The 54,367-nt window shown below is 69.1% G+C and carries 67 protein-coding genes (1 of these 67 cut by a window edge); 8 read left to right on the forward strand and 59 right to left on the reverse strand.

Annotation, left to right across the window (positions count from 1 at the left end; genetic code table 11):
- Positions 1–138 precede the first annotated feature (138 nt).
- A complete protein-coding gene (locus tag ACH4U8_RS06165) occupies positions 139–750 on the reverse strand; it encodes a response regulator transcription factor (RefSeq protein WP_020549179.1) in 612 nt (203 codons plus the stop codon).
- Between the two features lie 502 nt (positions 751–1,252).
- Between ACH4U8_RS06165 and ACH4U8_RS06170 the strand changes: the two genes are divergently transcribed.
- On the forward strand, positions 1,253–1,612 hold the full coding sequence (locus ACH4U8_RS06170) for a WhiB family transcriptional regulator (RefSeq protein WP_360323920.1): 360 nt from the start codon (positions 1,253–1,255) through the stop codon (positions 1,610–1,612).
- A gap of 116 nt (positions 1,613–1,728) precedes the next feature.
- On the opposite strand, the gene ACH4U8_RS06175 is transcribed toward ACH4U8_RS06170, so the two are convergent.
- The 3 genes from ACH4U8_RS06175 to groES all read right to left on the reverse strand — a co-directional run bounded on the left by ACH4U8_RS06175 (position 1,729) and on the right by groES (position 4,786).
- Positions 1,729–2,547, reverse strand: coding sequence for an SDR family oxidoreductase (locus tag ACH4U8_RS06175; protein ID WP_395775938.1), 819 nt, complete (start codon positions 2,545–2,547; stop codon positions 1,729–1,731).
- A gap of 167 nt (positions 2,548–2,714) precedes the next feature.
- Entirely contained in the window at positions 2,715–4,343 is a 1,629-nt protein-coding gene (gene groL, locus ACH4U8_RS06180; protein ID WP_360308869.1) for a chaperonin GroEL, read from the reverse strand.
- 134 nt (positions 4,344–4,477) lie between these two features.
- The gene (groES, locus tag ACH4U8_RS06185) at positions 4,478–4,786 is read right to left on the reverse strand and encodes a co-chaperone GroES (RefSeq protein WP_161359282.1); all 309 of its coding nucleotides are present in this window, start codon (positions 4,784–4,786) and stop codon (positions 4,478–4,480) included.
- 270 nt (positions 4,787–5,056) lie between these two features.
- Here groES and ACH4U8_RS06190 point away from each other — a divergent pair, with 270 nt between their 5' ends.
- Positions 5,057–6,235, forward strand: a complete 1,179-nt coding sequence (locus tag ACH4U8_RS06190; RefSeq protein ID WP_395775939.1) for a methyltransferase domain-containing protein — start codon at positions 5,057–5,059, stop codon at positions 6,233–6,235.
- Between the two features lie 29 nt (positions 6,236–6,264).
- Here ACH4U8_RS06190 and ACH4U8_RS06195 read toward each other — a convergent pair whose 3' ends face one another.
- From ACH4U8_RS06195 to tsaB, 5 genes are all read right to left on the reverse strand, one after another.
- Positions 6,265–7,158, reverse strand: a complete 894-nt coding sequence (locus ACH4U8_RS06195; RefSeq protein WP_360308863.1) for a polysaccharide deacetylase family protein — start codon at positions 7,156–7,158, stop codon at positions 6,265–6,267.
- Between the two features lie 271 nt (positions 7,159–7,429).
- On the reverse strand, positions 7,430–7,705 hold the full coding sequence (locus tag ACH4U8_RS06200; protein WP_395775940.1) for a hypothetical protein: 276 nt from the start codon (positions 7,703–7,705) through the stop codon (positions 7,430–7,432).
- Between the two features lie 44 nt (positions 7,706–7,749).
- Entirely contained in the window at positions 7,750–8,793 is a 1,044-nt protein-coding gene (gene tsaD / locus ACH4U8_RS06205; RefSeq protein WP_360308857.1) for a tRNA (adenosine(37)-N6)-threonylcarbamoyltransferase complex transferase subunit TsaD, read from the reverse strand.
- On the reverse strand, positions 8,786–9,247 hold the full coding sequence (gene rimI, locus ACH4U8_RS06210) for a ribosomal protein S18-alanine N-acetyltransferase (protein WP_379992374.1): 462 nt from the start codon (positions 9,245–9,247) through the stop codon (positions 8,786–8,788). Before rimI ends, tsaD begins: the two co-directional genes overlap by 8 nt.
- A 526-nt stretch (positions 9,248–9,773) precedes the next feature.
- Positions 9,774–10,457, reverse strand: coding sequence for a tRNA (adenosine(37)-N6)-threonylcarbamoyltransferase complex dimerization subunit type 1 TsaB (tsaB, locus tag ACH4U8_RS06215; RefSeq protein WP_360308851.1), 684 nt, complete (start codon positions 10,455–10,457; stop codon positions 9,774–9,776).
- A 140-nt stretch (positions 10,458–10,597) separates the two neighbouring features.
- Here tsaB and ACH4U8_RS06220 point away from each other — a divergent pair, with 140 nt between their 5' ends.
- Together ACH4U8_RS06220 and ACH4U8_RS06225 are read left to right on the forward strand one after the other, a co-directional pair.
- Positions 10,598–11,221 carry a hypothetical protein gene (locus tag ACH4U8_RS06220; RefSeq protein ID WP_395775941.1) on the forward strand — a complete coding sequence of 208 codons (624 nt, stop codon included), beginning with the start codon at positions 10,598–10,600 and terminating at the stop codon, positions 11,219–11,221.
- Positions 11,222–11,409: 188 nt separating this feature from the next.
- Entirely contained in the window at positions 11,410–13,734 is a 2,325-nt protein-coding gene (locus ACH4U8_RS06225; RefSeq protein ID WP_395775942.1) for a transglycosylase domain-containing protein, read from the forward strand.
- Between the two features lie 18 nt (positions 13,735–13,752).
- On the opposite strand, the gene tsaE is transcribed toward ACH4U8_RS06225, so the two are convergent.
- From tsaE to ACH4U8_RS06255, 6 genes are all read right to left on the reverse strand, one after another.
- Positions 13,753–14,271 carry a tRNA (adenosine(37)-N6)-threonylcarbamoyltransferase complex ATPase subunit type 1 TsaE gene (tsaE, locus tag ACH4U8_RS06230; protein WP_395775943.1) on the reverse strand — a complete coding sequence of 173 codons (519 nt, stop codon included), beginning with the start codon at positions 14,269–14,271 and terminating at the stop codon, positions 13,753–13,755.
- Between the two features lie 162 nt (positions 14,272–14,433).
- Positions 14,434–15,576 carry an alpha/beta fold hydrolase gene (locus ACH4U8_RS06235; RefSeq protein WP_395775944.1) on the reverse strand — a complete coding sequence of 381 codons (1,143 nt, stop codon included), beginning with the start codon at positions 15,574–15,576 and terminating at the stop codon, positions 14,434–14,436.
- Complete coding sequence (alr, locus tag ACH4U8_RS06240; RefSeq protein ID WP_395775945.1) at positions 15,573–16,763, reverse strand: alanine racemase; 1,191 nt, start codon at positions 16,761–16,763, stop codon at positions 15,573–15,575. The genes ACH4U8_RS06235 and alr overlap by 4 nt, the downstream gene beginning before the upstream one ends.
- A gap of 130 nt (positions 16,764–16,893) precedes the next feature.
- On the reverse strand, positions 16,894–18,357 hold the full coding sequence (locus tag ACH4U8_RS06245) for an NAD(P)H-hydrate dehydratase (RefSeq protein ID WP_360308834.1): 1,464 nt from the start codon (positions 18,355–18,357) through the stop codon (positions 16,894–16,896).
- A gap of 11 nt (positions 18,358–18,368) precedes the next feature.
- Positions 18,369–18,737 (reverse strand): holo-ACP synthase, encoded by a 369-nt coding sequence (locus tag ACH4U8_RS06250; RefSeq protein ID WP_360308831.1) that lies wholly within the window; start codon positions 18,735–18,737, stop codon positions 18,369–18,371.
- A 128-nt stretch (positions 18,738–18,865) separates the two neighbouring features.
- Positions 18,866–19,837, reverse strand: a complete 972-nt coding sequence (locus ACH4U8_RS06255) for an EamA family transporter (RefSeq protein WP_395775946.1) — start codon at positions 19,835–19,837, stop codon at positions 18,866–18,868.
- Positions 19,838–19,949: 112 nt separating this feature from the next.
- Between ACH4U8_RS06255 and ACH4U8_RS06260 the strand changes: the two genes are divergently transcribed.
- Positions 19,950–20,489, forward strand: coding sequence for a MarR family transcriptional regulator (locus ACH4U8_RS06260; RefSeq protein WP_360308825.1), 540 nt, complete (start codon positions 19,950–19,952; stop codon positions 20,487–20,489).
- Between the two features lie 99 nt (positions 20,490–20,588).
- Here the strand turns inward: ACH4U8_RS06260 and glmS are convergent, their stop codons facing one another.
- Entirely contained in the window at positions 20,589–22,439 is a 1,851-nt protein-coding gene (gene glmS / locus ACH4U8_RS06265; RefSeq protein WP_395775947.1) for a glutamine--fructose-6-phosphate transaminase (isomerizing), read from the reverse strand.
- A 93-nt stretch (positions 22,440–22,532) separates the two neighbouring features.
- Between glmS and coaA the strand changes: the two genes are divergently transcribed.
- Both coaA and ACH4U8_RS06275 read left to right on the forward strand, forming a co-directional pair.
- Complete coding sequence (gene coaA / locus ACH4U8_RS06270; protein ID WP_360308819.1) at positions 22,533–23,501, forward strand: type I pantothenate kinase; 969 nt, start codon at positions 22,533–22,535, stop codon at positions 23,499–23,501.
- A gap of 34 nt (positions 23,502–23,535) precedes the next feature.
- Positions 23,536–24,510, forward strand: a complete 975-nt coding sequence (locus tag ACH4U8_RS06275) for a DUF389 domain-containing protein (RefSeq protein WP_395775948.1) — start codon at positions 23,536–23,538, stop codon at positions 24,508–24,510.
- Between the two features lie 39 nt (positions 24,511–24,549).
- Here ACH4U8_RS06275 and glmM read toward each other — a convergent pair whose 3' ends face one another.
- The 3 genes from glmM to rplM all read right to left on the reverse strand — a co-directional run bounded on the left by glmM (position 24,550) and on the right by rplM (position 27,049).
- Complete coding sequence (gene glmM, locus ACH4U8_RS06280; RefSeq protein WP_395775949.1) at positions 24,550–25,917, reverse strand: phosphoglucosamine mutase; 1,368 nt, start codon at positions 25,915–25,917, stop codon at positions 24,550–24,552.
- Positions 25,918–26,078: 161 nt separating this feature from the next.
- Positions 26,079–26,564 (reverse strand): 30S ribosomal protein S9, encoded by a 486-nt coding sequence (gene rpsI, locus ACH4U8_RS06285; protein WP_020549204.1) that lies wholly within the window; start codon positions 26,562–26,564, stop codon positions 26,079–26,081.
- A gap of 41 nt (positions 26,565–26,605) precedes the next feature.
- On the reverse strand, positions 26,606–27,049 hold the full coding sequence (gene rplM / locus ACH4U8_RS06290; protein WP_360308809.1) for a 50S ribosomal protein L13: 444 nt from the start codon (positions 27,047–27,049) through the stop codon (positions 26,606–26,608).
- A 358-nt stretch (positions 27,050–27,407) separates the two neighbouring features.
- On the opposite strand from rplM, the gene ACH4U8_RS06295 reads away from it, so the two are divergent.
- Positions 27,408–28,463, forward strand: coding sequence for a hypothetical protein (locus ACH4U8_RS06295; protein WP_360308806.1), 1,056 nt, complete (start codon positions 27,408–27,410; stop codon positions 28,461–28,463).
- A 24-nt stretch (positions 28,464–28,487) separates the two neighbouring features.
- Here the strand turns inward: ACH4U8_RS06295 and truA are convergent, their stop codons facing one another.
- From truA to ACH4U8_RS06495, 40 genes are all read right to left on the reverse strand, one after another.
- On the reverse strand, positions 28,488–29,330 hold the full coding sequence (gene truA, locus ACH4U8_RS06300) for a tRNA pseudouridine(38-40) synthase TruA (protein ID WP_360308803.1): 843 nt from the start codon (positions 29,328–29,330) through the stop codon (positions 28,488–28,490).
- Positions 29,331–29,430: 100 nt separating this feature from the next.
- Complete coding sequence (rplQ, locus tag ACH4U8_RS06305; RefSeq protein ID WP_360308800.1) at positions 29,431–29,952, reverse strand: 50S ribosomal protein L17; 522 nt, start codon at positions 29,950–29,952, stop codon at positions 29,431–29,433.
- 98 nt (positions 29,953–30,050) lie between these two features.
- On the reverse strand, positions 30,051–31,067 hold the full coding sequence (locus tag ACH4U8_RS06310; protein ID WP_020549209.1) for a DNA-directed RNA polymerase subunit alpha: 1,017 nt from the start codon (positions 31,065–31,067) through the stop codon (positions 30,051–30,053).
- A 113-nt stretch (positions 31,068–31,180) separates the two neighbouring features.
- Entirely contained in the window at positions 31,181–31,807 is a 627-nt protein-coding gene (rpsD, locus tag ACH4U8_RS06315; protein WP_020549210.1) for a 30S ribosomal protein S4, read from the reverse strand.
- A gap of 28 nt (positions 31,808–31,835) precedes the next feature.
- A complete protein-coding gene (gene rpsK, locus ACH4U8_RS06320) occupies positions 31,836–32,237 on the reverse strand; it encodes a 30S ribosomal protein S11 (RefSeq protein ID WP_020549211.1) in 402 nt (133 codons plus the stop codon).
- A 67-nt stretch (positions 32,238–32,304) separates the two neighbouring features.
- On the reverse strand, positions 32,305–32,685 hold the full coding sequence (gene rpsM, locus ACH4U8_RS06325) for a 30S ribosomal protein S13 (RefSeq protein ID WP_360308795.1): 381 nt from the start codon (positions 32,683–32,685) through the stop codon (positions 32,305–32,307).
- Positions 32,686–32,867: 182 nt separating this feature from the next.
- Complete coding sequence (rpmJ, locus tag ACH4U8_RS06330; protein ID WP_009740505.1) at positions 32,868–32,981, reverse strand: 50S ribosomal protein L36; 114 nt, start codon at positions 32,979–32,981, stop codon at positions 32,868–32,870.
- A gap of 116 nt (positions 32,982–33,097) precedes the next feature.
- Entirely contained in the window at positions 33,098–33,319 is a 222-nt protein-coding gene (infA, locus tag ACH4U8_RS06335; RefSeq protein ID WP_018382544.1) for a translation initiation factor IF-1, read from the reverse strand.
- Positions 33,320–33,514: 195 nt separating this feature from the next.
- Positions 33,515–33,895, reverse strand: coding sequence for a DUF1707 domain-containing protein (locus tag ACH4U8_RS06340; RefSeq protein ID WP_360308791.1), 381 nt, complete (start codon positions 33,893–33,895; stop codon positions 33,515–33,517).
- A gap of 48 nt (positions 33,896–33,943) precedes the next feature.
- On the reverse strand, positions 33,944–34,552 hold the full coding sequence (locus ACH4U8_RS06345) for a DUF1707 domain-containing protein (RefSeq protein WP_395775950.1): 609 nt from the start codon (positions 34,550–34,552) through the stop codon (positions 33,944–33,946).
- Between the two features lie 70 nt (positions 34,553–34,622).
- A complete protein-coding gene (gene map / locus ACH4U8_RS06350) occupies positions 34,623–35,390 on the reverse strand; it encodes a type I methionyl aminopeptidase (protein ID WP_360308786.1) in 768 nt (255 codons plus the stop codon).
- A 122-nt stretch (positions 35,391–35,512) separates the two neighbouring features.
- Positions 35,513–36,166 (reverse strand): adenylate kinase, encoded by a 654-nt coding sequence (locus ACH4U8_RS06355; RefSeq protein ID WP_360308783.1) that lies wholly within the window; start codon positions 36,164–36,166, stop codon positions 35,513–35,515.
- Complete coding sequence (gene secY / locus ACH4U8_RS06360; protein WP_360308780.1) at positions 36,167–37,489, reverse strand: preprotein translocase subunit SecY; 1,323 nt, start codon at positions 37,487–37,489, stop codon at positions 36,167–36,169.
- A gap of 356 nt (positions 37,490–37,845) precedes the next feature.
- Positions 37,846–38,304, reverse strand: coding sequence for a 50S ribosomal protein L15 (gene rplO, locus ACH4U8_RS06365; RefSeq protein ID WP_355533000.1), 459 nt, complete (start codon positions 38,302–38,304; stop codon positions 37,846–37,848).
- A 1-nt stretch (position 38,305) separates the two neighbouring features.
- Entirely contained in the window at positions 38,306–38,488 is a 183-nt protein-coding gene (gene rpmD, locus ACH4U8_RS06370; protein ID WP_020549219.1) for a 50S ribosomal protein L30, read from the reverse strand.
- On the reverse strand, positions 38,488–39,093 hold the full coding sequence (rpsE, locus tag ACH4U8_RS06375; protein ID WP_020549220.1) for a 30S ribosomal protein S5: 606 nt from the start codon (positions 39,091–39,093) through the stop codon (positions 38,488–38,490). The genes rpmD and rpsE overlap by 1 nt, the downstream gene beginning before the upstream one ends.
- 46 nt (positions 39,094–39,139) lie before the next feature.
- Positions 39,140–39,523: a 50S ribosomal protein L18 gene (rplR, locus tag ACH4U8_RS06380; RefSeq protein ID WP_020549221.1), complete on the reverse strand. Its 384-nt coding sequence runs from the start codon at positions 39,521–39,523 to the stop codon at positions 39,140–39,142.
- A 2-nt stretch (positions 39,524–39,525) separates the two neighbouring features.
- A complete protein-coding gene (gene rplF, locus ACH4U8_RS06385) occupies positions 39,526–40,065 on the reverse strand; it encodes a 50S ribosomal protein L6 (RefSeq protein WP_020549222.1) in 540 nt (179 codons plus the stop codon).
- A gap of 18 nt (positions 40,066–40,083) precedes the next feature.
- The gene (gene rpsH, locus ACH4U8_RS06390) at positions 40,084–40,482 is read right to left on the reverse strand and encodes a 30S ribosomal protein S8 (protein WP_020549223.1); all 399 of its coding nucleotides are present in this window, start codon (positions 40,480–40,482) and stop codon (positions 40,084–40,086) included.
- Positions 40,483–40,670: 188 nt separating this feature from the next.
- On the reverse strand, positions 40,671–40,856 hold the full coding sequence (locus tag ACH4U8_RS06395) for a type Z 30S ribosomal protein S14 (protein WP_161360669.1): 186 nt from the start codon (positions 40,854–40,856) through the stop codon (positions 40,671–40,673).
- A 44-nt stretch (positions 40,857–40,900) separates the two neighbouring features.
- Positions 40,901–41,470, reverse strand: coding sequence for a 50S ribosomal protein L5 (gene rplE, locus ACH4U8_RS06400; protein ID WP_020549225.1), 570 nt, complete (start codon positions 41,468–41,470; stop codon positions 40,901–40,903).
- A complete protein-coding gene (gene rplX, locus ACH4U8_RS06405; RefSeq protein ID WP_355533077.1) occupies positions 41,470–41,793 on the reverse strand; it encodes a 50S ribosomal protein L24 in 324 nt (107 codons plus the stop codon). The genes rplE and rplX overlap by 1 nt, the downstream gene beginning before the upstream one ends.
- Before the next feature lie 15 nt (positions 41,794–41,808).
- Positions 41,809–42,177, reverse strand: a complete 369-nt coding sequence (gene rplN / locus ACH4U8_RS06410; protein ID WP_078975728.1) for a 50S ribosomal protein L14 — start codon at positions 42,175–42,177, stop codon at positions 41,809–41,811.
- Positions 42,178–42,239: 62 nt separating this feature from the next.
- On the reverse strand, positions 42,240–42,521 hold the full coding sequence (gene rpsQ / locus ACH4U8_RS06415) for a 30S ribosomal protein S17 (protein WP_355532996.1): 282 nt from the start codon (positions 42,519–42,521) through the stop codon (positions 42,240–42,242).
- Positions 42,518–42,751, reverse strand: a complete 234-nt coding sequence (gene rpmC / locus ACH4U8_RS06420) for a 50S ribosomal protein L29 (RefSeq protein ID WP_020549229.1) — start codon at positions 42,749–42,751, stop codon at positions 42,518–42,520. The genes rpsQ and rpmC overlap by 4 nt, the downstream gene beginning before the upstream one ends.
- A complete protein-coding gene (gene rplP / locus ACH4U8_RS06425; RefSeq protein ID WP_020549230.1) occupies positions 42,751–43,170 on the reverse strand; it encodes a 50S ribosomal protein L16 in 420 nt (139 codons plus the stop codon). The genes rpmC and rplP overlap by 1 nt, the downstream gene beginning before the upstream one ends.
- 5 nt (positions 43,171–43,175) lie before the next feature.
- On the reverse strand, positions 43,176–44,051 hold the full coding sequence (gene rpsC, locus ACH4U8_RS06430; RefSeq protein WP_355532993.1) for a 30S ribosomal protein S3: 876 nt from the start codon (positions 44,049–44,051) through the stop codon (positions 43,176–43,178).
- A complete protein-coding gene (gene rplV / locus ACH4U8_RS06435) occupies positions 44,051–44,395 on the reverse strand; it encodes a 50S ribosomal protein L22 (RefSeq protein WP_026217944.1) in 345 nt (114 codons plus the stop codon). Before rplV ends, rpsC begins: the two co-directional genes overlap by 1 nt.
- Before the next feature lie 43 nt (positions 44,396–44,438).
- On the reverse strand, positions 44,439–44,720 hold the full coding sequence (gene rpsS / locus ACH4U8_RS06440) for a 30S ribosomal protein S19 (RefSeq protein WP_020549233.1): 282 nt from the start codon (positions 44,718–44,720) through the stop codon (positions 44,439–44,441).
- An 11-nt stretch (positions 44,721–44,731) separates the two neighbouring features.
- Positions 44,732–45,568, reverse strand: a complete 837-nt coding sequence (gene rplB, locus ACH4U8_RS06445; RefSeq protein WP_355532991.1) for a 50S ribosomal protein L2 — start codon at positions 45,566–45,568, stop codon at positions 44,732–44,734.
- A gap of 34 nt (positions 45,569–45,602) precedes the next feature.
- Positions 45,603–45,944 carry a 50S ribosomal protein L23 gene (rplW, locus tag ACH4U8_RS06450; RefSeq protein WP_020549235.1) on the reverse strand — a complete coding sequence of 114 codons (342 nt, stop codon included), beginning with the start codon at positions 45,942–45,944 and terminating at the stop codon, positions 45,603–45,605.
- Positions 45,941–46,618 carry a 50S ribosomal protein L4 gene (gene rplD / locus ACH4U8_RS06455; protein WP_360308905.1) on the reverse strand — a complete coding sequence of 226 codons (678 nt, stop codon included), beginning with the start codon at positions 46,616–46,618 and terminating at the stop codon, positions 45,941–45,943. Before rplD ends, rplW begins: the two co-directional genes overlap by 4 nt.
- 5 nt (positions 46,619–46,623) lie before the next feature.
- Positions 46,624–47,268: a 50S ribosomal protein L3 gene (rplC, locus tag ACH4U8_RS06460; protein ID WP_360308767.1), complete on the reverse strand. Its 645-nt coding sequence runs from the start codon at positions 47,266–47,268 to the stop codon at positions 46,624–46,626.
- 13 nt (positions 47,269–47,281) lie between these two features.
- Positions 47,282–47,590, reverse strand: a complete 309-nt coding sequence (rpsJ, locus tag ACH4U8_RS06465) for a 30S ribosomal protein S10 (RefSeq protein ID WP_020549238.1) — start codon at positions 47,588–47,590, stop codon at positions 47,282–47,284.
- Positions 47,591–48,114: 524 nt separating this feature from the next.
- On the reverse strand, positions 48,115–49,308 hold the full coding sequence (gene tuf, locus ACH4U8_RS06470; RefSeq protein WP_360308763.1) for an elongation factor Tu: 1,194 nt from the start codon (positions 49,306–49,308) through the stop codon (positions 48,115–48,117).
- 129 nt (positions 49,309–49,437) lie between these two features.
- The gene (gene fusA, locus ACH4U8_RS06475; RefSeq protein ID WP_360308760.1) at positions 49,438–51,567 is read right to left on the reverse strand and encodes an elongation factor G; all 2,130 of its coding nucleotides are present in this window, start codon (positions 51,565–51,567) and stop codon (positions 49,438–49,440) included.
- Positions 51,568–51,609: 42 nt separating this feature from the next.
- A complete protein-coding gene (gene rpsG / locus ACH4U8_RS06480; protein ID WP_161360661.1) occupies positions 51,610–52,080 on the reverse strand; it encodes a 30S ribosomal protein S7 in 471 nt (156 codons plus the stop codon).
- Entirely contained in the window at positions 52,080–52,454 is a 375-nt protein-coding gene (gene rpsL / locus ACH4U8_RS06485) for a 30S ribosomal protein S12 (protein WP_020549242.1), read from the reverse strand. Before rpsL ends, rpsG begins: the two co-directional genes overlap by 1 nt.
- Positions 52,455–52,902: 448 nt before the next feature.
- Positions 52,903–53,403, reverse strand: coding sequence for a DUF4190 domain-containing protein (locus ACH4U8_RS06490; protein ID WP_360308755.1), 501 nt, complete (start codon positions 53,401–53,403; stop codon positions 52,903–52,905).
- 148 nt (positions 53,404–53,551) lie between these two features.
- Positions 53,552–54,367, reverse strand: the 3' end of a protein-coding gene (locus ACH4U8_RS06495) for a DNA-directed RNA polymerase subunit beta' (protein ID WP_360308752.1). Its footprint extends 3,060 nt past the window's final position; the window shows 816 of its 3,876 coding nt (coding positions 3,061–3,876); the start codon falls outside the window, past its right edge; the stop codon is at positions 53,552–53,554.

The following is a 54,367-nucleotide window of genomic DNA, read 5'->3' on the forward strand; positions in this document are numbered from 1 at the left end:
AACGGCAATCACCGCACGGACCCTCGCCCGTCGGGGGCCGCCGACACACGCGTCATCGCACAAGTCCCCACCGACCGTGCCCACCCGGGGAGTGATCCCCCGGGCCCTCACGGCCGGGGGAGCGCTCGCCTGCGTGCGTCATCGCACGAGTCCCCACCGGAATCCGAGCGCGACCGCGTGGGCCCGGTCGGATGCGCCCAGCTTCTTGAAAAGCCGGCGCGCGTGGGTCTTGACGGTGTCCTCGGACAGGAACAGCTCACGCCCGATCTCGGCGTTGCTGCGTCCGTGACTCATGCCTTCGAGCACCTGGATCTCGCGTGCCGTCAGGGTCGGCGCCACGCCCATGTCGGGCGAGCGCAACCGCCGGGGCGCGAGCCGCCAGGTCGGGTCGGCAAGCGCCTGGGAGACGGTCGCGCGCAGTTCCGCGCGCGAGGCGTCCTTGTGCAGATATCCCCGAGCCCCGGCGGCGACCGCGAGGGCCACGCCGTCCAGGTCCTCGGCCATCGTCAGCATGATCACCCGTGCGCCGGGGTCGCCGGCCAGGAGGCGGCGCACCGCCTCGACGCCGCCGAGCCCGGGCATCCGCACGTCCATGAGGACGAGGTCGGACCGCTCCGCGCCCCAGCGCCGCAGTACCTCCTCGCCGCTCGTGGCCGTCGTCACCCTCTCGACGCCGGGGACCGTGGCCACCGCCCGCCGCAGGGTCTCCCGGACCAGCGGGGAATCGTCGCAGACCAGGACGGTCGTCATCGCCGGCCTCCGCAGTGGATCCGCGTCACGTTGAGCCTCCACGCCTGTACGTACCGTTTCCTTTGCGGCGGTCCCGAAGGGCGGTGGTCGGGGTCCGACCCCGACCGCCTTCGTCGCCAACCGCTTCACCCACCCCAACGAGCATCACTCGAAAGGGTTACGGGGGGAGTTCCGCTCCGCCGTTACGACAACGAGGCGACCAAGCCCGAGGACACGCAAGGGTGATCGCGCGCGTACACCCCGCCACCTTCCACGCGTCTCCCCCTCGATTCCCGCCCGGGCGGACCCGCCCCGAGCCGTCGGACGACCTCATCGGCCACCAGGGTGAGTAATTTTTTCTGGTTTCGGTGCATAAGTGGGAATTAGGATTGGAACTGATCATTTCGTGACACAGTCGCACCTACTTCTGATCGCTTGATCACGACTGTTCTGCACGGTCTGCACCAGAGGTGGCAACCCTGCTCACCGACAACTCGTACGCGATAAGCAAGAGGGACGAGTCATGGCTGATTTCTCGCGACTCCCCGGCCCCAACGCCGATCTGTGGGACTGGCAGCTCTCGGCAGCCTGTCGCGGAGTCGACAGCGCACTGTTCTTCCATCCCGAAGGCGAGCGAGGCGCCGCCAGGGTCGCCCGGGAGGCTTCGGCCAAGGAAGTTTGCATGCGGTGCCCGGTCCGTCGCCAGTGCGCCACGCACGCCCTCAAGGTGCGCGAGCCGTATGGCGTATGGGGCGGCCTCACCGAGGACGAACGGGTCGAACTCGACAGCGACCGCCGGCACGGGGTCGCCGCGGAACGAGCGGCGGCGGCCGCGGGCAGCGGGTCCGGGGCGCACCACGGCACCGAGGCACTGAGGCACTGAGGCACCGAGACATCCAAGACCGCAACCGAAGAAGGCTCGGCGGCCCGTCCCCGGATCCGGGGACGGGCCGCCGAGCCTGGTCACGCACGTGTCACCACGTGCGGTCGAGCGGTCGCCTACCGGAAGGCGGACATGTCCATCTCCCACACCTTCGGCCAGTCCTTGCCGCGGAACGCCGCGTCGGTGCCGCCGTCGCAGAAGACCACCGAACCGACGAAGAACGTCGACTCGCCGCCGAGCAGGAACGCCACCAGTGCGGCGATCTCCTCGGGCCGACCGCCCCGACCGGCCGGGATGGTGCTCAGGAACATCTCCATGCCCTCGGCGGTCAGCGGGTCCTTGCGCCCCTCGGCCGTCATCGGGGTCTCGATCAGGCCCGGCGCGATCGCGTTCAGCCGGATCCCGTCCGCGATGTACTCGGCGCACTTGGTGCGCGCGTACCACGCGAGCGCGGCCTTGGTCGCCGGGTAGGCCTGCAGCGCGGCGAGGTCGCCGAACGCCTCGGTGGCCTTCGTCGCGCCCTCCTCGTCGCCCGCCAGACACAGCTCGGCCACCTCGACCGGCCAGTTCGGCTGGGCCGTCGTGGAGTTGGAGCTGATCAGCACGACGGAGGCGTTCGTCCCGGCCGCGAGCAGCGGGCGCAGCCCCTCCAGGAGGTCGATCGCGCCGAAGTAGTTCACCGCCACCAGCAGGCCGCCCGGGCGCCCGGTGGCCGCCGCCAGGCCGGCGAACGGCACGAAACCGTCCAGCGCGCCGCCGGACAGTTCGGTGACCTTCGTGATCGCCTCGGCGCGGCCCTCGGCGGTGCTCAGGTCCACCTCGACGTCGGCGTCGTGCAGGTCGACGCCGATCACCCGGTGACCGTCCGCCTCCAGCCGGGCCTTGGTGGCGGCGCCCAGGCCCGAGGCCGCGCCGGTGATCGCGTAGGTACCCATGCTTCTCCTTCGATGGTGCTCGACCGACGGCCGACGCCCGAACCACAGTCCTGACGGTCCGTCAGTTCACGACTCCCGGCACTCTCGCAGATCGAGCCGGCACCGGAAAGGCCGACGGGCCCGACCGCTGGAAAGCGGTCGGGCCCGTCGGGGTGTCGCGGGTGGAACTAGTGCGCGTGGCCGTGGCCGCCGTGGTTGTGCCCGGCGGGCTCTTCCTCGGCCGGCTTCTCGACGACCAGGGTCTCGGTCGTGAGCAGCAGCGACGCGATCGACGCGGCGTTCTGCAGCGCGGAACGGGTCACCTTGACCGGGTCGATGACGCCCGAGTCGACCAGGTTGCCGTACTCGCCGGTGGCGGCGTTGAAGCCGTGCCCGACGCCGAGCTCCTGCACCTTGTTGACGATCACGTAGCCCTCGAGGCCCGCGTTCTCGGCGATCCAGCGCAGCGGCTCGACCGCGGCGCGACGCACGACCGAGACACCGGTCGCGATGTCGCCGCTCTGGCCGAGGTTCTCGGCGAGCACGGAGACGGCGTGCACCAGGGCGGTGCCGCCGCCGGCGACGATGCCCTCCTCGATGGCCGCGCGGGTCGCGGAGACCGCGTCCTCGAGACGGTGCTTCTTCTCCTTGAGCTCGACCTCGGTGGCCGCACCCACACGGATCACGCACACGCCGCCGGCCAGCTTCGCGAGGCGCTCCTGGAGCTTCTCGCGGTCCCAGTCCGAGTCGGTGTCGTCGATCTCGCGCTTGATCTGCTTGACCCGGTCCGCGATCGCGGCGGCGTCGCCGGCGCCGTCCACCAGGGTGGTCGCGTCCTTGGTGATGGTGATGCGACGGGCGCTGCCCAGCACCTCCAGGCCGACCTGGTCGAGCTTGAGGCCGACCTCGGGGGCGATGACCTGACCGCCGGTCAGGATCGCCATGTCCTCCAGCATCGCCTTGCGGCGGTCACCGAAGCCCGGGGCCTTGACCGCGACGGCGTTGAACGTGCCGCGGATCTTGTTCACGACCAGGGTCGACAGCGCCTCGCCGTCGACGTCCTCGGCGACGATCAGCAGCGGCTTGGACGCGCCGGCCTGGATGATCTTCTCGAGCAGCGGGAGCAGCTCGGCGATGGCCGAGATCTTGCCCTGGTGGATCAGGATGTACGGGTCGTCGAGGACGGCCTCCATCCGCTCCTGGTCGGTGACCATGTACGGCGACAGGTAGCCCTTGTCGAACTGGAGGCCCTCGGCGAACTCCAGCTCCAGACCCATGGTCTGGGACTCCTCGACGGTGATGACACCGTCCTTGCCGACCTTGTCCATGGCCTCGGCGATCAGCTCGCCGATCTGCTTGTCCTGCGCCGAGAGCGCGGCGACGGCGGCGATGTCGTCCTTGCCGTCGATCGCGCGGGCGGTCTTGAGAAGCTGCTCGGACACCGCGGCGACGGCGAGGTCGATGCCCTTCTTCAGGTCCATCGGGGCCGCACCGGCGGCCACGTTGCGCAGACCCTCGCGCACCAGCGCCTGGGCGAGCACCGTCGCGGTGGTGGTGCCGTCACCCGCGATGTCGTTGGTCTTGGTCGCGACCTCCTTGGCGAGCTGCGCGCCGAGGTTCTCGTACGGGTCCTCGAGCTCCACCTCACGGGCGATCGTCACGCCGTCGTTGGTGATGGTCGGGGCACCGAACTTCTTGTCGATCACGACGTTGCGGCCCTTGGGGCCGAGCGTGACCTTGACGGTGTCGGCCAGCGCGTTGACGCCGCGCTCCAGCGACCGTCGGGCCTTCTCGTCGAACTGGAGGATCTTCGCCATGAGGGTCTTCGTCCTTAAAGGTTGCTAGTCGACGTCGTACAACCGACTCCGCCCCGGGTCCACCGGCCGCGAGGGCAGGGCGATCCGGGGCGGGGTCGTCGAACCGTCACCGGTTCCGGCGCGTCAGCGCGATGTCACTTCTCGATGATCGCGAGCACGTCGCGGGCCGAGAGAACGAGGTATTCCTCGCCGTTGTACTTCACCTCGGTGCCGCCGTACTTGCTGTACAGCACGGTGTCACCGACGCTCACGTCGAGCGGCAGACGCTGACCGTCCTCGAAACGACCCGGGCCCACGGCCAGGACGACGCCCTCCTGGGGCTTCTCCTTGGCGGTGTCCGGGATCACGAGACCCGACGCGGTGGTCTGCTCGGCCTCAAGCGTCTGAACCACGATGCGGTCCTCGAGCGGCTTGATGGCAACCTTGGTGTTGGCGGTCGTCACGATGCGACCTCCCCCTTCGGAGATCTCACGGAAAAATGTCTGTCGGCGAATGGGACAGATCCGTCGTCGCGGGTGCCGGACCTGCTCGAATCGCACTGGCACACTCATGGGGAGAGTGCCAGCACAGACACTAGGTGGCGGTTAGCACTCCGTCAACCAGAGTGCCAGATTCAGCGCGTCGGACCGCATTGTTCATACCGGTCTCGTCCCTACCGGCCCGTTCATGCCGCCTTCGGATCGTGCCCGGCCGTGCTCGGCGAGAATGGCCGCGTGCACACCGAAGCTTTCACCGCGCTGCTGACCGACGAGGGCCGTTCGCTGTTGGACCTGCTCGCCGACCACGAGGTCGGCGACGAATTGTCGTGGGCCACCCGGCTGCGTCGTGAGCACCCGGCGGAGTTGGTGGCCGCCGCGCTCACCCAGTCCCGGCTGCGACAGCGCGGGCGGGCCAAGTTCGGCGCGGACGCGGCGCGGATGTACTTCACTGCGAACGGGCTGGAGCAGTCCACCCGCACCTCGGTGGCCGAGCACCGGGCCGCCCGGCTGGTCGCGGCGGGCGGCATCGACCGGGCGGTGGACCTGTGTTGCGGCATCGGCGGCGACGCGCTCGCGCTGGCCCGGGCCGGGATCACCGTGCACGCGGTCGACCTGGACCCGCTGACCTGCGCGGTGGCCCGGGCCAACGCGGACGTGCTGGGGGTGGCGGATCGGCTCACCGTCGAGTGCGCGGACGTGACCGAGGTGGACCTGGGCGGCTTCGACGCGGCGCTGATCGACCCGTCCCGACGCACCGCCCGCGGGCGCACCTTCGACCCCGAGGCGTACTCGCCGCCGTTCTCGTTCCTGAGCAGGCTCGCCGCCGAAGTGCCCTGCGGCGCGGCCAAGGTCGCGCCGGGCATCCCGCACGAGATCGTGCCCGAGGGCATGGAGGCCGAGTGGGTCTCCGATCGCGGCGACGTCAAGGAGGCGGTGTTGTGGTGGGGCCGGCTCGCGCACGCCGGCCTGCGCGCCACGGTGTTGCCCGGCGGCGCGGCGCTGACCTCGGGTCGGGTCCGCCCGGCACCGGTGGGCCCGGTCCGCCGCTACCTCTACGAGCCGGACGGCGCGGTGATCCGGGCGCATCTGGTGTCCGAGGTGGGCGAGTTGGTGAACGGCAACCTGGTGGACGAGACGATCGCCTACCTGACCTCGGATCACCTGGTGGGCACGGTGTTCGCGAGCGTGTACGAGATCACCGACGTGTTGCCGTTCAACCTGAAGCGGCTCAAGGCGCTGCTGCGCGAGCGCGGCGTCGGCAACCTCACGGTCAAGAAGCGCGGCTCGGCGGTCGAGCCGGAGGAGGTCCGCCGCCGGGTCAGGCCGACCGGCCCGAACGCGGCCACGGTGCTGCTGACCCGGGTGGCGGGCGCGCCCACGATGCTGATCGCGCAGCCGGTGTCGACGGGGTAGCGCTGTCCGCCCGGCCGGGTCGAACGGGGCTAGCCGATGTAGTCCTCCAGGCGCGCGACGGTGTAGCCCTGGGCCTGGATCTTGCGCAGCATGTTGCCGAACATCTCGGTCATCGTGGTTCCCTTGAGATCACTCGGCCCGCGGAAGTGGGCCAGGATGATGTCGCCCGGGTGCAGCTTCTTCTCGCCGACGTACTGCATGTCGTTGATCTGCATCGATTCCTGCCACTTGACGATGGCCTCGATCCCGCCGCAGCCGCCGACCACCGTCTGCGTGGTCGCGTTCCAGTTGCCGTAGGGCGGGCGGAACAACGTCGGGCGCTTGCCGTAGACCTCGGCGAGCCGGTCCTGCTGGCCGCAGATCTGGTGCTTCTGCGCGTCCGCGCTCAGCGTCTTGAGGTCGGGGTGGGACAGCGTGTGGTTCTGCACCGTGGCACCCAGTGCCTGGAGCTTGCGGAAGTACTCCGGATCCTGCCGCACGTAGGTGTCGTTGAGGAACATCGACACCGGGATCCGCAGGTCGCGCATCATGTCCAGGAACTTGGGGTCCTTCTCCGACCCGTCGTCGATCGTGATGAACACGATCTTCTCCTGGGTGGGGATCTTCTCCACCACCGGCGGCTTGGCGCCGCCGGCCTTGATCGGCTTGACCGCGGGCGGGGCGGGCGGCGGCGCGAACGGCTTCAGGTTCCACTTCGCGGCGAGCGCGGCCGCGTCGGCGCCCGGGGTGTCCGGCTTCGCGGCGGGGGTGGGTTTGGTGGGGGTGGTGGACGCGCCGCGGGTCGGTCGTTCGCTTCCCTTGACCGACGCGGTCTCGTCGGAGCCGCCGCAGCCGGTCAGGGTGACCAGCAGCAGACCGGCCACGCCGGCCCAGGTCGAGGCGAAGGCCGCGCCGCGCCGCTTTTGTACCGTTCGATGCACCACTGTCCCGGGGCCTTTCGTTCGCCTGGTCCGATCGGCCCACGCTACGCGCCGCGGCGGCCTGTCACGGTCCGGACAAGGGCTGTTCAAGGGACTGTCGAAGGACTGTTGAGCAGCCGATGAGCTGGGCACACTCCCGGCAAGGCCAATGGCACGTGCGGCGGCACGCAGCCATCAGCCAAGGCACTCGACCCGCGTCCGGCTTGCGAATGGCCTCCTCGTCGGATGCGGGTCGAGTGTTGCGCGACCGGGAAGGCGGCCTGCCGGGAGCCGATCAGGGGCCGATGCTGAGCCGTTCGAAGCTCCACTCGTGCGGCGGCCGGGCGACCAGGGCGGCCGGCGGCTCGGGCAGCGGCACCGGCGACCCGGTCCACAGCGCGATCACCACCACCCGGTCGCCGCCCTGTTCGTCGGCCGCGGCGAACACCTCGACCCGTTCCAGGCCGGGCGCGCCGACGACGGCGGGCAGCGCCGCGGCGTGCACCCACTCGGCCAGCGCCGCCCCTCGACCGGCCTCGGTCCTGGCCTCCCACATCGCCGCGATCGCCATCTCGCCTCTTCCGTTCTCGCCGGCACGCGCACGCGCCGTCGCCGCTACGACAGGGCCTGGGACACCGTGACCGGCATCGAGGAGTCGGCCGGGATGGTCAGCGTGGAGGGGGCCCGGTCCCGGGCGACGAGTTCGGCGCCGAGCGCGGCCACCATCGCGCCGTTGTCGGTGCACAGGCCCGGTCGCGGCACCCGCAGCACGATCCCGGCCGCGTCGCAACGCTCCTGGGCCAGTGCGCGCAGGCGCGAGTTGGCGGAGACGCCGCCGCCCATCATCAGGTGCTCGACGCCGTTCTCCTTGCAGGCGCGGATCGCCTTGCGGGTCAGCACGTCCACGACCGCCTCCTGGAAGGAGGCCGCGACGTCCGCGATCGGCACCGTCTCGCCGGCCCGCTGCCGGGCCTCGACCCAGCGCGCGACCGAGGTCTTGAGGCCGGAGAAGGAGAAGTCGAAGGGCGCGTCGCGCGGCCCGGTCAGCCCACGCGGGAACGCGATCGCCGCACGATCGCCCTCGCGCGCCCACCGGTCGATCGCCGGTCCACCGGGGAAGCCGAGCCCGAGCACGCGCGCGACCTTGTCGAACGCCTCACCGGCCGCGTCGTCGATGGTCGAGCCGAGCGGGCGCACGTCGGCGGTGATGTCCGGGACCAGGAGCAGCGAGGAGTGCCCGCCGGAAACCAGCAGCGCCATGCACGGCTCGGGCAACTTGCCGTGCTCCAACTGGTCCACGCACACATGCGAGGCGAGGTGGTTGACGCCGTAGAGCGGCTTGTCCAGCGCGACCGCGTAGCCCTTGGCCGCGGCGACGCCGACCAACAACGCACCGGCCAGTCCGGGACCCGAGGTCACCGCGATCGCGTCGATGTCCCGCATCGTGACGCCGGCGTCGGCGAGCGCGCGGCGCACCGTGGGCACCATCGCCTCCAGGTGCGCACGGCTGGCCACCTCGGGCACGACACCGCCGAACCTGGCGTGCTCGTCGACGCTGGAGGCGACCGCGTCCGCGAGCAGCGTGGTGCCGCGCACGATGCCGATGCCCGTCTCGTCGCACGAGGTCTCGATGCCCAGGACGAGTGGTTCGTCAGCCACCGGTGGCCGTTCCTTCCCGACGTTCGTGAAGATCGCAGCGCATCACCAGCGCGTCCACGTTGGCGGGTTGGTAGTAGCCCCGCCGCACGCCGATCCCCTTGAATCCGAAGCGCTCGTAAAGCGCCTGTGCGCGGGCGTTGTCCACGCGCACCTCCAGCAGCACATCCCGACAGCCGCGCCGAATCGCCAGGTCGAGCAGCTCGGTCAACAACCTCGCGCCCAGCCCCGTCCCCCACCGATCCCGCCGCACCCCGATCGTCTGTACGTCGCCCTCGTCCCCGATCACCGCGAGCCCGGCATACCCGGCCAGCCCCCCGACCTCGTCCTCTGCAACCACGTAATAACGCAACTCGGGATCGGCCAACTCCGACCAGAACATCCCGGCCGACCACGCATCCTCGACGAACAACTCATGCTCGAGCCGCATGACCCCCTCGATGTCCCACCACCGCATACGCCGCAGCCGAGACCCGATCTCCATACCCGAAGTCTATCGACACCCCCACAACCCCCACCCCAACCAACCAAGCCCACCAAACAAGCCAACCCAGCCCAACCAAAACCCGACCCCACCCAGCCCCACCAACACACAAGGCAAACCAACCCAACGCACACGAGGCCACCCAGCCCCACCGGCGCTTGACGCAAATCAGCCCCACCGGCGTTTGAGGCAAATCAGCCCCGCCGGCGCATGAGGCGAACCCAGCCCGATCAGCGCGTGAAGCCACTCAGCCCGGCCGGCGCTTGAGGCAAATCAGCCCCGCCGGCGCATGAGGCGAACCCAGCCCGGCCGGCGTTTGAGGCCAAGAAGCCCCGCCGGCGTTTGAGGCGAACCCAGCCCGGCCAGCGCATGAGGCCACTCAGCCCCGCTGGCGCATGAGGCGAACCCAGCCCGGCCGGCGTTTGAGGCCAAGAAGCCCCGCCGGCGTTTGAGGCGAACCCAGCCCGGCCGGCGCATGAGGCCAACGAGGCCGGCGACGCTAGGCCCTCGCCCCCGGCCCACCGGGCGTAACAACCTTGTACCCCACGGGAACCTGCGCATCGGGCCGCCGCAAATACAACGGCTCGGGAGCCAACAACGCACCGCCCCCCACCAACCGCCCCACCGCGAACGCCGCCAGCGCCGCCGCGTCCGGATGCTCCGGCAACCGCGCGTCGGCAAAGGCCGAGGCATACAGCGCAGCCCCCGCCCCCACCGCCGGCAACCCCCTGACCTCCTCGGCCAACTCGCCCGGACGATCCACCGCCGGCCCCTCCACCCGCGCGCCCGCCTCGTCGTACCGCGCCCAGTAGACCTCCTTGCGCCGCGCGTCGGTCGCCGCCACGAACGGCCCGTCGACGGTGCCGTCCCGGCCCGCCGCGTACGCGAGCGCGTCGAGGGTGCACACCCCGTGCACGGGGATGCCGAGCGCGTCGCCCAGCGCGAGCGCGGTCACGATGCCGACCCGCAGGCCGGTGTACGGCCCCGGCCCGACGCCGACCGCGATGTCGGTGAGCTCGGCGCGGGTGCGACCCGCCACCCGCAGCACGTCGACGATGCCGGGCGCGAGCAGTTCGCCCTGGCGACGTGCGTCGACCCGGGTGGAACCGGCAAGCACGCCGGAATCGTCGTGGAGGGCGACCGTAACGGCCGGGGTCGCGGTGTCGAAGGCGAGCAGCAGCACCGCACCAGGCTACCGACCGCACGCGGTGCCTCCGCCCGTCGGCACCCACGCGATACGAAAACTGCACCCGGCTCCAACGCGCGGACGGCACCTGCCGGCACCATGGAGGCCACCACACGGCGGAAGAGGGACCCAAGGCAATGGCGAAGCGGCTCAACCCGGGCGTGGCCGTCGCGGGCATCACCATCGCCGCACTGGTCGGCGTCGGATTCCTCGCGGCGCAGGCCGCGAACTCGGCGCCGGACAACCGGGGGATAGCGCGCACCGGCACCCCGACGCCGTCCGCCGTATCCGGCGCACCCGTGCCCCCGGTCTACGTTCCGCCGCCCGTGCCCACCGGCTCCGGCACCGGCAAGCGGGTCGTCTACTCGGTCAAGGCCGGCCACGTCTGGCTGGTCGACGAGGCCGAGCGCACGCTGCGCGAGTACCGGGTCGCGAACGCGCCGGTCAAGCCGCAACCGGGCACCTACCAGGTCACCCAGAAGAAGGAAGAGGCGCAGCCCGGCAGCGACGGCCTGCGGATCACCCACTCCGTGCGCTTCGGGGCGGTACAGGGCGTCCCCCTGGGTTTCGCCGCCACCGACACCCCACTGGACCAGATCGACGCCGGCAACAAGCCCGCCCCCTCCGCCAGTGGCACCCCCCGCCCGCGCACCTCCACCCCGGCCGGCAAGCAGAGCGCGGGCGTGCGGTCCGGCACGGAGGACGGCGCCGCCCTGTGGGCCTTCGCCCCGGTCGGCACGCCGGTCATCGTGGTGCCCTGACCCACCTGCGGTCCGAATCCGTCACGTCACGCCACGCCCACCGTCGCCCCATTCAGCGGCCATTTACGGACATTGCCCACATATCATCAGGATGATGATCCCTCCGGTCACGCCCGCCCCATCAGCCACACGCGGCGACCGACCGGACGGGCCCGTCAGGGCAATGGCACCGAGGAAATGGTGGCGGCGTGGCGCACGACTCCTCCGGCCCGAGCGGTCCCGGCGACGTCCAGGGCCCGACTCCCCGGCGCAGGCTGTTCGACTATCCGCGCGGCAATCGGCACGGACTCCGGCGCTGGCTGCCCTCGTTCAAGCACCTGCTGACCTTCGTCCTGCTGGTGCTCTCCGGTCTGTTCGCCGCCGTCGGCCTGGTCTACGCGGTCACCCCGGTCCCGCACACCGTCAATGCCCAGGCCCGCCAGCAGAGCAACGTCTGGTACTGGAGCGACGGCACCGAGATCACCCGCACCGGCACCACCAACCGGCAGACCGTGCCACTGTCGGAGATCCCGCTCGACGTGCAACGAGCGGTACTCGCCGCCGAGGACCGCTCCTTCTACAGCAACTCCGGCGTCTCGATCACCGGCACCGTGCGCGCCCTGCTGCGCAACGCGGCCGGCGGCGGAGGCGGGCTCCAGGGCGGTTCGACGATCACCCAGCAGTACGTCAAGAACGTCTACCTCACCCAGGAGCAGACGCTGGCCCGCAAGTTCAAGGAGGCGATCATCTCGGTCAAGCTCGATCGCACCGTCTCCAAGGACGACATTCTCAGCGGGTATCTCAACAGCGTGTACTTCGGCCGCGGCGCGTACGGGATCCAGGCGGCGGCGCAGGCGTACTACGGCGTCGACGTCGGGCAACTCACCGTCGAGCAGGGCGCCTACCTCGCGGTGTTGTTGAACGCGCCCAGCGCCAACGACGTGCGCAACACCACCGACGCGGGCCGCCGGCGGGTGCTCGCACGCTGGAACTACGTGCTGGACGGCATGGTCAAGGAGAAGTGGCTCACCCCCGAGCAACGCGCCGGCATGGTCTTCCCCGAACCGCTCGACCCACGTCCGGCGGCCAACCTGGCCGGTGTGAACGGCTACCTGGTGGAGATGGCCAAGCGATATCTGCTCGACCACAAGGTGGTCGACGAGGACCGACTCGACGCCGGCGGCTACGCGATCACCACCACGTTCGACAAGCGCAAAACCGAGGCGCTCCAGCAGACCGTGCAGGACCAACTCGCCCAGTCGCTGGACCCGGCGAAGCGCTCGGCCGACGTCGGCGTCCGGGTCGCCGCCGCGTCCGTGGAACCGGGTACCGGGCGGATCGTCGCGATCTACGGCGGACCGAACTACGTGAAGCAGTTCGTCAACGACGCCACCCGCCGCGACGTGCAGGTCGGCTCCACCTTCAAGCCGTTCGTGCTCGCGGCCGGACTGCGCGACGGGGTGCAGGACGGGGACGGCGGGCGCGACCGGATCAGCACGCGCACGCGGTACAACGGCAACGACAACGTGGTGATCCGCTACCCGAACGGCAAGCCGGTGCTCCAGGACGGCGTGCCGTGGCAACCCGGCAACGAGGACGGCGTCAGCTACGGGCAGATCGACCTGGCCCGGGCGATGGACAAGTCGGTGAACACCGTCTACACCCAACTCGGCATGGACGTGGGCCCCGACCGGGTGGTGCGGGCCGCGGTGGACGCCGGGCTGCCCGCGAGCACGCCGGGCCTGCAACCGGTGCCCTCCGTCTCGCTGGGCACCTCCACCCCCAGCGCGCTGGACATGGCCTCGGCGTACGCCACCTTCGCGGCCGAGGGCAAGGCGCGCGACAACTATCCGGTGGAGAAGCTGACCCGCTCGGGCAATTCCGTCGACCTGCCCGACCACAACACGAAGGGCGGCTTCGACGACCAGCAGGCGCACGCCGTCACCCAGGTCCTGCGCGGTGTCGTGGACGACGGCACCGGTTTTCGCGCACAGGCGCTGAACCGGCCGGCGGCGGGCAAGACCGGTACCACCGACGACAACCGCTCGGCCTGGTTCGTCGGGTACACGCCGGACCTGGCCACCTCGATGGGGATGTTCCGCGAGGACCCGAACACCCACGCGTTCCTGTCCATGTCCGGGGTCGCCGGGCTGCCCCGGGTGGACGGCGGCAACCTGCCGACCCGGATGTGGACCACGTACATGCGGGCCGCGCTCGCCGGGCAGCCGGTCGCCGAATTCCCGGAGGACACCTCGGGCGGCCTCGGCGGGCCGGACACCAGCCTGGTGCCGCCGGACACCTCCACCACGACCCCCAGCGCCCCGGCCACCGCGAGCGGCAGCCCGCCGGCCGGCGGCGACACCGGCACCACCGCGCCGCCCACCGCTCCCCCGGCGACCGGCACCCGCGCACCGGCCACGTCGGTCGGGCCGACCGGCTCCGGCGGCGGAGCGAGCACCCGCCCGCCCAGTCGGGCCCCGAACTCGCCCAACGTCCCGAACACACCCGGATCGCAGACGACCGCCGCGCCCTGACCCGCCGGCGGTCGGCCGTCAGCCGGCCAGCGCGTCCAGGGCGGCGCCCGCCCAGCGCGCGCCGATCCCGGTCACCGCGATCGTGCGCACCTCGTCGCCGGCGAAGTCGGTCGGGCTCTCCGCGAGCGCGTCCGCGCCGACCGGATCGCGCGCGATGGCGATCTCCAGCCGATCCTCGGTCAGTTCCTCGACCATGCCCTCGCCCCACTCGACCACGGTCACCGACTCCTCCAGCGAGGCGTCCAGATCCAGGCCGTCGATCTCGGCCGTGACGTCCGTCGAGCCGCCGAGCCGGTAGGCGTCGACGTGCACCAGCGCCGGCCCACCGACCTCGGACGGATGTACCCGGGCGATCACGAACGTCGGCGAGGTCACCGCGCCGCGCACGCCGAGGCCCACCCCGATGCCCTGGGTCAACGTCGTCTTGCCCGCGCCGAGCCCACCGGACAGCACGATCAGGTCGCCGGCCCGCAGCAGCTTGGCCAGGCGGGCGCCGAGCGCACGCGTGTCCGCGCCGCCGGCGACCGTCACGGTCACACTTCGCACCACTTCAGCACTCCCAGCACACCGAACTCACGGGCCCGAACCGCCTCGGGTCCGCCCTCCCCGGGCCCGGCCCCGGTTGTGCCCGGGGTCGCGACTCGGGGTCACTGCTCGGGATCACTGTCCATCAGGATCCCGGTCTTCGTCGATTCCGACCTATGCGGACGATTCGCCGCTCGGATGCCGCTCGGATCGCCCCGCACGCCGTTTCGGCGCGGTCGCGGTGCGCGCGAGAAGCTCGCGCAGCGCCGCGTTGACCACCTCCGGGTGTTCCAGCAGGGTCAGGTGTCCCGACTGCGGCACGACCAGCAATTCGGCGCCGGGCAGCGCCTCCTTGATCGCCTCGCTGTGCGAGGCCGGCGCTATCAGGTCCCCCTCGCCGGCCACCACGAGCGTGGGCACGTGCGCCAGCGCGGGCAGCGCGGCCAACTTGTCGTGCGCCTCGAAGGCCGGGAAGAACTCGGCGATCACGTCGATCGGGGTGCCGGAGATCATCCGGTCGGTGAAGCGCACCAGGGTCGGGTCCACCTCGGAGTTGAACGCGTACCGCTCGGTGAACAGGTAGACCAGGTCCCGGGCGGCCCGCCGGCCCGCCTCCACCAGCGCGGCCCGACGGCCGAGCGTACGCAACACCCCCGGCGCGATCCGGTGCACCAGCCGGGCTCCGGCCGCGGGGATGCCCAGCGTGACGGTCGCCCAGCGGCCCGCCGAGGTGTTCATCAGCGCGACGCCGATCACCCGGTCCCCGAACAACTCGGGGTGTTGATCGGCCAGCGCCATGATGGTCATCCCACCCATCGAGTGGCCGAGCAGCACCAGCGGCCCCTCGGGGGCCAGTTCGGTCAGCACCGTGTACAGGTCCGCGCCGAGGTGGTCGATCGTCGAACTCTCCGGCGCGGCCCGACCGGAGCGGCCGTGGCTGCGCTGGTCGTACAGGACCAGGCGGTAGTCCTCGCGCAGTTCGGCCCGCTGGTAGTGCCAGCAGTCCATGTCCAGGCAGTAGCCGTGGCAGAGCACCACGGTCACCGCCGCGTCGCGTTTGCCGTCCACTTCCGCGTACAGCTCGACGCCGTCGCCGGCGATGACGGTGTGGGGTTCGCCGCGCAGCGTGCCGAACTCGGCGAGCGCGTCCAGTTGGGCCTCGGTGCGCCGGCGGAACGCCCGCCCGACGGTCATGCGTTCGATCGCCACACCCGCGGCGGCACCGGCCGCGAGCACGCCGACCGCGGCGCCCAGGATGCCGGCCCGACGACCGAGTGCCCGGCCGCCGCCGGAGCCGACCGGCACCGGGGTGGTCACGGCGCGGCCGTCCCGTCGGCGGCGACCCCACCGACCGTCGGCCCCTCGACCGCCGTTTCGCCGACCGTCGTTCCGCTGTAGACGCGAGGCACCCGCACACCGATCCGGGTGACGATCTCGTAGCTGATCGTGTCGATCGCCCGGGCCCAGTCCTCGGCGGTGGGCTCGCCGCGATCGCCCGGGCCGAACAGGATCGCCTCGTCGCCCGCGGCGGCGTGGTCGTCACCGAGGTCGACCACGAACTGGTCCATCGCGACCCGGCCCACGATGGTGCGTCGACGGCCGGCCACCAGGACCGGGCCGACGTTGCTCGCGTGCCTGGGGATGCCGTCCGCGTAGCCGGTGGGCACCAGCGCGAGCGTGGTGTCCCGGGGCGCGGTCCACGAGTGCCCGTAGGACACGCCGTGCCCGGCCGGCACCCGCTTGACCCCGGCCAGGCTCGCCGTCAGCGTCATCGCGGGGCGCAGCCCGAAGTCGGCGGGGCCGCCGACCTGCGGCACGGGCGAGAGGCCGTAGCTGACCAGGCCCACCCGGACCAGGTCGAAGTGCGCCTGCGGCAGGAGCAGGGTCGCGGGCGAGTTGGCCATGTGCCGCACCTCGGGGGTGACCCCGCAGCCCTCGGCGTGCGCCGCCATCGCGGTGAACTCGGCGAGTTGGGCGGGCACCGAGGGGTGCCCGGGCTCGTCCGCGCAGGCGAAGTGCGACCACAGGCCGACCACCTCGACGGCCCCGTCGGCCTGTGCCTTGAGCCCGGCGTCCACCAGGGCCGGCCAGTCGGCGGGCGTGCAGCCGTTGCGTCCCAGGCCGGTGTCGGCCTTGAGGTGCACGCGCGCGGTCCGGCCGGCCGCGCGGGCGGCGGCCACCACCTCGCGCAGCGCCCAGAGCCCGCTCACCGAGATGTCCACATCCGCGCGCACCGCGTCCTCGAACGCGTCCCCGGGGGCCCACAACCAGGTGAGCACCCGGCCGGTGTCGCCCGCCGCGCGCAGGGCGAGCGCCTCCTCGACCACCGCGGTGCCCAGCCACGTGGCGCCGGCCTCGCGGGCCGCTCGCGCGCACGGGATCATGCCGTGTCCGTAGGCGTCCGACTTGACCACGGTCATCACCGCCGCCGAGCCCACTCGCGCGCGCACGGCCGTGATGTTGTCCCGAATCGCATCGAGATCGATCCGCGCCTGGGCACGCATGTTGCTGGTGGTCCTTCCGACGACGGTCAGCGACGAGAGTGGGGACCCCGGTCCCGGACGGATCCGGGTCCGGGCATCCCGGAACTCAAGACTCCCAGTGTGGCAGGCTCGTGCCGGGACGGCGTCCCCGTCACGTGCCTGTGACGTCCGCCCACACCGCGGGCAGCACCCGAATCAGGTCCGGCGCGGTCACCGGACCCGGCAGCGCACGGGCGGCCAGACCGTGCAGGTAGGCGGCCACCGAACCGGCGTCCAGCGCGTCCAGGCCCGCCGCGAGCAGCGCGCCGGCGAGCCCGGAGAGCACATCGCCGCTGCCCGCGGTGGCCAGCCACGGCGTGCCGGTGGGATTGATCCTGGCCCGGCCGTCGGGCGCGGCGATCACCGTCGTGGTGCCCTTGAGCAGCACGACGCAGTCGTAGAGCCCGGCCAGCCGGCGCGCGTGTTCCAGCCGCTCGGCCTCGATCCGCTCGCGGGTCGCCTCGATGCCGGCGGCGGCGAACAGCCGTACCGCCTCGCCCGCGTGCGGGGTCAGCAGCACGGGGGCGGACCAGGTGCCGGGCGGGGTCCGGGCGAGCAGGGTCAGTCCGTCCGCGTCCACCAGTACGGGCACCCGCGAGCGCAGCGCACTGGTCCAGCGCGCCCGGGCGTCCGGGTCGGTGTCCAGCCCCGGGCCCACCACCCAGGCCTGCACCCGACCGGCATCGGCGGGCGCCGACACGCCGGCCAGCGTCTCCGGCCAGGCCGCGAGCACCGGGTCCACCACGTCGGCGGGGCCGGCGAACCGGACCGCGCCCACACCGCCGCGCACGGCCGCGCCGACCACGAGCACCGCCGCGCCGGGATATCTGGGCGAGCCGGCGACCACGCCGAGCACCCCGCGCGAGTACTTGTCGCTCTCGGCCGAGGGCGCGGGCAACAGCCGGGCCACGTCCGCGTGTTGCAGGACGGTCAGGTTCGGATCGGGCAGCTTCGGATCGAGTCCGATGTCGACCAGCCGGCACACCCCGGCGTGGGTCGCACCGGGGTCGACCAGCAGGCCGGGCTTGTAGGTGCCGAAGGTGACCGTCACATCGGCGCGCACCGCGGCACCCTCGACCCGCCCGGTGTCCGCGTCCACCCCGCTGGGCACGTCGACCGCGACCACGATCGCGTCCCGTACCCGTGCGAGCAGTTCGGGAGCGGGTGCGCGCAGCGCGCCGCGCCCGCCGATCCCGACGATCCCGTCGAGCACCAGGTCGGCCCGCCCGAGCAGGTCCGGGTCGATCCGGGCCGGCTCGCGGGCGTCCCACACCCGGGCGCCGGCCCGCCGTGCCGCGGCCAGGCCGCCGGGGTGGGCCCGCTCCGGCGCGAGCAGCAGCGCGTCCACTCTGGCCCCGCGTCGGGCCAGCAGGGCGCCCGCGTACAGGGTGTCCCCGCCGTTGTCGCCGCTGCCCACGAGCAACACGACGCGCGCGCCGTAGACCCGGCCGAGCAGTCGTACGCACGTGTTCGCCAGGCCCGCCGCGGCCCGGCGCATCAGCGTGCCCTCGGGCAGCGCGGCCAACAGCGCGGCCTCCGCGGTTCGTACCTGTGCGACTTCGTGCGCGGCCCGCATCCGACGCCCCCTCAGCCCTCGGCGATCACGACAGCGGAAGCAATGCCCGCGTCGTGGCTGAGCGACACATGCCAGTGCTGCACGCCCAGTTCGGCGGCCCGCGCGGCCACGGTGCCGCGGACCGCGAGCAACGGCCGGCCGGACTCCGCGGTGGTCACCTCGGCATCGTGCCAGTGCAACCCGGTGGGCGCGCCGAGCGCCTTGGCCAGCGCCTCCTTGGCGGCGAACCGGGCGGCCAGCGACGCGACGCCGCGTTCCTGTCCGGGGCGCACCCAGCGCTCGCCGTCGGTGAAGAGCCGATCGGTCAACCCCGGGGTCCGCTCCAGGGACTGCCCGAACCGCGCGATGTCCGCCACGTCGATACCCACACCGATGATCACGTCCCGAGCCTACAAACACCGCGGGCGGCCCGACCCCGGGCACGGACGAGCCCGGGCCGCATCCCCGTGGGATGCGGCCCGGTGGGCTCGCGGCGTGTGCGGCGGATTCAGCGGCGGGTGCGGCGGATTCAGGAGACCTCGACGACCTCGGCCCGGTTCCGCTTCTTCGTCTCCGCGACCTTCCCGACCGGCGTGACCGGCAGGTCGACCCGCACGGCGCGGCGCTTGGGCTGCCGCTGGCCGAGCACCATCGCGCCCAGGGCGATCAGCAGCCCGAGCACTTGCGGCGGGGTCAGCGTCTGGCCCAGCACGACCAGGCCGGCGAGCGTGGCGACCACCGGGTTGACCAGGCCGAGGAAGGACGTCACACCGGCGCCGAGGCGCTCGATGCCGCGGAACCACAACACGTAGGCGAGGGCGGTGCCGATCAGGACCAGGTAGCCGAAGCCGAGCAGGTTGCGGCCGGTGGGCACCGGCGGCATGCCCTCGATCGCGAACATCAGCGGGACGATCACCAGGCCGCCGGCGGTGAGCTGCCAACCGGTGGTGGCCAACAGCGAGACACCCTCGGGCCGGCCCCAGCGCGCCGACATCACCACGCCCATCGCCATCAAGGTGGTGGCCAGCAACATCAGGCCGACGCCGATCGGGTCGATCTCGGCCTTCGAACTGAGCACGAGCAGCGCGACCCCGACCACGCCGCCGACGCCCGCGAGCAACACCCGCGGTTGCGTCCGCACCTTGAGGATCAGGAACGACAGGCCCGCGACGATCAGCGGCGACACCGAACCGATGGTGGCCGCGACCCCGCCGGGCAGGCGGTAGGCGCCGGCGAAGATCAGCGGGAAGAACAGCCCCACGTTGAGCATCCCCAGGACGAACGACCGCCACCACCACACCCCGGTCGGCAGCCGTCTGGAGAGGGCGACCAGGAGCAGACCCGCGGGCAACGCCCGCACGCCGGCGGCGAGCAGCGGCCGGTCCGCCGGGAGCATCTCCGTGGTGACCAGGTAGGTGGTCCCCCACGTGGCCGGGGCCACGGCCGTCGCCAGGAGCATCCCCACGCGACCGAGCCCCTTGCTACCACCCTGAACCGCCATGCCATTCACCTCAACGCTAGTTTTGCGAGCACTGACTATCTGAACGTTGAGATAAGTAAATACCCTCGATCTGCGAGCGTCAAGTAGATGAGCGTTGAGATAAATTGGCGGCATGACCGAACGCGACACCCGCGACGTGGACACCCGCGACGCCATCGACGACGTATGGGACCAATGGCGCCACGAGCGCCCCGACATCGATCCGGCCGACCTGGACGTGATGGCGGCCGTGGGTCGGATGAACCGCCTGCGCCGCTACATCGACCAGACGCTGCGCACCTACTTCGCCCGGTACGGGCTCGACTTCTCCGAGTTCGACGTACTGGCCACCCTGCGCCGCTCCGGCGGCGTCGAGGGGGTCAGCGCCGGCACCCTGCTGCGCTCGGCGATGGTCACCTCCGGCGCGATCACCAACCGGGTGGACAAGCTCACCGCGAAGGGCCTGGTCGAGCGCTCGGTCAGCGCCGAGGACCGGCGCTCGGTCCTGGTCAAGCTGACCCCCGAGGGCATCCGGCTCGTGGACGACATCCTGCTCGGCCACCTGGAGAACGAGAGCCGTTTCCTCGCCGTGCTCGACGCCGCCGAGCGCGACCAGCTCAACGGCCTGCTGCGCAAACTGCTGATCGCCCAGGGCGACACCCACCTGGGCTGATCCAAACGAACGACCCCGAGCAGTCCCGCCCCACAACGCGAAACCGCCCCGCGCCCCCTCGTTCGAGGAGGCACGGGGCGGCCGACGAGCCGGGTCGAACTACTCGACCGTGACCGACTTGGCCAGGTTGCGCGGCTGGTCCACCTCGTGGCCCTTGGCCGTGGCCAGCTCGCAGGCGAACACCTGGAGCGGCACGGTGGACACCAACGGCTGGAGCAACACCGGCGTGACCGGGATGCGCACCAGGTGGTCGGCGTACGGCACGACCGCCTCGTCGCCCTCCTCGGCGATCACGATGGTGCGCGCGCCGCGCGCCCGGATCTCCTGGATGTTGGACACGATCTTGTCGTGCAGCACCGAGCGCCCGCGCGGCGACGGAACCACCACCACGACCGGCAGACCCTCCTCGATCAGCGCGATCGGGCCGTGCTTGAGCTCGCCCGCCGCGAAGCCCTCGGCGTGCATGTACGCCAGCTCCTTGAGCTTGAGCGCACCCTCCAGGGCCACCGGGTAGCCCACGTGCCGACCCAGGAACAACACCGAACCGGCGTCGCTGAGCGAACGCGCCAGCTCGCGCACCGGCTCCATGGTGTCCAGGACCTTCTCCACCATCTCCGGCATCGCCGCGAGCTGCTCGATCACCTCGGTGATCTCGTCGCCCCACTTGGTGCCGCGCACCTGGCCCAGGTAGAGCGCGACCAGGTAACACGCGACGAGCTGGGTCAGGAACGCCTTGGTCGAGGCGACCGCGACCTCGGGGCCGGCGTGCGTGTACAACACGGCGTCCGCCTCGCGCGGCATGGTCGAGCCGTTGGTGTTGCAGATGACCAGCACCTTGGCGCCCTGCTCGCGGGCGTGCCGCTGGGCCATCAGGGTGTCCATCGTCTCGCCGGACTGCGAGATGGTCACCACCAGCGTCTGCCGGTCCAGGATCGGGTCGCGGTAGCGGAACTCGCTGGCCAGTTCGACCTCGCAGGGCACCCGCGTCCAGTGCTCGATCGCGTACTTGGCGATCAGCCCGGCGTGGAAGGAGGTACCGCAGGCGATGATCACCACCTTGTCGATCTCGCGCAGCACCTCGTCGGCGATCCGCACCTCGTCGAGCACCAGGCGCCCGTCGGTACCGATCCGGCCCAGCAGCGTGTCGGCGACCGCCTTGGGCTGCTCGGCGATCTCCTTGAGCATGAAGTAGTCGTAGCCGTCCTTCTCGGCGGCGGAGACGTCCCAGTCCACGTGGTACTCGCGGAACTCCGCCGGCGCACCGTCGAAGTCGGTCACCGTGATCGTGTCCCGGCGCAGCTCGACCACCTGGTCCTGGCCCAGCTCGATCGCCTCGCGGGTGTGCTCGATGAACGCGGCGACGTCCGAGGCGAGGAAGTTCTCACCCACCCCACGACCGACCACCAGCGGCGAGTTGCGGCGCGCGCCGACCACCACGTCGGGAGCGTCCGCGTGCGCCGCGACCAGGGTGAACGCACCCTCCAGTCGGCGACACACCCGGCGCATCGCCTCGGCCAGGTCCTCGCCGGCGCCCGGGAACTCCTCGGCCAGCAGGTGTGCGACCACCTCGGTGTCCGTCTCGGAGCTCAACTTGTGCCCACGCTCGGCCAACTCGGCTCGCAGCGCGGCGAAGTTCTCGATGATCCCGTTGTGTACGACGGCGACCCGGCCCGCGTTGTCCAGGTGCGGATGCGCGTTCGCATCGTTGGGCGCACCGTGCGTGGCCCACCGTGTGTGGCCGATGCCGCACGTCCCCACCGGCAGCGGCGACTCGGCCAGCGCGCCCACCAGGTTCGCCAGCTTCCCGGCACGCTTCTCGCTCACCAGCGCACCGGCGGAGAGCACGGCCACCCCGGCCGAGTCGTAACCGCGGTACTCCAGCCGCTTGAGCCCACCAATGACCACGTCCAGCGCCGATTGAGCGCCCACATATCCCACAATCCCGCACATGGGGGCCAGCCTAAGGGGTCGCCGTCGAGCCGGCGGAAACGCGTTCGACGGCCCGCCGACGGGACGCGGGCACACACTCGGGACAATGGGCGTGTGCAATCCTTCGCGGCTCAGGGGCCGGCTCGCGACCTGTCCCCCTTCGTCGAACTCGACCGCGCCGCCTGGACCCGGCTACGGGCCGGGACGCCGCTTCCGCTGACCGCCGACGAACTCGAACGCCTGCGCGGCCTGGGCGACGTGGTCGACCTCGACGAGGTCTCCGACGTCTACCTGCCGCTGTCCCGGCTGCTGAACCTCTACGTCGGCGCCACCCGCGGCCTCGGCCGCGCGCTGACCACGTTCCTGGGCAACGGCGAGAACCCCGGGATACCGTTCGTGATCGGCGTCGCGGGCAGCGTCGCCGTGGGCAAGAGCACCACCGCGCGCATCCTGCGCGAACTGCTCGCCCGCTGGCCCGACCACCCGCACGTCGAACTGCTGACCACCGACGGCTTCCTCTACCCCAACGAGGAGCTGGAACGCCGCGGGATCATGCATCGCAAGGGCTTCCCCGAGTCCTACGACCGACGTGCCCTGGTCCGCTTCGTGGCGGACGTCAAGGCGGGCAAGCCCGAGGTCTCCGCGCCGGTCTACTCGCACCTGACCTACAACATCCTGCCGAACGAGCGGCTGACCATCCACCGGCCCGACATCCTCATCGTCGAGGGCCTCAACGTCCTGCAACCCGCCTCGCCCACCCCCGACGGCCGACCCCGACTCGCGCTGTCCGACTTCTTCGACTTCAGCGTCTACGTGGACGCCCGCACCCAGGACATCCGCCGGTGGTACCTGGAACGCTTCGTCAAGCTGCGCCAGACCGCGTTCCGCGACCCGGCCTCCTACTTTCGCAAGTACGCGGTGATGACCCCCGAGGACGCGCTGCGCTACGCGGAGAACACCTGGGCCACCATCAACGAGACCAACCTGGTGCAGAACATCCGGCCCACCCGGGCCCGGGCCACCCTGGTGTTGCAGAAGGACGCCGACCACGCGGTGAGCAGGCTGCGGCTGCGCAAGTTGTGACCCCGGGCGTCGTGACCTTGGGTACGGTCGCACAATGTTCCATCTGCGCCTGATCGTTCCCACCGACCGCAGCGCCGCCGTGCGCGATCTGCTGCTCGTCGAACCCGGCGCCACCCACCTGGTGGTCTGGCCGGGGGCCGCGGTGCAGCCCGCGGGCGACGTGATCGCCTGCGATCTCGCGCGCGAGGCCACCAGTACGGTGCTCGCCGACCTGCGCGCGCTGGGCCTGGAACAGGACGGCTCGATCGCGCTCGAGGACCTGGACGTGCTGTTGTCCCGCTCCGCCGACCAGGCCGAGCGGGACGCGCCGGGCGAGAGCGCCGACGCCGTGGTGTGGGAGGAGATCGAGGAGGCCACCTCCGAGGAGTCCACGCTCTCCGTGACGTTCCTGGCCTTCCTGGCCGTCGCCACCATGATCGCGGCGTGCGGCGTGCTGCTCGACAACCCGATCCTGGTCGTCGGCGCGATGGTGGTGGGCCCGGAATTCGGCCCGCTCGCCGGCCTGTGCGTGGCCGCGGTGCAGCGCCGGCCCCGACTCGCCGCCCGGTCCGCACTGGCCCTGCTGGTCGGCTTCCCGGTGGCGGTGGTGGCCACCATGGGGTTCACCGGACTCCTGGACCTGCTCGGTCTGTTCGACCGCGACATGCTCGAACGCCCGCGCCCGCTCACCGAGTTCATCTACCAGCCGGACTGGCTCTCGTTCTGGGTCGCGCTGCTCGCCGGCGTCGCGGGCATGCTCTCGCTGACCAGCGCCAAGTCCGGTGCGCTGATCGGGGTACTGATCTCGGTCACCACCGTGCCCGCCGCCGCGAACGCCGCGGTGGCGATCCGCTACAGCGACTACCGACAGGCGGCCGGCTCGCTGGGCCAACTCGGCCTGAACCTGGCCGGCATCGTGTTCGCGGGCACCGCGACCCTGCTCGTACAACGCGCCCTGTGGCACCGCCAGGCCGGCCGAAACAAGCGGCGGCCCCCGTCCCGATCGACAGGGGCCGCCAAGTCTTCGTGAACCCGCGGGTCTTCGTGAACCCGCGAGAACCCGGCCGGGCTAATCCAGCGCGAGCAGGGTCCGCACGACCTCGGCCAGACCCGTCGCCTCGTCGTGCGCCTGGTCGTGCGTCTGCGCCTCGACCATCACCCGGACCAGCGGCTCGGTACCCGAGGGGCGCAACAACACCCGCCCGGTGTCGCCCAGGCGTTCCTCCACCAGTGCGACGGCGTCCGCCAGTTCGGGCGTGGTGTGCACCCGGGTGCGGTCCACGCCGGCGACGTTGATCAACATCTGCGGCAGTCGGGTCATCACCGAGGCCAGCTCGTGCAGCGGCTTGCCGGTCTCCGCGACGCGCGCCAGCAGCCGCAGCGCGGTCAGCGTGCCGTCGCCCGTGGTGGCGTGGTCCAACAACACCACGTGGCCGGACTGTTCGCCGCCCAGCGACAGGCCGGACGCCTGCATCGCCTCCAGGACGTAGCGGTCGCCGACCGCGGTCTCCACCATCTTGATGCCCGCGGCCTGCATGGCCAGCTTGAGCCCGAGGTTGGACATCACGGTGGCCACCAGCGTGTTCTCCACCAGTTGCCCGGCGTCGCGCATCGCCAGCGCGAGCACCGCCAGGATCGCGTCGCCGTCGACCAACTCGCCGCGCGCGTCCACCGCCAGGCACCGGTCCGCGTCGCCGTCGTGCGCGATCCCCGCATCCGCACCGTGCTCGACCACCGCGGCCGCGAGCGCGTCCATATGCGTGGAACCGCAGTTGTCGTTGATGTTGAGGCCGTCCGGCTCCGCGTGGATCGCGATCACCTCGGCCCCGGCCCGGCGCAGCGCGTCCGGTGCCACCGCGGAGGAGGCGCCGTTCGCGCAGTCCACCACGATCTTGAGCCCGTCCAGGCGATGCGGCAGCGAGGCCAACAGGTGTTCGACGTAACGCTCGTGGCCCTCGGGGTGGTCCTGCACCCGGCCGACCCCGGATCCGGTGGGCCGCTCCCACGCGGTGCCCAGCAGCGCCTCGATCTCGTTCTCCACGTCGTCCGGCAGCTTGTGCCCGCCGCGCGTGAAGAACTTGATCCCGTTGTCCGGCATCGCGTTGTGGCTCGCCGAGAGCATCACGCCCATGTCCGCGCCGAGCAGCCCGGTCAGATGGGCGATCGCCGGCGTCGGCAGCACCCCGGCGCGGTAGACGTCCACGCCCGCCCCCGCCAGGCCCGCGACCACGGCGGCCTCCAGGAACTCTCCGGACGCCCGGGGGTCGCGACCCACCACGGCGAACGGGCGGCGACCGTGCCCCGATGGCGGAATCCCGTCCCGACCGCGTGATCCCAGCACCCGCGCGGCGGCGACCGCCAGATCGAGCGCCAGTTCCGCCGTCAGCCGGCCATTCGCCAGGCCACGTACGCCGTCCGTACCGAAGAGTCGTCCCACAGTTGGATCTCCCGCATACATTCCGGATGTCTCGGACACTACCTCGCGGCGCCACTCCCGCAGGAGTAGCGCCGGAAAACGCATCAGGCCCCGGGGGCACGAACCGTGCCCCCGGGGCCTGATGACGCTGCGAACAGCCGCAGAGGGTGCTGCGAGGCTGTTTAGCGCTTGCTGTACTGAGGCGCCTTGCGCGCCTTCTTCAGACCGTACTTCTTGCGCTCCGTGGCACGCGGGTCACGGGTCAGGAAGCCGGCCTTCTTGAGCGCCGGGCGGTTCGCCTCGACGTCGGCCTCGTTCAGCGAACGGGCCACACCCAGACGCAGCGCGCCGGCCTGGCCGGAGACGCCGCCACCGTGGATACGGGCGTGCACGTCGTAGCGGTCGTCCAGCTCGAGCACCTTGAAGGGCTCGTTGACCAGCTGCTGGTGCACCTTGTTCGGGAAGTACTCCTCGAGCGTGCGCCCGTTGATCTTCCACTTGCCCGTGCCCGGCACGATGCGGACGCGCGCGACGGCTTCCTTGCGGCGGCCGGTGGCCGAACCCGCCTGCGGCTCGCTGAAACGCGAGGCGAGCGACTCGGACGTGTAGCTTTCGAGCGGAAGACCCTCGGTCTCCTCGATCGGGGTTTCTGCAATGGTCTCGGCCACTGTTCTCCTCAAACTATTCGTTCGTCAGGCGGTGGCCGTGACTACTGCGCGACCTGGGTGATCTCGAACGGAACCGGCTGCTGCGCCGAGTGCGGGTGCTCGGAACCGCGGTACACCTTGAGCTTCGACAACATCTGCCGACCCAGGGTGTTCTTCGGGAGCATGCCCTTGATGGCCTTCTCCACGGCCTTCTCGGGGTTCTTGTCCAGCAGCTCGTCGTAGCGGACGGCGCGGAGGCCACCCGGGTAGCCGGAGTGGCGGTACGCCATCTTCTGGCTGCGCTTGTTGCCCGACAGGTGCACCTTGTCGGCGTTCACAATGATGACGAAATCGCCGGTGTCGACGTGCGGCGCGTACACCGGCTTGTGCTTACCCCGGAGCAGGGCAGCAGCCTGGGTGGACAGACGGCCGAGCACGACATCGGTCGCGTCGATGACGTGCCACTGACGCTGGACGTCGCCGGGCTTGGGGCTGTACGTGCGCACGGTCGATAGCCTTCGCTTCTTCGTGAGTGTGTGCTTACGGATGCCGACTTGGCTGTCCGGGAGATGATTCCGAACCGAATGCGGACTCCGGTGGCCGGCGGCCCGGCGTACCGACTCCACTCAAGCAAGCCAATACGCACAACGAACCGGCACAATACCGGGTCAAGGGGGTGCCGGTCAAAACGAGCAATGGGGCAATGATCTGCTCATGCCCCTCCCCAGCGTAAGCCATCGGCACGGGTGCTCCTACCATGCCACGCCGGCCGTCACCGGATCGGCGGATAGGTACGATGCGCCGAACGACTGGAGCGTCGGCGCATGGGGAGCCGGGGCGGGTCATTCCTTGCAGGGGGCGGGTATGTCGGGGGTCGGTACACCACCGGGAGACGACGGGCAGCAGCCGTGGAGCGTGCGCCCGGGTGGGCCCGGCACGCCCGGGCAGCCGCAGCACGCCTGGGACCCGTTCCCCTCGCACGCGCACGACCCGCACGGGCAACAACCGCACCAGGAGCCCGCGCAGCCCTTCGCGCAGTCTCGTCCCGTGCCCGAACAGCCAACGCAGCAACAGCAGTTCGCCGGTTCCGCCGGGCCCGACTGGGGCGCGCTGGCGGAACAGCGGGACTCCGCGGCCCGGCGCCGCCGACTACTGTTCACCGTCGGCGGCACGGTGCTCGGCCTCGCGCTGGTCGGCGGCGTGGTCGCCGCGGCCATGGCGATGTCCGGCGGCGACGACAAGAAGAAGGCCGGACCCGGCTCCTCGTCCGGCCCCTCCGCCGAGTCCTTCGCGCCGGCCAAGCCGACCTTCCGGCCCGCCCCCACCGTCCCGCCGCCGCCTCCGGCCCAGGCGGTGCTCGCCGACCCGACCCTGGACAACGCGCCGTTCACGGTCGAATCGTTGTTCCCCAATTCGAAGTTCACCGTCAACGGGCGGCAGTACTCGGTGGTCGCGAGCAAGCTGGACAGCACCTGTTCGGACGCCACCGACGCCAAGCTCGGCCCGGCCGCGCGCAACCAGCAGTGCACCCAGCTCATCCGGCTCGCGGTGGTCGGCCCGGACGGCATCGTCTCCACCGCCGCGGTCGCCTCGTTCCCGTCCGCGGACAAGGCGAGCGCGATCAAGAACGGCAAGGACGGCGGCGAACTCCTGCCGCTGGCGGGCCCCGGCGTCAAGGTGTTGGACACCAAGAAGCAAAAGCACGGCAAGCTGCGCAACTCGGTCGGCCGCTACGCGTTGTTCACCCTGGACTGGTACGCCAACGGCAAGGACCCGGTGGGCGACGACAAGCCGATGGCCCAGGCCCAGGACGACGTGGACAAGTTCCTGTGGAACTCGCTCACCGCGCGCGGCGAGGCGAGGTCCAAGCAGATCGACGAGGAGAACCGGCGCAAGGCCCTGGAACAGATCCAGGGTTGACCCGGCCCCGGTCGCGACACCGACTCAGCTTCCGTCGCGCCGCCGCCGGGTCGCGGTGACCCGATCGGCGAGCAGTTCGTCCGCCGGGTAGGCCACCTCCTCCAGGGTGAGCCCGTGCGCGGGCGCGACGTGCACGCCCGAGTCGCGCACCGCGCGCCCGAGCACCTCCAGCGGCCAGTCCACCGGCTTGCGCCCGGTACCCACCGCCAGCATCGCGCCGACCAGCGAACGCACCATGTTGTGGCAGAACGCGTCCGCCCGCACGGTGGCCACGATCACCGGCCGAAACGCCGGACCCAGATCGGCCCCGCTCGGCCTCTCGCGCGCCCAGGAGAAGTCCTGGAGGCAGCGCACCGTCGTGGCCCCCTCGCGCCTGCGGCAGAACGACGCGAAGTCGTGCTCGCCCAACAACCGCTGCGCCGCCGCGTTCATCCGGGTCTCGTCCAGCGGCCGGTCGTGCCACACCACGCTGCCCCGCCGCAGCGGATCCACCCCGCCCGGCGCGTCGCACACCCGGTACGCGTAGCGCCGCCAGATCGCGCCGAACCGCGCGTCGAAGCCCTCGGGCGCCACGGTGATGTCCCGCACCCGCAGATCGCGCGGCAGCGCCCCGGTGACCCGACGCAGGGCCACCTCGCCCATCGCGGCCCAGACGTCGTCGGGCACGTCGAGATGGGCCACCTGGCCCCGCGCGTGCACCCCCGCGTCGGTCCGGCCGGCCACGGTGAGCTGGGCCGGCTCGGCCAGCCGCAGCACGGTGGTCAGGGCGCTCTCCAGCGTGCCCTGCACGGTGCGCAACTCGCGCTGGCGGGCCCAGCCCGCGAACTCGGTGCCGTCGTACGACAGATCGATGCGCAAGCGCACCACCTCAACCACCTCCGGGCATGGCGCGAGCCCGTCCCCCGTACGAATACGGGGAACGGGCTCGCACTGTGATTCAGAACGCGTGGAGCATGCGACGAGACCGTCAGGCCTTGTCGGCGTCCTTGCTCTCCTCGGCCTGCTCGGCCTCGGCGGCGGGCGCCTCCTCGGTCTCGACGACCTTCGTCGTCTCGACCTTGGCGGTCTCCTGCTCCTTGACCGAGCGCTTCGTGGCGGCCTCGGCCTCGCCGACCGCGGTCTGCGCCACGGTCAGCGCCTCGACCAGCTCGATGACCGCCATGGGCGCGTTGTCGCCCTTGCGGTTGCCGATCTTGGTGATGCGCGTGTAACCGCCCGGGCGGTTCTCGTACCGGGGAGCGATCTCCTCGAACAGCGAGTGCACGACGCTCTTGTCACGAACGATCGTGAGCACCTGGCGACGGTTGTGCAGGTCGCCCTTCTTCGCCTTGGTGATCAGCCGCTCGGCGACGGGACGCAGCCGACGCGCCTTGGCCTCGGTCGTGGTGATCCGACCGTGCTCGAACAGCGCCGTCGCGAGACCGGCCAGGATCAGCCGCTCGTGGGACGGGCCGCCGCCGAGGCGCGGACCCTTGGTGGGCCTGGGCATGTTTTCTCCTAGATATTCCTGCGCCGGCCGTGTCAGGTACCGGCGTCAGTCCACCCGGGCCGGTCGGCCCGGGTGGTGGCAACGCCTTGCGGCGAAGCTCAGTACTGCTCGGTCTCCGCGAAGCCGTGGTCGTCCTCGTCGCCGAAGCTGTCCGCGGCGGCGGTCGGGTCGAACCCGGGCGGGCTGTCCTTGAGGGCCAGACCCATCCCGTTGAGCTTCGCCTTGACCTCGTCGATGGACTTCGCACCGAAGTTGCGGATGTCCAACAGGTCGGCCTCGCTGCGCGCGACCAGTTCACCCACGGTGTGGATGCCCTCGCGCTTGAGGCAGTTGTAGGAGCGGACCGTGAGCTCGAGCTCCTCGATCGGCAGCGCCAGATCGGCCGCGAGCGCGGCGTCGGTCGGCGACGGGCCCATGTCGATGCCCTCGGCGTCGATGTTCAGCTCGCGCGCGAGACCGAACAGCTCGACCAGCGTCTTGCCCGCGGAGGCCATCGCGTCACGCGGACGCATGGACTGCTTGGTCTCGACGTCGACGATCAGCTTGTCGAAGTCCGTGCGCTGCTCGACACGGGTGGCCTCGACCTTGTACGTGACCTTGAGCACCGGCGAGTAGATCGAGTCGACCGGCACGCGGCCGATCTCCTGGCCCGCCTGCTTGTTCTGCACCGCGGAGACGTAGCCGCGACCGCGCTCGACGGTCAGCTCCATCTCCAGCTTGCCCTTGGCGTTCAGCGTCGCCAGGACCAGGTCGGGGTTGTGCACCTCGACCCCGGCCGGCGGCGCGATGTCGCCGGCGGTGACCACACCCGGACCCTGCTTGCGCAGGTACATCACGACCGGCTCGTCGTGCTCCGAGGAGACGACGAGCTGCTTGATGTTCAGGATGAGGTCGGTGACGTCCTCCTTGACGCCCGGCACGGTGGTGAACTCGTGCAGGACACCGTCGATCCGGATGCTGGTGACAGCCGCGCCCGGGATCGAGGAGAGGAGCGTACGACGAAGCGAGTTGCCGAGCGTGTAGCCGAAGCCCGGCTCGAGGGGCTCGATGACGAACCGCGAACGGTATTCGTCGACGACGTCCTCGGTAAGGGTGGGCCGCTGAGCGATAAGCATGTGGATGCCTCCTGATCATGGCGCCCGCTATTTGACGCCAGTGGAAACAAGGATACGGGCGGACCGACGCCGAGTTGAAAACCCGGCTCGATCCGCCCGATCCCGTTGAGCTGCTACTTGGAGTAGAGCTCGACGATGAGCTGCTCCTGCACCTGCGTGTCGATGACCTGACGCGCGGGGAGGGAGTGCACGAGGATGCGCATCTTGCCCGGGATGACCTCGAGCCAGGCCGGGACGGTGCGCTCGCCGGCCTCGGCGCGAGCGACCACGAACGGGGTCAGCTCGACCGAGTCCTTGCGGACCTCGATGATGTCGTTGTCGGAGACCCGGAACGACGGGATGTCCGTCTTGACGCCGTTGACCACGATGTGACCGTGGCGAACGAGCTGACGGGCGTGGTCACGCGACTTGGCGAAGCCCGCGCGGTAGACCACGTTGTCCAGGCGCGACTCGAGGATGCGAAGCAGGTTCTCGCCGGTCTTGCCCTGGCGACGGTTCGCTTCCTCGTAGTAGCCCTTGAACTGCTTCTCGAGCACACCGTAGATGCGCGCGCACTTCTGCTTCTCGCGCATCTGCAGCAGGTACTCGCTGTCCTTGGTACGGCCACGACCGTGCTCGCCCGGCGGGTAAGGCCGAATCTCGATCGGGCACTTCGGGCCCTCGCACTTGCTGCCCTTGAGGAACAGCTTCATCTTCTCGCGACGGCAGCGCTTGCAGTCCGCGCCGGTGTAACGCGCCATTGTTCTTTAACTCCTAGTCAGCTGCTGGTCAGACGCGGCGGCGCTTGGGGGGGCGGCAGCCGTTGTGCGGCACGGGGGTGACGTCCTGAATGGAGCCGACCTCCAGGCCGGTGGCCTGCAGCGAACGAATGGCGGTCTCACGACCGGAACCCGGGCCCTTGACGAAAACGTCGACCTTGCGCATGCCGTGCTCCTGGGCACGACGCGCGGCGGACTCGGCGGCCATCTGCGCGGCGAAGGGGGTCGACTTGCGCGAACCCTTGAAGCCGACGTGGCCCGCGGAGGCCCACGAGATCACGTTGCCGCTGGGGTCCGTGATCGACACGATGGTGTTGTTGAACGTGCTCTTGATGTGGGCGTGCCCGTGAGCGACGTTCTTCTTTTCCTTGCGGCGCACCTTCTTGGCGCCCGCGCGGCTCTTGGGAGGCATCTGCTGGAAACTCCTGAGGTCGTCGGTCCGCTACGAATTGAGGACCGCGTGATCCGTCGTACGCGGACTACTTCTTGCCCGGCTTCTTCTTGCCGGCGATCGCGCGACGCGGGCCCTTGCGGGTACGCGCGTTGGTGTGGGTGCGCTGACCGCGGACGGGAAGACCGCGACGGTGACGCAGACCTTCGTAGCAACCGATCTCGACCTTGCGGCGGATGTCGGCGGCGACTTCGCGGCGGAGGTCACCCTCGACGCGGTAGTTCGCCTCGATCCAGTCACGAAGCTTGATCAGGTCGTCCTCGGCGAGATCGCGGACGCGGGTGTCAGGGTTGACACCGGTGTTCTTCAGCGTGTCCAGCGCACGAGTGCGCCCGACGCCGAAGATGTAGGTCAGAGCGACCTCGACCCGCTTCTCACGGGGGAGGTCGACGCCGACGAGGCGTGCCATATGTGTGGCTCCTGGTTTAGTCGGAGGTCTGGCCCAGCACCGGTCCGGTACACCTGCTGGAGATGTCCTCGGTCCTCGGCCTCCGGCCGAGGGTGGCGTCCCGCACGAGGCGGGGGTCGGGTGCTGCGGCTCTTACGTGGTGCGTCGCGCGTCGATCGCTCGTTGTGCGAGGGGGGTGCTGCTCAGCCCTGGCGCTGCTTGTGGCGCAGGTTCTCGCAGATCACCATGACCCGGCCGTGACGGCGGATCACCTTGCACTTGTCGCAGATCTTCTTGACGCTCGGCTTGACCTTCATGATTTCTCCGGTACGTGTGACGAAGGCGTGCGGGCACGCCGCCGTCGCCGAGTCGGTTATCGGTTTGCGTCCAAGCCCCACGCGTCACGCACGGCGTGGGCGGGGCTGGGGCTCGCCTACTTGTAGCGGTAGACGATCCGGCCGCGGGTCAGGTCGTACGGGCTCAACTCGACGACGACCCGGTCGTCCGGAAGAATTCGGATGTAGTGCATCCGCATCTTCCCACTGATGTGCGCGAGGACTTTGTGCCCGTTCTGAAGCTCCACGCGAAACATGGCGTTGGGGAGCGACTCGATGACGGTGCCCTCGATTTCGATGGCCCCTTGCTTCTTGGGCATGTCCTCCGCGCTTCGTATCTCGGGATCAGCTACCGTTACCCGGCCACATGACGAAGCTCAAATTTTTGGCGCCCAGATGACGGGCGCGCCAAACCTGGCTACATGTGAGCCGACGAGTCAGTCTAAGGCACTCGGTCGGTGAAAGCGAAACCGGGCCCGGAACCGCAGGTTCCGTTCCCGCCGGGGCGGACGGATCTACCTCACGAAGTAGACCAGCGCCCAGATCAGCACACCGAGTGACATCACGACCAACCAGACCTTGTTCAACGTCGCGTTGGAAACCCGCGGACGCCGCTCCTTCGCCGGCCCATAGGCACCGGCTCGCGAAGGCGCGTCGACATGTCGGTGGTACTCCTGCGGCGGCGTCGCACCCGCCGCGTCGTCCCGATCCTCGCGGCCCGGCAACTGCGCCGAAACCGCGTCGAGCTCCCCCACCGTACCGGCTCGGCGGACCGCGTCCAGGCGCGCCCGGTATTCGGACAGCGCCAGACGGCCGGAAGCGAGGTGTTCGCGCAGCTCGGCGGTCACACGTTCGCGGTCCGCAGGGGTCGCGGGGGCGTTCGGATCACGGTCCATACCACGAGCGTAGGCCCTGTTCGGGCACCCGGGCAGCGCGGCGCCCGGTCATCCGGACGAGGGCTGCCCGTGTCGCCGCAGGCACATCTGGATCGAGCCCAACACCGCCGCGGCCGGACCGTAGACCCACACCGGCCAGAAGTACACGACGCCGGTGCCGGCCACCGCGACCAGGAGCCAGATCACCACGTTCAACGCGGTGATCGCGTTCAGCGTGGTCCAGGCCGCCCGCAGGACCCGCGCCCCGGTGGCCCACCCGTCCCGCTCCCTCGGCTCCTGCGGCACCGGGTCCACGTCCCGGTACCTCCGGGCCGCGACCGGCGGCGGGGGCGGTACGGCGGCGAGCCACGTCGGCGCGGGCATCCCGAGCGCCGACGACTCCGGCGCGACCGGCCGAGCCGGCGCGGCCCGGGTGCGCGCCGCCTCGTAGGCCATCCGCGCGCGGATCACCTCGACGTCCGCCTCCAGATGTTCGGGCGGCGGCAGATCGGCGATCAGCCGGGCCAGATCCCCCAGCGTGACCGCCCCGAAGGCGGCCCCCATACGTTCGTTGAACTCTGCGAGCGTCAGCCGTCCGACCGCATGGTGGTCGCGCAGAAGCGTCACCGCCGCTTCACGGTCGACGTCGGATGCCCGCATGGTCGGATGCCTCACCATGCCTTCGACACTAGGCAGGCGCCGCGGCCGCGTACATGGTGCCAGCCCCACCATCGACGGGGGTCTGGCCTCAGGGTCGGGTCAGCACCACGGGCCCGTTCTCGGTGATCGCGATCGAGTGCTCCCAGTGCGCCGCGTGGCCGCCCGCCGTGGTCTTGACCGTCCACTCGTCCGGCAGCGTGTACGTGTCCGGCTTGCCCAGCGTGACCATCGGCTCGATCGCCAGGCACACGCCGACCTCCAGGCGCGGACCCCGGCCGCCGGGGCCGTAGTTGAGCACGTGCGGGTCCTGGTGCATCTCGGTACCGATGCCGTGGCCGCCGTAGTCCTCGACGATGCCGTACTTGGCACCGCCGGGCAGCGGGTTGGACCGGATCGACTTCTCCACCGCGTGGCTGATGTCGGTCAGCCGACCGCCGGCCACCGCGGCCTCGATGCCCGCCCACATCGACTGCTCGCACACCCGGCTCAGTTCGAGCACCTCGGGCCGCACCGTGCCGATCGGCACGGTGATCGCCGAGTCGCCGTGCCAGCCGTCCAGGATCGCACCGCAGTCGATCGAGATGATGTCCCCGTCGCGCAACGGCGTCTCGTCCGGGATCCCGTGCACCACCACGTCGTTGACCGACGCGCAGATCGACGCCGGGAAGCCGTGATAGCCCTTGAACGAGGGGATCGCACCCGCCGCCCGGATCGACCGCTCGGCGATCGTGTCCAGATCGGCCGTGGTCACCCCGGGCTTCGCCGCCTCGCGCAGCAGCTCCAGCGTGTTCGCCACCACGGCCCCGGCCCGACGCATCTTCTCGATCTGCTCGGGCGTCTTGCGCTCGATTCGCATGTGGCGCTTCCTGAACACCGGCATGGCCGTCCTCGTCTGTGTATCGCCTGGAAAGCACGATGGGCGATCCGGGGTTTCCCCGGATCGCCCATGTGTGATGTCTGTCGCGGTCGACGCCCGGATCAGGCGCCGAACTCCCGAAGCGCGGTCATCGCGCGCCCGGTGACCTCCTTGACCGGACCCGTCGCCTGGATCGGCAGCAGGAGGTTGCGCTCGGAGTAATAGCCGACCAAGGGTTCGGTCTGCTCCTTGTACACGTCCAGGCGGTGCCGGACGGTCTCCTCGCGGTCGTCGTCACGCTGGTACAACTCGCTGCCGCACTCGTCGCAGACGCCCGGCACCTTCGGCGGGTCGGTCAGGATGTGGCAGACGTGCCCACTGGCCCGGCACTGCCGGCGGCCGGAGATGCGCTGAATGATCTCCGAGTCGTCGACCTTGAGTTCGAGCACCACGTCGAGCTCGGTGTCGTTCTCGGCGAGGATCTCGTCGAGCACCTTGGCCTGAGCGGTGTTGCGCGGGAACCCGTCGAGGAGGAAACCGGCGGCGACGTCCGGCTGCGCGAGGCGCTCCCGGACCATGCCTATGGTCACCTCGTCGGGTACGAGGTTGCCCGCGTCCATGTAGGTCTTCGCCTCGCGGCCGAGCGGGGTGCCCTGACTCACGTTGGCGCGGAAGATGTCACCGGTCGAGACGGCGGGAATCGACAGGTTGGCGGCGATGTACTGGGCCTGGGTTCCCTTACCCGCGCCGGGAGGCCCCACGAGAACGATACGCATTTAGCGGAGGAAGCCTTCGTAGTTGCGCTGCTGGAGCTGACTCTCGATCTGCTTCACGGTTTCCAGACCCACTCCCACGATGATCAGGATGCTCGTGCCGCCGAACGGGAAGTTCTGGTTGGCGTTGAAGAGCACGAGCGCGATGCTGGGTACCAGCGCGATCATGCCCAGGTACAACGATCCGGGCCACGTGATCCTGGTGAGGATGTAGTTCAGGTATTCCGCAGTCGGTCTGCCGGCGCGGATCCCCGGAATGAAGCCACCATACTTCTTCATGTTGTCGGCTACTTCTTCGGGGTTGAACGTGATGGCCACGTAGAAGAACGCGAAGAAGACGATCAGCAAGAAGTACGTGATCATGTACAGCGGGTGGTCGCCCTTGACGAAGTGGCGTTCGATCCACACCGCCCAGTCCGATTTCCCACCGCTGAACTGGGCGATGAGGGCCGGGATGTACAGCAGCGACGAGGCGAAGATGACGGGGATGATGCCCGCCTGGTTCACCTTGAGCGGGATGTAGGTCGAGGTCCCGCCGTAGGCGCGACGCCCGATCATGCGCTTGGCGTACTGCACCGGGATCCGGCGCTGCGCCTGTTCCACGAAGACCACCAGGCCGACCATCACGAGGCCGATGGCGATGACGGTGAAGAACGGCACCCAGCCGCCGCCGATGGTGCCCTGCTCCTTGATGGTCCACAGCGCGGCCGGGAAACCGGCGGCGACCGAGACGAACATCAGGATCGACATGCCGTTGCCGATGCCGCGGTCGGTGATCAGCTCACCCAGCCACATGATCGTGGAGGTACCGGCGGTCATCACCGCGACCATGACGATCACCCGGAAGAGCGAGTCGTCCGGCACGATGCCCTGCGGGTCGCAGGTCTGGCTGCGGGCGCTGGAGAACAGCGCGCCGCTGCGGGCGGTGGCGATCAGCGCGGTCGACTGCAGAATCGACAGCGCGATGGTCAGGTACCGGGTGTACTGGGTGATCTTCGCGGTGCCGGACTGGCCCTCCTTCTTGAGGGCCTCCAGCCTCGGGATCACCACGGTCAGAAGCTGCAGGATGATGCTCGCCGTGATGTACGGCATGATCCCCAGCGCGAAGATCGTGAGTTGCAGCAGCGCACCGCCGCTGAACATGTTCACGAGTCCGAACAGGCTGTTCCGGTTGGAGTCCTCTACGCAAGAGCGCACCATCTCGAACGAGACGCCCGGCACCGGGATATGCGACCCGATCCGAAAGAGGACGATGATCGCCAACGTGAACAGCAGCTTCTTGCGCAGGTCGGGCGTGCGGAACGCCCTGGCGAACGCGGTGAGCACACTGCCTCCTGCGCCCCGCCCGTCTTAGGGGCGAGTCGATCGAGTCGTCGGTCCGGTAGGACCACTGGTCAGGTCCCGCACAGGGAACCTCACGGACAATAACAGCGCCGACGGCCCGGAAGTATCGCCCCGGTCCGACGTTCCTGCGACATGACACAACACACGGTAAAAACAGAGCAAGTCATGTGAGAGAGCGGTGCAATGAATCCGCCCCCACGACACAGCAAACCACAGGGGCGCCACCACCTTACCGGCGTGGCGCCCCTGCGCTATAGCCCTCAACGACGTCAAGGCCCGTTCGGTACCGATCCGAACGGGCCATGACGGTCAAACGATCAATCCGGTACGCGCGAGCGTCAGACCGACAGTTCGTCGGCCGAGCCACCCGCGGCGGCAATCTTGGTCTTCGCCGAGCCGGAGAAGGCGTGCACCTTCACCTGGACGGCAACCGAGATCTCGCCGGTGCCCAGGATCTTGACGGGCAGGTTCTTGCGAACCGCGCCCTTCTCGATCAGACCCTCGACGGTGACTTCGCCACCGTTGGGGTACAGGGACTCGATCTTGTCCAGGTTCACGACCTGGAACTCGACCCGGAACGGGTTCTTGAAGCCCTTGAGCTTGGGCAGCCGCATGTGCAGCGGCATCTGCCCACCCTCGAAACGGGCCGGAACCTGGTAACGAGCCTTCGTGCCCTTGGTGCCACGACCGGCGGTCTTACCCTTGGAGCCCTCGCCACGACCCACGCGGGTCTTGGCGGTCTTGGCGCCCGGGGCGGGCCGCAGGTGGTGCACCTTCAGCGGGTTGTCAGCACCCATGTCAGTCGACCTCCTCGACGGTGACGAGGTGCGACACCGTCGCGATCATGCCGCGGATCTCCGGGCGGTCTTCCTTGACGACCACGTCGTGGACGCGCTTGAGACCGAGCGAACGGAGAGTGTCCCGCTGGTTCTGCCTGCCACCGATCTTCGATCGGGTCTGCGTGACCTTGAGACGTGCCATTACGCACCAACCCCCGCGCGGGCCCGCAGAAGCGCGGCCGGGGCCACGTCCTCCAGAGGCAGGCCACGACGAGCCGCGATCTCCTCGGGGCGAACGAGCCCCTGGAGCGCCGCAACGGTCGCGTGCACGATGTTGATCGGGTTCGACGAACCGAGCGACTTGCTCAGCACGTCGTGGATGCCGGCGCACTCGAGCACGGCGCGCACGGGGCCACCGGCGATGACGCCGGTACCCGGCGAAGCCGGCTTCAGGAGCACGACGCCGGCAGCCTTCTCACCCTGGATCGGGTGCGGGATGGTGCCCTGGATACGGGGGACCTTGAAGAAGTGCTTCTTGGCCTCTTCAACACCCTTGGCGATCGCGGCCGGCACCTCCTTGGCCTTGCCGTAACCGACACCTACGGTGCCATCGCCATCGCCGACCACGACCAGCGCGGTGAAGCTGAAGCGACGACCACCCTTCACGACCTTGGCGACGCGATTGATCGCGACCACGCGCTCGACGTAAGCGGTCTTCTCGGCGGCTGCGCCACCATCACGTCGATCCCGCCGGTCCCGCCGCTCGCCGCCGCCGGCGCCGCCACCGCGGCGCTGGGGTCCAGCCATCAGAATGTCCTCACATCTGTCGTTCGAAGCTTGTCCCGGAGCGGGCTCAGAAGGTCAGCCCGTTACCGCGTGCGGCATCCGCGAGAGCGGCGATCCGGCCGTGGTACTTGTTGCCACCACGGTCGAACACGACGGCCTCGACACCGGCAGCCTTCGCACGCTCGGCGACCAATTCGCCGACCTTGCGAGCCTGGGCGGTCTTGTCGCCCTCGCCACCACGGATGGACGGGTCCATCGTGGAGGCCGAAGCGAGAGTGTGGCCGGCGATGTCGTCGATAACCTGCGCCACCATGTGACGGGTGGAGCGGCTCACGACGAGACGGGGCCGCAGCGGGGTGCCGGAAACCTTCTTCCGCACCCGGATGTGCCGGCGCTTGCGTGCGACAGACTTCTTCGCAACGCCCTTGCCGGTCTTCACGCCGACAGCCATGCCTACTTACCAGCCTTTCCGACCTTGCGGCGGATGACCTCGCCGGCGTACTTGACGCCCTTGGCCTTGTACGGGTCGGGCTTACGCAGCTTGCGAATGTTCGCCGCGATCTCACCGACCTTCTGCTTGTCGATGCCTTCGACCGAGAAACGGGTCGGGGCCTCGACCACGAAGGTGATGCCCTCCGGGGCCTCGACGACGACGGGGTGGCTGAATCCGAGCGCGAACTCCAGCGAGGAGCCCTTCGCCTGGACGCGGTAACCGACGCCGCTGATCTCAAGCTTCTTGATGTATCCCTGGGTCACACCAGTGATCATGTTCGCCACCAGCGTCCGGGACAGCCCGTGCAGGGCCTTCGAGCGACGCTCGTCGTCGGGACGGGTCACCGCGAGGGTGCCGTCGTCCGACTTCGCGATCTCGATCGGGGCGGCGATGGTGTGCGACAGGGAACCCTTGGGGCCCTTCACGACAACCTCGCGGCCATTGATGGTGACGTCCACACCGGTGGGAACCGGGATGGGGAGACGTCCGATGCGCGACATTGCTCTCCTTCCCTTCCCTTACCAGACGAAGGCGAGGACTTCCCCGCCCACGCCCTTCTTGGCCGCCTGCTTGTCGGTGAGGAGACCGGTCGACGTCGAGATAATCGCGACGCCGAGGCCACCGAGCACCTTCGGCAGGTTCGTGGACTTTGCGTACACCCGCAGACCGGGCTTCGACACACGGCGGACGCCGGCGATCGAGCGCTCGCGGTTCGGGCCGTACTTGAGGACGACGGTGAGCTTCTTGCCCACCTCCGCGTCCTCGACGCGCCAGCCCTGGATGTAACCCTCCTGCTGGAGGATCTCCGCGATGTGCGACTTGATCTTGCTGAACGGCATCACGACGTCGTCGTGATAAGCCGAGTTGGCGTTCCGCAGACGAGTCAACATGTCTGCGATGGGGTCGGTCATGGTCATGACGGCCTCAAGGCCTTTCTCGCCGTGGTTTCCCGGCGTGCGATCCCTCGCCCCGCCGCCCTCCCGAGGGAGAGCGGCGAGGCGACGACTGCGGTGCGGGACCTACGACGTCGTTACTGTTCTCGTTCGTCCCCACGGGACGATCGATTTGCGGGTGCCGCGTCGGTCGCCGAGGCGACCGTCGCGAACTACCAGCTGCTCTTGGTGACGCCCGGCAGCTCGCCGGCGTGCGCCATCATGCGCAGGCACACGCGGCACAGGCCGAACTTGCGGTACACCGAGTGAGGACGGCCACAGCGCTGGCAGCGCGTGTAGCCACGAACCTCGAACTTCGGCTTGCGGGCGGCCTTTGCGATCAGGGCCTTCTTCGCCACGTCTCAGTCTCCTTGTTGCGTTCCTCAGTCGGCGAGCCGACTGCTCACGCTTCCTTGAACGGGAAGCCGAGGAGACGCAGCAGAGCGCGGCCCTCGTCGTCGTTCTTGGCGCTGGTCACCACAGTGATGTCCATGCCGCGAACGCGGTCGATCTTGTCCTGGTCGATCTCGTGGAACATCGACTGCTCCGTGAGACCGAAGGTGTAGTTGCCGCGGCCGTCGAACTGCTTCGGCGAGAGGCCGCGGAAGTCGCGGATACGCGGCAGAGCGATCGACAGCAGACGGTCGAGGAACTCCCACATGCGGTCGCCGCGCAGTGTAACGTGCGCGCCGATCGGCTGACCTTCACGCAGCTTGAACTGCGCGATGGACTTGCGGGCCTTCGTGACCTGGGGCTTCTGGCCGGTGATGGCCATCAGGTCCTTGATCGCGCCGTCGATCAGCTTCGAGTCGCGGGCGGCGTCGCCCACACCCATGTTGACCACGATCTTGGTGACGCCCGGAACCTGCATGACGTTCTCGAACGAGAACTCCTCACGCAGCTTGCCGAGGATCTCCTCGCGGTAACGCTGCTTCAGACGCGGCAGTTCGCGCGCCTCAGTGGTGACCGTCATCAGATGTCCTCACCGGTCCGCTTGGCGTACCGGATCTTGTTGCCCTCGTCATCGAACCGGAAGCCGGTCCGCGTCGGGACCTTCTTTCCGTCCTTCTCCACCACCAGCATCACGTTGCTGACGTGGATGGAGGCTTCCTGGGTGATGATGCCACCGGTCTTGGCACCCTTGGCGGACTGACCCACCTTGGTGTGCTTCTTGATCCGGTTGACGCCCTCGACCAGGACGCGCTCCTTCGGCGGGAAGGCCGCGATGACCTTGCCCTGCTTGCCCTTGTCCTTGCCCGTGATGACCTGTACCAGGTCACCCTTCTTGATCTTCATCGCCTTCGCCATTGGTTAGAGCACCTCCGGCGCGAGCGAGATGATCTTCATGAACTTCTTCTCACGAAGCTCACGGCCGACCGGACCGAAAATACGGGTGCCTCGGGGTTCGCCATCGTTCTTCAGGACAACGGCGGCGTTCTCGTCGAAGCGGATGTAGGAGCCGTCGACACGCCGGCGCTCCTTGACCGTCCGCACGACGACTGCCTTGATGACGTCGCCCTTCTTCACGTTGCCACCGGGGATCGCGTCCTTGACGGTGGCAACGATGACGTCCCCGATGCCCGCGTAGCGCCGGCCGGAGCCACCGAGCACACGGATGCAGAGAATCTCCTTCGCACCCGTGTTGTCGGCGACTCGCAGTCGCGACTCCTGCTGGATCACGTCTAACTCCTGATCGTCACGTCGCGGTCACGACCCACGGTTGGTGGGGCGACCGGCGCTCGCTACTTGGCCTTTTCGAGGATCTCGACGATGCGCCAGCGCTTGCTGGCGGACAGCGGCCGAGTCTCCATGAGGACGACACGGTCACCGACGCCACAGGCGTTCTGCTCGTCGTGAGCCTTCAGCTTGTTCGTGCGGCGGATGACCTTGCCGTACATCGGGTGCTTCACGCGGTCCTCGACGGCGACGACGACGGTCTTGTCCATCTTGTCGCTGACGACGAGGCCCTCACGGGTCTTGCGGAATCCCCGGGTTGCTTCAGTCATCTCAGTCTTCTCGCTCACGCCGCGCCTCCGGTCTCCTGCACGTCGATGCCCAGCTCGCGCTCGCGCATCAGCGTGTAGATCCGGGCGATGTCCTTACGGACAGCCTTGAGCCGCCCGTGATTCTCGAGCTGCCCGGTCGCCGCCTGGAAACGGAGGTTGAACAGCTCCTCCTTGGCTTCGCGGAGCTTGGCGACGATTTCCTCGTCACCGAGTTCGCGGAGCTCGGACGCCTTGGTAACGGCCGCCATCACGCCTCACCAGCCTCGCGCCGGACGATCCGGCACTTCATCGGCAGCTTGTGCACGGCGCGGGTAAGCGCCTCACGAGCCACCTTCTCGTTCGGGTACGACAGTTCGAACATCACCCGACCGGGCTTGACGTTCGCGACCCACCACTCGGGCGAGCCCTTACCGGAACCCATGCGGGTCTCGGCAGGCTTCTTGGTCAGCGGACGGTCGGGGTAGATGTTGATCCACACCTTGCCACCACGGCGAATGTGCCGGGTGATGGCAATACGAGCGGACTCGATCTGACGGTTGGTCACGTACGCCTGGCCCAGGGCCTGGATGCCGTACTCGCCGAACGCCAGTTCCGTACCGCCCTTGGCGCGGCCACCACGCTTGGGGTGGTGCTGCTTGCGGTGCTTGACCCTGCGGGGGATCAGCATCGGGGTCAGGCCTCCGATCCGGATTCGGGCGCCGAGTTCACAGCCTCGGCCGCCGGCGCGGAGCCGGTGTCCGAGGAACCGGTGGCCTGCGCGTCGTTCTGCTGCGGACGTCCGCCGCGGCCACCGCGGCCACCGCGCTCGCCGCCACGACCGCCGCCGCCACCCTCGCCACCACGACGGGGACGCTCGGGAGCGCCGCCGCGGGCGGGACGGTTGCTGGCACGAGCCGCAGCGTTCTCGGCGCGAACCTCGGCGATGTTCTTCACGTCGCCCTTGTAGATCCACACCTTCACACCGATGCGACCGAACGTCGTACGGGCCTCGAAGAAGCCGTAGTCGACGTTGGCGCGCAGCGTGTGCAGCGGCACGCGACCCTCACGGTAGAACTCCGAGCGGGACATTTCGGCCCCACCCAGACGACCACCGCACTGGATCTTGATGCCCTTGGCCCCGGCCTTCATGGAGCTCTGCATCGCCTTGCGCATCGCGCGGCGGAAGGACACGCGGCTCGAGAGCTGCTCGGCCACACCCTGCGCCACAAGCTGAGCGTCCACCTCGGGGTTCTTGACCTCGAGGATGTTGAGCTGAACCTGCTTGCCGGTGAGCTTCTCGAGCTCACCGCGGATGCGGTCGGCCTCCGCACCACGACGGCCGATGACGATGCCCGGCCGGGCGGTGTGGATGTCGACGCGGACGCGCTCACGGGTGCGCTCGATCTCGACCTTCGAGATCCCGGCGCGCTCCATGCCCTTCGTCATCATCTGACGAATCTTGACGTCCTCGCCGACGTAGTCCTTGTAAAGCTTGTCGGCGTACCACCGGGACTTGAAGTCCGTGGTGATGCCGAGACGGAACCCGTGCGGGTTAACCTTCTGGCCCACTAGCGGGTCCTCTCCTTCTCGGCGACAACCACGGTGATGTGGCTGGTGCGCTTGCGGATGCGGTACGCCCGGCCCTGTGCCCGCGGACGGAAACGCTTGAGGGTCGGACCCTCGTCCACGTAGGCGGCGGACACGTACAGGATGTTCGTGTCCAAGTTGTGGTTGTGACCGGCGTTGGCAATGGCGCTGTCCAGCACCTTGCCGACCGGCTCACTCGCGGCCTGCGGAGCGAATCGCAGGACCGCCTGGGCCTCCGCGGCGTTCATGCCACGGATGAGGTCCACCACACGGCGGGCCTTCATGGGCGTGACGCGGATGTACCGCGCCTGAGCCCTGGCTTCCATCGACGTCCCCTTGCTCATCTCGATATCCATGCGATTCGCCGCGTCAGCGACGACGCGACTTCCGGTCGTCCTTCTCGTGACCGCGGAAGGTCCGAGTCGGCGCGAACTCGCCGAGCTTGTGGCCGACCATCGACTCGGTCACGAACACCGGGACGTGCTTACGGCCGTCGTGCACCGCGATCGTGTGGCCCAACATCGCCGGGACGATCATCGAGCGACGGGACCAGGTCTTGATGACGTTCTTGGTTCCCTTGTCGTTCTGTACGTCCACCTTCTTGATGAGGTGGCCGTCGACGAAGGGTCCCTTCTTGAGACTGCGCGGCATCGAGACTGCTCCTAGCGCTTCTTGTTCGTCTTGCGGCGGCGGATGATGAGCTTGTCGCTGGCCTTCTTCGGCCGGCGAGTACGACCCTCGGGCTTACCCCAGGGGCTCACCGGGTGGCGACCACCAGAGGTCTTACCCTCACCACCACCGTGCGGGTGGTCGATGGGGTTCATCGCCACACCGCGGACGGTCGGGCGCTTGCCCTTCCAGCGCATGCGACCGGCCTTGCCCCAGTTGATGTTCGACTGCTCGGCATTGCCGATCTCGCCGATCGTCGCCCGGCAGCGCACGTCCACCAGGCGAATTTCGCCCGAGGGCATGCGGAGGGTCGCGTGAGCACCCTCCTTCGCCAGCAGCTGCACGCTGACACCCGCGGAACGGGCGATCTTCGCGCCGCCACCGGGCCGAAGCTCGATGGCGTGGATGACCGTACCGACCGGGATGTTCCGGAGCGGCATGTTGTTGCCCGGCTTGATGTCGGCGCCCGGACCGTTCTCGATCCGGTCGCCCTGCTTCAGCTTGTTCGGGCACAGGATGTAGCGCTTCTCGCCGTCCGCGTAGTGCAGAAGAGCGATGCGCGCGGTGCGGTTCGGGTCGTACTCGATGTGAGCGACCTTCGCCGGAACGCCGTCCTTGTCGTTGCGCCGGAAGTCGATCAGTCGGTACGCGCGCTTGTGTCCGCCACCCTGGTGGCGAGCAGTCACACGGCCGTGGTTGTTACGACCACCCTTGCTGTGCAGAGGGCGGACCAGCGACTTCTCCGGCTCGGACCGCGTGATCTCGACGAAGTCGGCGACGCTGGCGCCACGACGGCCCGGCGTCGTCGGCTTGTACTTGCGGATGCCCATGGCTTCTCTTAGTCCTCGTCCGTATCAGCGGCCGTCAGCCGACGGGTCCACCGAAGATGTCGATCCGCTCGCCCTCTGCAAGGGTGACGATCGCGCGCTTCGTGTCCTTGCGCTTGCCGAAACCGGTCTTGGTGCGCTTGCGCTTACCGACGCGGTTGATCGTGTTGACGCTCTCGACCTTGACCCCGAAGACCGCGATGACGGCCTGCTTGATCTGAGTCTTGTTGGCGTCGGGGTGCACGATGAACGTGTACTTGTTCTCGTCGATGAGCCCGTAGCTCTTCTCCGAGATCACCGGCTTCAGCAGCACGTCGCGCGGGTCGGTGTAGGTCTTGCTGGTGACCTTCGTCGTGCTCTCGACGGTGTCGGTGCTCACGCGTGGCTCCCTTCGAGCTCGTCGGAGCTCGCGACCGCCGAGGCGGCCTGGGCCGGTCCGGCGATGAAGCGCTCCAGAGCGGCCTTCGTGAAGACCACGTCGTCGGAGACGAGCACGTCGTAGGTGTTCAGCTGCCCGACCTCGAGCAAGTGCACCTGCGGAAGGTTGCGGGCGCTCAGCCAGGCAGTGGTGTCGGACTTCTCGACGACCAGGAGCACGTGCTTGCGCTCACTGATCTTGCCGAGCAGCGTCTTCGCCGCCTTGACCGACGGCTTGTCGCCCTCGATCAGCGCGGAAACGCAGTGGATGCGCTCGTGACGCGCCCGGTCGGAGAGGGCACCGCGCAGGGCGGACGCCTTCATCTTCTTCGGGGTCCGCTGCTCGTAGTCACGCGGCACGGGACCGTGCACGACGCCACCACCGGCGAACTGCGGCGCGCGGGTCGAGCCCTGACGGGCGCGACCGGTGCCCTTCTGGCGGTACGGCTTGCGCCCACCACCGCGGACCTCGCCACGAGTCTTGGTCTTGTGCGTGCCCTGACGAGCCGCGGCGAGCTGCGCCACGACGACCTGGTGAATCGTCGGGATGCTCACCTGGACGTCGAACAGCCCCGCGGGGAGCTCGATCGTCCCGGACTTCTCGCCGGCGGGCGAAAGAACGTCAATGCTGGTCATGAAATTCACACACCCTTCGCAGCAGTGCGCACCAGAACCAGGCCGCCGTTGGGACCGGGGACCGCGCCCTTGATCAGGAGCAGGCCCTTCTCCGCGTCCACAGCGTGCACGGTCAGGTTCTGGGTGGAGACGCGCTCGTTACCCATGCGGCCTGCCATGCGCACGCCCTTGAACACACGACCCGGGGTGGCGCAGCCACCGATCGAGCCGGGCGAGCGGTGCTTGCGCTGCGTACCGTGCGAGCTGCCGAGACCCTTGAAGCCGTGTCGCTTCATGACACCGGCCGTGCCCTTGCCCTTCGAGGTGCCCATGACGTCGACCTTCTGGCCGGCCTCGAACACCTCGGCGGTGATCTCCTGCGCCAGCGTGTACTCGCCGGCGTCGGAGGTGCGGAGCTCGATCAGGTGGCGACGCGGGGTCACCCCGGCCTTGGCGAAGTGGCCGGCGAGCGGCTTGTTCACCTTGCGCGGGTCGATCGCGCCGAACGCAATCTGGACGGCCGAGTAGCCGTCGACCTCGGCGTTGCGGACCTGGGTCACGACGCAGGGCCCGGCCTCGACCACAGTCACTGGAACGACGCGGTTGTTCTCGTCCCAGACCTGGGTCATGCCGAGCTTCTTGCCCAGAATGCCCTTCATCTGCTTCGTCATCGTCGGTGCGTCCTCAGAGCTTGATCTCGATGTCGACGCCGGCCGGCAGGTCGAGACGCATAAGCGAGTCGACCGTCTTCGGCGTGGGGTCGAGGATGTCGATGAGCCGCTTGTGAGTGCGCATCTCGAAGTGCTCGCGCGAGTCCTTGTACTTGTGCGGCGAGCGGATGACGCAGTACACGTTCTTCTCGGTCGGCAGCGGCACCGGTCCCGCAACCTGCGCACCAGTACGCGTCACCGTCTCGACGATCTTCTTCGCCGAACTGTCGATGACCTCGTGGTCGTAGGCCTTGAGCCTGATGCGGATCTTCTGTCCCGCCATGGCTGCTTCGAATTCCTTCTCTCGTACCGCTGCGGATCACCCCCGCTGACACGGGGAGAAGACTTGGGCTGAAAACCCGTTGGGGTTTCCCTTCCCCGCCGACCCCCGCGGTCGGGCGTGTCGCTCTGTTGCTCACAAGCACCCCTTGGAAACCCTTACGGGCGGCCTGGGGGCCTGGGCAACGTACTCTCGGCGTCACCTTCGCTGCGGCAAGCGAAAGGACGACACGAGGTCGCTAAGCGACGACGCCGGCTGCATGGGTGGCAGGACAGAAGTCCACCGATTGCTCGGAGTCAACTGGGCCGGCGCCCGATCCCGTCTGTGCGACAGGCACGGCGCAGCCCGTTGTCTATCCGAGCAACTTGGCTAGTATGCCCCACGAATGGCGGGCTTGGCCAATCGAGCGGCTCTCCCAGGTTTGAGGGAGCCCCCGAGCAGTGGATATCCGGTCCCACCTTGGGGGTGGAATCGATCCGGACAAAGCCCCGCCCGCCGACCCAGGTGGACCGGCGGGCGGGATTTCATCACTTCTTGATCTTGACGACCTGGCCGGCGCCCACGGTGCGGCCACCCTCGCGGATGGCGAAACGCAGGCCCTCTTCCATGGCGATCGGCTGGATCAGCGCGACGTCCATGCCGGTGTTGTCACCCGGCATGACCATCTCGGTGCCCTCGGGGAGGGTCACCACGCCGGTCACGTCCGTCGTACGGAAGTAGAACTGCGGCCGGTAGTTGTTGAAGAAGGGGGTGTGACGGCCACCCTCGTCCTTCGACAGGATGTAGACCTGGGCCTCGAAGTCGGTGTGCGGCGTGACCGAACCCGGCTTGATGATGACCTGGCCGCGCTCGACGTCCTCGCGCTTGATGCCGCGGAGGAGCAGACCGACGTTCTCGCCCGCCTGGCCCTCGTCGAGCAGCTTGCGGAACATCTCGATGCCGGTGACCGTGGTGGTGGTCTTCTCCAGCTTGATACCGATGATGTCGACGGTCTCGTTGACCTTGACGATGCCACGCTCGATGCGGCCGGTGACGACGGTGCCACGACCGGTGATCGTGAAGACGTCCTCGACGGGCATCAGGAACGGCATGTCGGTGTCACGCGGCGGCGTCGGGATCGACTCGTCGACGGCGGCCATGAGACCGAGAAGCTTCTCGCCCCACTCCTTGTCGCCCTCGAGCGCCTTGAGCGCCGAGACCCGCACGACCGGAAGGTCGTCGCCCGGGAACTCGTACTCCGAGAGGAGCTCGCGCACCTCGAGCTCGACGAGCTCCAGGATCTCCTCGTCGTCCACCATGTCGGCCTTGTTCAGCGCGACCACGATGTACGGAACGCCGACCTGGCGGGCCAGGAGCACGTGCTCCTTGGTCTGCGGCATCGGGCCGTCGGTGGCGGCGACCACGAGGATCGCGCCGTCCATCTGCGCGGCACCGGTGATCATGTTCTTGATGTAGTCGGCGTGCCCGGGGCAGTCGACGTGCGCGTAGTGACGGTTCTCCGTCTGGTACTCGACGTGCGCGATCGAGATCGTGATACCGCGCTGCCGCTCCTCCGGCGCCTTGTCGATCTGGTCGAACGGCGTGAAGGGGTTCAGGTCCGGGTACGCGTCGTGCAGCACCTTGGTAATCGCCGCGGTCAGCGTCGTCTTACCGTGGTCGATGTGACCAATGGTGCCGATGTTGACGTGCGGCTTAGTCCGCTCGAACTTAGCCTTCGCCACTGGGGTCCTCCTGTGGACTGGTTCTTTACGCCGTACGACGTCGGGTATCGGGGGTGAGCCGGGGCGGGGGCACCGGAGTCCTGTGGACTCCGGGTCCCCCTGGTATCGCTGGTGCCGCGGTGGCGGTGATTACTCGCCGCGCGACTTGGCGATGATCTCCTCGGCGACGTTCCTCGGAACCTCGGCGTAGGAGTCGAACTGCATGGAGTAGCTCGCGCGACCCGAGGTCTTGCTGCGGAGGTCGCCGACATAGCCGAACATCTCCGACAGCGGGACCAAGGCCTTGACGACGCGCGCACCAAAGCGCTCGTCCATGGCCTGGATCTGGCCGCGACGCGAGTTGAGGTCGCCGATCACATCGCCCATGTAGTCCTCGGGCGTGGTGACCTCGACGGCCATCATCGGCTCCAGAAGAGCCGGACTGGCCTGCCGAGCCGCTTCCTTGAACGCCTGCGAACCGGCGATCTTGAACGCGAGTTCGGACGAGTCGACCTCGTGGTAGCCACCGTCGATCAGCGTCAGACGCACGCCGACCATCGGGTAGCCGGCGAGAACGCCGTACTGCATGGCCTCCTGCGCACCCGCGTCCACCGAGGGGATGTACTCCCTGGGGATACGGCCACCGGTGACCTTGTTGACGAACTCGTACGCGTCACCCTCGAGCGGCTCGAGCGCGATCTGCACCTTGGCGAACTGACCGGTACCACCGGTCTGCTTCTTGTGCGTGTAGTCCACTCGCTCGACGACCTTGCGGATCGTCTCGCGGTAGGCCACCTGCGGCTTGCCGACGTTGGCCTCGACACCGAACTCACGGCGCATCCGGTCGACCAGCACCTCGAGGTGCAGCTCGCCCATGCCACCGATGATGGTCTGGCCGGTCTCCTCGTCGGTGTGCACCTGGAACGAGGGGTCCTCGGCCGCGAGGGACTGGATGGCGACACCCAGCTTCTCCTGCGCACCCTTGGACTTCGGCTCGATCGCGACCTGGATGACCGGAGCCGGGAAGGTCATCGACTCCAGGATCACCGGGTTCGCCGGGTCGCAGAGCGTCTCACCGGTGGTGGTGTCCTTGAGACCCATCACGGCGATGATGTCGCCCGCGCCGACCGACGGGATCTCCTCACGCTTGTTCGCGTGCATCCGGTAGATCTTGCCGATGCGCTCCTTCTTGCCCTTGACCGAGTTCAGCACGAAGCTGCCGGCTTCCAGGACACCCGAGTAGACCCGGACGAAGGTGAGCTTCCCGAGGTGCGGGTCGCGCATGATCTTGAACGCGAGACCGGCGAAGGGCTCGGCGTCGCTCGGCTGGCGAACGATGGACTTCTCGGCGTCGTTGACGTCGTGGCCCTCGATGCCCGAGATGTCGAGCGGCGACGGCAGGTAACGAACGACCGCGTCGAGCAGGGGCTGAACGCCCTTGTTCTTGAACGCGGTACCGCAGAACACCGGGGTGAACGTCGGCTTGTCCTTGTTGTCACCCAGCGTCGAGGCGATGGTGGCGCGACGGATCGCGGCCATGAGCTGCTCCGTGGTGGGCTCGGTGCCCTCCAGGTACAGCTCCATCATCTCGTCGTCGAATTCGGCGATCGTCTCGAGCAGCTTGCCGCGGTACTCGGCGGCGGCCTCGGTGTGCGTGGCGGGGATGTCGACGACGTCGTACATCTCGCCCTTGGCAGCCTCGGCCGACCAGACCAGAGCCTTCATGGCGACCAGGTCGACTACGCCCTGGAAGTCCATCTCGGTGCCGATCGGAAGCTGCATGACCAGCGGAACCGCGCCCAGTCGCTCGTCGATCATGTCGACACAGCGGTGGAACTCGGCGCCGGTGCGGTCGAGCTTGTTCACGAAGCAGATACGCGGCACGCCGTACCGGTCGGCCTGACGCCAAACGGTCTCGGACTGCGGCTCCACGCCGGCGACACCGTCGAAGACGGTGACGGCGCCGTCGAGCACGCGCAGCGAACGCTCCACCTCGACGGTGAAGTCGACGTGGCCAGGGGTGTCGATGATGTTGATCGTGTGATCGACGTCTTCGAGCGTCCAGTGACAGGTCGTCGCGGCAGACGTGATGGTGATGCCGCGCTCCTGCTCCTGTTCCATCCAGTCCATGGTGGCAGCGCCCTCATGAACCTCACCGATTTTGTAGTTGACGCCTGTGTAGAACAGGATCCGCTCGGTGGTGGTGGTCTTGCCCGCGTCGATGTGGGCCATGATGCCGATGTTTCGGACCTTGGCCAGATCAAGAGCAGTGGTAGCCATCGTGGCTTGTCTTCTCTCGGCTTCTCGTCGTTGCGGGTGGAACTACCAGCGGTAGTGCGCGAAGGCCTTGTTGGACTCGGCCATCTTGTGCGTGTCCTCGCGGCGCTTGACCGCGGCACCGAGACCGTTGCTCGCGTCCAGCAGCTCGTTCATCAGACGCTCGGTCATCGTCTTCTCGCGACGAGCGCGGGAGTAGCCGACGAGCCAGCGGAGAGCGAGGGTCGTGGAGCGGCCCGGACGGACCTCGACCGGCACCTGGTAGGTCGCGCCACCGACACGGCGGCTGCGGACCTCGAGGGTCGGCTTCACGTTCTCGAGGGCACGCTTGAGCGTGATGACCGGGTCGGTACCGGTCTTCTCGCGGCAACCTTCGAGAGCGCCGTAGACGATCTTCTCGGCGACGGAGCGCTTACCGTGCGACAGGACCTTGTTCACCAGCGAGGTGACCAACGGCGAGTTGTAAACCGGGTCGATGATGACCGGTCGCTTGGGGGCAGGGCCCTTACGCGGCATTAGCTCTTCTCCTTCTTCGCGCCGTAGCGGCTGCGCGCCTGCTTGCGGTTCTTGACACCCTGGGTGTCGAGCGAACCACGAATGATCTTGTAGCGGACACCGGGGAGGTCCTTCACACGACCACCGCGAACGAGCACGATCGAGTGCTCCTGGAGGTTGTGACCCTCACCGGGAATGTAGGCCGTCACTTCGATGCCACTCGTGAGGCGCACACGCGCGACCTTGCGAAGCGCCGAGTTCGGCTTCTTCGGCGTCGTCGTGTAAACACGGGTGCACACGCCGCGACGCTGCGGGCTCCCCTTGAGCGCCGGAGTCTTGGCCTTGTCGACCTTGTCCTGGCGGCCCTTTCGGACCAGCTGCTGGATCGTGGGCACCGCGTCTCCGTCTTCTTCGTGCCGAGCGGTCTTTTTGAAGCGACTGCAATGTCTGAATCGGCCTGCATCCCGGTCGACGCCGGAGCCAACCGCAAGTCCGACCCCCGCGGTCGGGCGTGTCGCCCGGTCTTGGGAGTGTGCTTGCTTAGGAGGCTGTGGGTCGGTCTCTCGGGCCTCTCACGCACAGATCCCGTCGGGATCGCGGTGAGCGCAGCCACAAGAGCCCGGGGACACCCCAGGCACAAGGAGAGAGACTACCTACCACAGCAGCAGAGGTCAAAGCGAAAAGAAAGACCCCCGCCACGACATGGAATTCGGTGCTCTCACCGTGGTGGAGCACCGAATCGTTCAGGGCGGTACATCACCCTCCGAGCCCCACCGTACCCGGCATTGCGGCCCGAGGCGAACGAGCGCGCGCCCGGTTCCCCACCGGGGGCGCGAACGTGACTCAGCACACCGCGCGCAGTGCGCCGAACAGATGCAGGTAGTCCGAATAGTCGTCATTGTTCGAATCCAGGACCAGGACCACGATGGTCAGCGCCAGCAGGGCCATGCCGATCCAGCCCAGCACCACGCCGGCGATCGCCATGCCCCGACCCTGCTGGCCGGTACGAGCGGTCTGGGCCAGCGCTATGTGTCCGAAGATCACCGCGAGCAGGCTGCCCAGCCAGTAGAGCCACAGGATGCCCAGGATCATCGACGCGATGGCCAGGCCGTTGGTGCCCGGCTGGGGCAGGTAGCCGCCGTAGCCGGGGTGCTGGGGGTAGCCGTATCCGTACGGCGGCTGCTGCCCGTACTGCGGCGCCTGGCCGTAGCCGTAGGGCGCGGGCGACTCCCCCGGTCCGTAGCCGTATCCGTAGGGCGGGTACGGCTCGCCGTACGGGTTCTGCGCGTCGCCGTACGGCTGCTCTCGATAGGGCCCGTACTCGGACCCGCCAGGGGTGCTCATGGAGGTTCTCCCGGGGTGGGACGACGCGTCGCCGGTATCGTCGCACCGATCGTCGCGCGGTGGAGAGGGTCCGCGTACCGAAGGTATGGATATGCGACAGGGCCGCCACCCCGAAGGATGGCGGCCCTGTGCGTCGACCGGGGGCTGATCAGCCCTGGTAGCCGCCGAAGTCGTACTCCTCCAGCGGGACGGCCTGGCCGGAGCCGGAACCGAACGCGGAGTAGTCCGCCTCGTCGTACCCGGACATCGAGTACATCGCGGCCTTGGCCTCTTCGGTGGGCTCGACCCGGATGTTGCGGTAGCGGGGCATGCCCGTACCGGCCGGGATGAGCTTGCCGAGGATCACGTTCTCCTTCAGGCCCAGCAGCGGGTCCGACTTGGCGTGGATCGCCGCGTCGGTCAGCACTCGGGTGGTCTCCTGGAAGGAGGCCGCCGACAGCCACGACTCGGTGGCCAGCGACGCCTTCGTGATGCCCATGAGCTGCGGACGACCCGAGGCCGGGTGCCCGCTCTCGGACATCACCCGACGGTTCTCGGTCTCGAACCGGCCACGCTCGACGAGCTCGCCCGGAAGCAGCTCGGCGTCGCCCGACTCGATGATCGTCACGCGGCGGAGCATCTGCCGAATGATGATCTCGATGTGCTTGTCGTGGATCGACACACCCTGCGAGCGGTAGACCTGCTGGACCTCCGCCACGAGGTGGATCTGCACGGCACGCTGGCCGAGGATGCGCAGCACGTCGTGCGGGTTGACCGCGCCGACGAGCATCTTCTGACCGACGTCGACGTGGTCGCCCTCGTCGACCAGCAGGCGCGAGCGCTTGCTGACCGCGTACGCCAGTTCCTCGGAACCGTCGTCCGGGACCACCACGACCTTGCGGGTCTTCTCGGTGTCCTCGATGCGCACCCGACCGGCCGCCTCGCTGATCGGGGCGACACCCTTGGGGGTGCGCGCCTCGAAGAG

Origin of the sequence: Embleya sp. NPDC020886 (assembly GCF_044333915.1) — a bacterium.
Taxonomy (GTDB): Bacteria; Actinomycetota; Actinomycetes; order Streptomycetales; family Streptomycetaceae; genus Embleya.

What these genes read in the sequence shown, in the direction of transcription:
- ACH4U8_RS06165 (WP_020549179.1), bottom strand. Translation starts at nt 750, where the DNA reads ATGACGACCGTCCTGGTCTGCGACGATTCCCCGCTGGTCCGGGAGACC.
- ACH4U8_RS06170 (WP_360323920.1), top strand. Translation starts at nt 1,253, where the DNA reads ATGGCTGATTTCTCGCGACTCCCCGGCCCCAACGCCGATCTGTGGGAC.
- ACH4U8_RS06175 (WP_395775938.1), bottom strand. Translation starts at nt 2,547, where the DNA reads ATGGGTACCTACGCGATCACCGGCGCGGCCTCGGGCCTGGGCGCCGCC.
- groL (WP_360308869.1), bottom strand. Translation starts at nt 4,343, where the DNA reads ATGGCGAAGATCCTCCAGTTCGACGAGAAGGCCCGACGGTCGCTGGAG.
- ACH4U8_RS06200 (WP_395775940.1), bottom strand. Translation starts at nt 7,705, where the DNA reads ATGGCGATCGCGGCGATGTGGGAGGCCAGGACCGAGGCCGGTCGAGGG.
- rimI (WP_379992374.1), bottom strand. Translation starts at nt 9,247, where the DNA reads ATGCGGTGGTGGGACATCGAGGGGGTCATGCGGCTCGAGCATGAGTTG.
- ACH4U8_RS06220 (WP_395775941.1), top strand. Translation starts at nt 10,598, where the DNA reads ATGGCGAAGCGGCTCAACCCGGGCGTGGCCGTCGCGGGCATCACCATC.
- alr (WP_395775945.1), bottom strand. Translation starts at nt 16,763, where the DNA reads ATGCGTGCCCAGGCGCGGATCGATCTCGATGCGATTCGGGACAACATC.
- ACH4U8_RS06245 (WP_360308834.1), bottom strand. Translation starts at nt 18,357, where the DNA reads ATGCGGGCCGCGCACGAAGTCGCACAGGTACGAACCGCGGAGGCCGCG.
- ACH4U8_RS06255 (WP_395775946.1), bottom strand. Translation starts at nt 19,837, where the DNA reads ATGGCGGTTCAGGGTGGTAGCAAGGGGCTCGGTCGCGTGGGGATGCTC.
- ACH4U8_RS06260 (WP_360308825.1), top strand. Translation starts at nt 19,950, where the DNA reads ATGACCGAACGCGACACCCGCGACGTGGACACCCGCGACGCCATCGAC.
- glmS (WP_395775947.1), bottom strand. Translation starts at nt 22,439, where the DNA reads ATGTGCGGGATTGTGGGATATGTGGGCGCTCAATCGGCGCTGGACGTG.
- ACH4U8_RS06275 (WP_395775948.1), top strand. Translation starts at nt 23,536, where the DNA reads ATGTTCCATCTGCGCCTGATCGTTCCCACCGACCGCAGCGCCGCCGTG.
- ACH4U8_RS06295 (WP_360308806.1), top strand. Translation starts at nt 27,408, where the DNA reads ATGTCGGGGGTCGGTACACCACCGGGAGACGACGGGCAGCAGCCGTGG.
- rplQ (WP_360308800.1), bottom strand. Translation starts at nt 29,952, where the DNA reads ATGCCCAGGCCCACCAAGGGTCCGCGCCTCGGCGGCGGCCCGTCCCAC.
- ACH4U8_RS06310 (WP_020549209.1), bottom strand. Translation starts at nt 31,067, where the DNA reads ATGCTTATCGCTCAGCGGCCCACCCTTACCGAGGACGTCGTCGACGAA.
- rpsD (WP_020549210.1), bottom strand. Translation starts at nt 31,807, where the DNA reads ATGGCGCGTTACACCGGCGCGGACTGCAAGCGCTGCCGTCGCGAGAAG.
- rpsK (WP_020549211.1), bottom strand. Translation starts at nt 32,237, where the DNA reads ATGCCTCCCAAGAGCCGCGCGGGCGCCAAGAAGGTGCGCCGCAAGGAA.
- rpsM (WP_360308795.1), bottom strand. Translation starts at nt 32,685, where the DNA reads ATGGCACGCCTCGTCGGCGTCGACCTCCCCCGTGAGAAGCGGGTCGAG.
- rpmJ (WP_009740505.1), bottom strand. Translation starts at nt 32,981, where the DNA reads ATGAAGGTCAAGCCGAGCGTCAAGAAGATCTGCGACAAGTGCAAGGTG.
- infA (WP_018382544.1), bottom strand. Translation starts at nt 33,319, where the DNA reads ATGCCCAAGAAGCAAGGGGCCATCGAAATCGAGGGCACCGTCATCGAG.
- ACH4U8_RS06340 (WP_360308791.1), bottom strand. Translation starts at nt 33,895, where the DNA reads ATGGACCGTGATCCGAACGCCCCCGCGACCCCTGCGGACCGCGAACGT.
- ACH4U8_RS06345 (WP_395775950.1), bottom strand. Translation starts at nt 34,552, where the DNA reads ATGGTGAGGCATCCGACCATGCGGGCATCCGACGTCGACCGTGAAGCG.
- map (WP_360308786.1), bottom strand. Translation starts at nt 35,390, where the DNA reads ATGCGAATCGAGCGCAAGACGCCCGAGCAGATCGAGAAGATGCGTCGG.
- ACH4U8_RS06355 (WP_360308783.1), bottom strand. Translation starts at nt 36,166, where the DNA reads ATGCGTATCGTTCTCGTGGGGCCTCCCGGCGCGGGTAAGGGAACCCAG.
- rplO (WP_355533000.1), bottom strand. Translation starts at nt 38,304, where the DNA reads ATGGGTGCTGACAACCCGCTGAAGGTGCACCACCTGCGGCCCGCCCCG.
- rpmD (WP_020549219.1), bottom strand. Translation starts at nt 38,488, where the DNA reads ATGGCACGTCTCAAGGTCACGCAGACCCGATCGAAGATCGGTGGCAGG.
- rpsE (WP_020549220.1), bottom strand. Translation starts at nt 39,093, where the DNA reads ATGGCTGGACCCCAGCGCCGCGGTGGCGGCGCCGGCGGCGGCGAGCGG.
- rplR (WP_020549221.1), bottom strand. Translation starts at nt 39,523, where the DNA reads ATGGCTGTCGGCGTGAAGACCGGCAAGGGCGTTGCGAAGAAGTCTGTC.
- rplF (WP_020549222.1), bottom strand. Translation starts at nt 40,065, where the DNA reads ATGTCGCGCATCGGACGTCTCCCCATCCCGGTTCCCACCGGTGTGGAC.
- rpsH (WP_020549223.1), bottom strand. Translation starts at nt 40,482, where the DNA reads ATGACCATGACCGACCCCATCGCAGACATGTTGACTCGTCTGCGGAAC.
- rplE (WP_020549225.1), bottom strand. Translation starts at nt 41,470, where the DNA reads ATGACGGTCACCACTGAGGCGCGCGAACTGCCGCGTCTGAAGCAGCGT.
- rplX (WP_355533077.1), bottom strand. Translation starts at nt 41,793, where the DNA reads ATGAAGATCAAGAAGGGTGACCTGGTACAGGTCATCACGGGCAAGGAC.
- rpmC (WP_020549229.1), bottom strand. Translation starts at nt 42,751, where the DNA reads ATGGCGGCCGTTACCAAGGCGTCCGAGCTCCGCGAACTCGGTGACGAG.
- rplP (WP_020549230.1), bottom strand. Translation starts at nt 43,170, where the DNA reads ATGCTGATCCCCCGCAGGGTCAAGCACCGCAAGCAGCACCACCCCAAG.
- rplV (WP_026217944.1), bottom strand. Translation starts at nt 44,395, where the DNA reads ATGGAAGCCAGGGCTCAGGCGCGGTACATCCGCGTCACGCCCATGAAG.
- rpsS (WP_020549233.1), bottom strand. Translation starts at nt 44,720, where the DNA reads ATGCCGCGCAGTCTCAAGAAGGGACCCTTCGTCGACGGCCACCTCATC.
- rplB (WP_355532991.1), bottom strand. Translation starts at nt 45,568, where the DNA reads ATGGGCATCCGCAAGTACAAGCCGACGACGCCGGGCCGTCGTGGCGCC.
- rplD (WP_360308905.1), bottom strand. Translation starts at nt 46,618, where the DNA reads ATGACCAGCATTGACGTTCTTTCGCCCGCCGGCGAGAAGTCCGGGACG.
- rplC (WP_360308767.1), bottom strand. Translation starts at nt 47,268, where the DNA reads ATGACGAAGCAGATGAAGGGCATTCTGGGCAAGAAGCTCGGCATGACC.
- rpsJ (WP_020549238.1), bottom strand. Translation starts at nt 47,590, where the DNA reads ATGGCGGGACAGAAGATCCGCATCAGGCTCAAGGCCTACGACCACGAG.
- fusA (WP_360308760.1), bottom strand. Translation starts at nt 51,567, where the DNA reads ATGGCTACCACTGCTCTTGATCTGGCCAAGGTCCGAAACATCGGCATC.
- rpsG (WP_161360661.1), bottom strand. Translation starts at nt 52,080, where the DNA reads ATGCCGCGTAAGGGCCCTGCCCCCAAGCGACCGGTCATCATCGACCCG.
- ACH4U8_RS06490 (WP_360308755.1), bottom strand. Translation starts at nt 53,403, where the DNA reads ATGAGCACCCCTGGCGGGTCCGAGTACGGGCCCTATCGAGAGCAGCCG.